Here is a 56,354-nt window from a genome sequence, read left to right as displayed (position 1 = left end):
TATGATCCTCTACTTCATCATGCGCCTTGTGTCCCCACCAGACGAGGACATCGGTTCCATCCAGCACGTCGTCGGTCAACCCGTGTTCTTCCTCATCCAGAGTTGCTGTACGAACGGTTACGTTTTCCTCTTCCAAAAATTCGGCGATCGCACCGTGGATTCCTTCCGGATAAATATCGCGGACGATCTCGCTTTCTTTTTCATGACGGTATTCGTTCCATACTAGGACGTTCATGTTCATTCCCCTTTTCTTTTTATAGTTAAGACGGACGGATCGGCGATTTCCTGCTGCAGGATTCGCGTTCGATAATGATCGTCGGAATAATGACGCTCTTCTTGATTCTGTCCGGATGTTTCAACCATTCAATAAGGTTGCGTGCCGATTCATGGCCGAGCTGGAACGACTGGGTATCAACCGTCGTCAGCGGAGGGCTGGAGAGCCGGGCGATCATCGTGTTGTTAAATCCGATCACACTCATCTGCTCCGGCAGCTTCCAGCCTTTGGTCGTCAATTCACGCATGACCATCATGGCATTGTAGTCGTCCGTGATCACGAGTCCCGTCGGCGGGTCGGAGAGAGCCGTCAATGCAGCAGCCACTTCTTCCGCTCCCGACTGATCCGCCTGGATGTTCTTCCAGATGTGCGCCGTTTCATCCAGTCCGTTCGCCTGAAGCGCCTGCTTAAATCCTTGCAGACGATCCCGGGCTACTTCGTACTGTGCGTCGCCGCCGATGAAACCGAGCTTCTCATGGCCGAGCTTGATCAGATGGTTCGTCGCATCTTTACTCGCCTGTACGTTGTCATTATCGACATAGAGGGTGTCTCCCGGAGAATCGACCGGTTTGCCGATCATGACGAAAGGAAATTCGCATTCCCTTAAATACGGGACAACCTTGTCATCCTCGCGGGAATAAAGGACGATACAGCCGTCGACACGCTTTCCCTGGACCATCTTGACGACTTCTTTATAAATAGCTTCTTCTGTGTTTCCCGTCGTTAAGTAAATACTGTAGTCACTATCATGACAGGCATCGCTGATCCCTCTCAACAATTCCGAAAAAAACGGGTTGTCGAAGGAGTGGATCGAGGATACCTTCGTTACGATGCCGATTGTCTGGGTGGACTGACTGACAAGGACCCGGCCGTTGTAATTCAAATGATAGCCGAGCTCCTCCATTACTTTCCTTACCTTCCGCTTCGTCTTCTCACTGATACGCGGACTGTCTGAAATAACGCGGGAAACAGTAGAGGGAGCCACGTTCGCCTTCTTCGCTACATCTTTTATCGTTACGGACATACCCATCTACTCCCCTGCTGATTATTTGACGGCACCTTCTGAAACACCGGCAATGATTTGCTTCTGAGCGAAGAAGTAGCCGATGATGACCGGCAGGATGGCAATTGTCAATCCTGCAAGCGCCAGGTGCCACTGCTTCGTATATTGTCCGAAGAAATAGAACATCTTCAACGGGATCGTCGCATTCGACTCATTCAAGACAAGAGATGGAAGGAGGTAATCGTTCCAAATCCAGATGACGTTCAAGATCGCGACTGTTACGGAAATCGGTTTAAGCAGCGGGAAGATGATGTGCCAGAATAGCTGGAAGCGGTTCGCTCCATCGATGATGGCTGCTTCATCCATGGATGTAGATACACCCGTCATTGCTCCGTGATACAAGAAGATCGACAGGCTGCAACCGAATCCGAGATACATAAAGACCAAACCACCGGCGTTCAGCATGTCTGCCTGTCCGAAAATCGAAACAAGCGGGATCATGACAGACTGGAACGGAATCAGCATTGCCGCTACAAACACGAAGAAGATGATGCCGCTGAGCTTGCTTTTATTCCGGGCCAGCGCGTAGCCGGCCATGGAAGAGAACAGGATGATGATCGCAATGCTTAAGCCCGTGATCATCAACGAGTTGAACAACGACTTTAGAAATTCCAGATCGATGAACGCTTCCACAAAGTTTGAGAAAACGAATTCGTCAGGAAGACCGAGGACACCTTCAAAGATGCCCCGTTTTGTTTTAAACGCATTGACGATCATCAAGTAAAACGGTGCAATCCAAATCAAGCCGAGCAGAAGGCCGAGGACTTCAATGGAAATTAAATTTCTTCTTTCTTTATTTCGCTTCATTACATCTCCACCTCCCGCTTCTTGTTGTAATACACTTGGCTCAACGCAATAACCGCGACAATCAGGAAGAAGATGACGGCTTTCGCCTGTGCGTAGGCCATATCGTTATCCTGGAATGCTGTGTTGACGATTTCCATTGCTACCATCTGTGTCGAGTTGAACGGTCCGCCGTTCGTCAACGACAAGTTCTGGTCATAAATTTTGAATGCCATGGACAATGTCAGGAACATACTGACCGTGAAAGCTGGTGCGACAAGTGGGAACGTGATGTTCTTGAAGCGCTGGAAGCTGCTCGCACCGTCGATCTTCGCTGCTTCGATCAGTTCTTTCGGAATGTTTTCTAAGTATGCGATATAGATGATCATGATATAGCCGGCCATCTGCCAGGCTGTTAAAATGACAAGCCCCCAGAAACCGGTGCCCTTCGTGGAAAGCCAGCCGTTCAGGCCTTCGATACCGGTCAGATTGGCGACATCTCCGAACACGCTGATGAAGATGAACTGCCAGATGAACCCGAGAATCAATCCGCCGATCAAGTTAGGCATGAAGAAAACCGTACGAAGCAGGTTTCCGGACCGGATTTTTCTTGTGACAAGAAGCGCAAGCCCGAGACCCATCACGTTTAATAAAATGACGGTGACGACTGCGAATTGTACTGTAAACCAGATGGAATCTACGAATTCCTGCTCCTGGAATAGATTTATATAGTTTTCAAGACCGAGGAACTGGGTCGCTGATATTCCGTCCCAATCGGTGAACGAGTAGAAAAGACCATAGATGAAAGGAATGACGACGACGATTCCCAACCCGAGGATGACGGGGGTGAGGAACAGCCAGAAGGACAAACTGCGGTTCTGCATGTAGAACTCCTCCAATGCTTATTATGATAACGATTTCATATCTGCCTTTAAATAAAACATCCCGTCTATTAACATACTTACCTTATAAATATCCTAATAGAGGGGATATTTTATAATGCCGGCAGGAGCGAGCTGCTCCTGCCGACCCTATAAGGTACGACCGTTATTGGCGGGCGTCTTCCCAAGCTTTCGTAGCTTTCTCTTCTACCTCTTCCCACTCGATGTCGCCTGCGATATATTCCTGCATCGCTACACCAAGTGCGTTTTCTGTCCAGCTCGTAGGAGCACCAAGGAAGACCCATCCAAGCGTGTTGCCTTCATTAGCATAGTTGTAGATTTCCTGAGAAATCGGATCTGCGATATTCTGATCTTCATACCCTTCATATGCCGGGATGAACTTGAACTCTTCTGTTACGAACTTCTTGCCTGCATCAGATGTGTACATCCAATCAAGGAAGTCTTTACTCGCCTGCACGACTTCGTCATCGGATTCTTTGTTTACAACCCAGTAGTTAGGAACGCCGACAGGGATGCTTCCTTCATATCCTTCTACAGGAATCGGAAGAAGACCGACATTGTTTTCCGCGAATTCCGGATCCATGGACTCGATGGTGTTGTACACCCAGTTACCTTGCTGGATCATCGCTACTTTACCCAGTGAGAAGTTCTCTTCTACCTGTTGAGAATAGTCGAGGCTCAATGTAGGCTGAATGGAATACTCGTTCTGAATGTCTGTGAAACGCTTCATCTGATCGCCCATTTGGAATTCGACCGTATCAGCTTCATATGCTTCCATGACATCATGATTGAATTCGTCTGCAAGATAAGCGTTCGCCAGGTGGTTACCCATTACCCACTTCTCTTTCGCAGGGAAAGCGAATGGTGCGTCGATACCAAGGTCGCCTTTCTTGGAGTCAAGCGTCTTCACTGCTTCTTCCAAGTCATCCAGTGTCTTGATATCTTCTGCTTTGATCCCGGCATCTTCAAACACCTGTTTGTTGTAAAGCAGGCCGTAACCTTCCTGGTTGAAAGGAAGACCGAGGACCTGATCGTTTCTGGATACGCCGGAAAGCGTTCCATCAAGCGCCGCTTTGGCAGCTTCCGTATCAGATAGATCTGCTAAGTATTTTTCATATTGATCGACATCTGTCGGACCACCGACGTTGAAGATGTCCGGTTCTTCACCAGAGGAGAAGGACGTTTTCAGAGAGGCCCCATAATCGTTTCCTCCACCGACTGTTTTGACATTGATATCGACGTCCGGATTCTCTTCCTCATACATGGATACCAATTCTTCAAACTGATCTTTAAATTCCACTTTGAATTGGAAAACATCTACTGTAACAGCATCTCCGGAGTTTCCACTTGATTCTGAATCTCCATCACCGGAACCGAAGGAACAACCAGCCAGGGCAACCGTCGAAGCGAGTACTGCTGTAGCAATCCCCGCGGACCATTTGTTTCTTTTCATCTCATCCACTCCTTATTCATCCTATTAATCTTTGAATCCGCTTACATATCACATGTAAAAAAAGAGCTTTCGTGGTATGCCTTCGTGCAACAGACCGTGCATACGTTTGCACAAATGGCATGTAAAAAACTCATCAGCTTGTACAAAATGAGTAAAAAAATATTGCTATGGCGCATGTGAATACGTTTGCATAAATTCATTGATTAATGAAGTTGAGTAAATCATAACATGCAAAAAAACAAATACAACAACATTTTTCAAATAATTCTCCAAATAGGTAACGCTTTCACGTATACCTTATCCTTCCTTCGCATGAATGTCCCTTATCCTTCATAAATTGATGGAAAGAGGTGAGTTTCATGACAAAGAAAAAAGGGCAGCTCAATTGGGATGCGTTTTCTGAAAATGTGGAGAAAGTACTTGGAGAGGATTTTTGGAACGACATGCATCATGTCATTCCGAAGAAAGGTCCTTCCTATGACTTTTTTCAAACAAAAGATCAAGGGGTGCTCGTCATCGAACTTCCCGGTATGACCAAGAACGATCATGTGCAGATGACACAGGAAGGCACCCGCCTGATTGTAAAAGGAACCGTCACGCCTCCCTATCCTGTTCCGGTCGAGGAATTGATTCATGACGAGCGGATGAAAGGTAGTTTCAAGCGCATCATTCCGATTCCGTTCCCCTTTTCCATTGACGATATTACAACGGCCTACAGCGACGGCCTGATGGTGATAACCTTGCGCAAACATGCGGACAGTAACGAAGTACGCATCCACTTCGACCCTCAATAGCGCAGGAATATTTCCTTTTCATCGGAGTGACGTTTTGGCAGCCTCACTTCGACAATTCCCTCGTGGTACTGGGCATGGATATTACGCCGACTCGTCTGAGCGGGAAGTGCAATTGCAAGGCGTTCCTGACCGACTCCATCTACAAACAATTTTCCGTTCCCTACAGTCAGCCGAAGTTCCTCGACAGCTACTTCCAGAGGAACGGTGATCGTGACGACGACTTCATTGACTAATTCGATCACTTTGTATGGGACCTTCTCTTTTTCTTTGGCGGCTGGCTGCTGCATAAATGGATTGGGGGATAATGCTTCTTCCATCTGCTTTTGAACGAATTCATTCATTTTGAACATATCCATCATTTGATTCGGAAATCCGTTCCCAAAAGGGGAATTCGATGGATTTCCTTCTCCTTGTTTTCCAAAAGACGGGAACCAATTCATAAAGTCTTTCATGCTTGACTATTCCTTTCATACATTAGTGATAGGAGGTGACGACATGTGCCGCATCATTTTCGATCAATTATCCGTCCATCAAATCTCCAACGCCTCTGGTATATATTCCGGTACGAACATCCCTTCCGGATTCCGCTCCACTCAGAAGAAATGGGAAGGAAACGGCAAGGTGGTCGGTGACAGGAACATCCTCCAATCCAACAAACACCTTGTCATCAAAAAGCCGCAGGGAGATTGAGGCTATGTTTTTCTTTCGTAAACGAACGCCTCCTCCCACCAACGATTTGAAGGAATTGCTGCAAGAGCTTCAGCGTCTGCGCCAGACCGTCGAGCATCTTCAGGAGAAACACGTGGAGTACCACCTTCATATTGATCATGTCGATATTCACGATCCAAAGCTTGAGCAACTGACCTTTCAACTGGACAACTTGGATATTAAAGAGTTGAGCGGAGCTTTGAACATGGGCAATAATTTTGGTGTCCACGTCAAAAAGGACCCTAAACCGGAAGCGAAGCCGACGAAAGACGGCATGAAAATAACGTTTAAACCGAAGGAGGACTGACATGGCCTTTTTGTCCCCAAACTTCTTCATCCAAAACATCCGGATCGGAGCGATTGAGAATGCCTCGTGCTTGAACATGGGCAACAACGTCCCGAACGGATTTGAGAATCATCAGAAGCTTAATCAGGGGTTCGGAACCGTTCATGGTGATGAAAATACGCTGGAAGGGCTGCGTTCCATTCTAAGTGATTCCGCTCTCCTCGACATGATGATGGCTGATAAAGAACAAGAGATGCCTGAATGGCTCACAGACCTCATCAAACATAAAATGGAGGAGAATCAGCCTTCGGGTTGATCTCCTGCCTTGTTTTGTTTATGAGAGGAAGACGTGGACGGACTGTAGACCGGCATATCAACGAGGTCATCATCGTGCACGACATTGATGTTATGCGTAATCATATTGCCTTCCCCGATCACAGATCCCAGCCCGACATTCTCCTTGCGATAGGTACTCCAGCCGTTCTGAGTGTTGGGACCGACGAAAATCCCGGAATTCCCTTCGATCTGATTGACATAGATGGAATCAAAACGAATATCGATGGAATCTCCCCCTTAGTACTGAACGTTCGGTTGAGGGTTGTTGGCTGTAGGGACGAAGAATGGACTATCTGTGACATCGTTATCAAAGATTGTATTGACATTGTTTGCTGCAATAAAGAATCCAACCGTTATTCCCGCGGCATTGTTATTCTTCCCCTGCCACGTCCAGTCCGGCTGGTTATTCTGACCTGTCGTTATCGTACCGTTCTCATTGAGCGCATTGACGGCAATCTGATTGAACACAACGGATACTGGCATCTCAATTCACCTCACCTTATACCGATATCCTATTCGCACGTCCGGGATATGTGCCTTTACCTATGTCGCTTCCCCCTATGTTGTTCATAACAGCGATAACAGAAGTCAATGGAGATCGAGTGACCGTCCGTGACCGTCATCACCTCCTCTTCCCGCAGTTCCGCCTTACACTTCCAGCAAATACGACTTGCTTCCTGGAGCGCTTTTAATCTGTCTTCCATCAACATGGCCCTTCCTCCTTTTTCCTGTGTGTCTCTACTTTACCCTTCTCGCCTCCTGAACACGAGTACGCCATTTCCCTGTTTAACAATCCTGAATCGCTGTATTCTCGCTTTTCATCAGCCGGATTCAGAAAAAGAGAGGTATACCAAGACATAAAAGGACAATTATCCCCTTTTTCTAATACACGAAAAAATGCCACCCGTAACCGGATGGCATTCGAACATGTCAGATGAGGCTTCCACGTGTGGAAGGGATCGGCAGCTTTTTAGAAAAACCCTTCTGCGCCGGAACCCCGGCGCACTTTTTAGACCCTTCAAGAAAGGCATGACTACGCAGTCTGCATTTATTTACTTTGGTGGATCCTCCACTTATTGAACTCCAAGTATTCCCTGAATTGATCTTTCGATATCCCTGAATTCATTGCTTCTTGAACGAGGTTCATCCATTCTTCATCCAGATTCTCATCCTGAGGTTCCGCTTCCCCATGGAGAAGAAAATTAATGGTTACGCCCAACTCCTGAGATATTTTTGTCAGAAACTGAACGGAAGGATTCGTTTGGATATTCCGCTCGATGGAACTTAGGTACGACTTCGCCACCCCTGCTCTTTCGGCTAATTCAGACAGCGACATATGACGGTCTTTACGTATTTTCTTAATCCGCTCACCGATCATACTCTCACCTCTTTCTATGTAATTTGAGTATAACACAACACGACAGGCCGTTCTATTTAAAGCACGAAAAATAAATATCCCGGCCTAATTCAAAAAGGGTTTTCATTTCTATGTATACATCGAATTCCCCATTTATTTATATCGGAAAATGACAAAAATGATAAAGCAATTTTTTATAAACGTTCTTTAAATGAGTATGAGTGAAGCGAGAAATGCAATACTAGGATTAAATGATGAGAAAGGTGAGCGACATGAATGATACCGTGGAACAGTTCGAAATCACATTCAATCAGATTCATCAGCATTTAAAAGAGCTGAACGGCTACCCGAAAAACGACAACTTCGTCGAACTGCTGCAGCGATCCAAGCTGAAACACAGCGTCATCCGTATCCATTTTGATCAGCTGAAGCAGTATGCCAAGTTGAGGAACGCCATCGTCCATGAACGGATCAGCGGGGATTATTATATAGCCAGTCCCCACGAAGACGTCGTACGGAAGCTGCAGGAAATTAAACGAACGCTTGATCAACCACCGGAAGCGCTGCAGTTCGCCACTCGTCCCGTCCTCTACTTCAAGGAAGATACGACGCTCATTCACTTGGTCGAAGCGTTCGACGAACACCGAATCTCCCAATTTCCTATCTATACAAAAGACCGTTCCTTTCTCGGCCTGCTGACCAATGAAGGGATTCTCCACTGGATGGCTTCTGCCACTGCCGATGAGCACCTGTCACTGAAAGGGGTGACTGCTGCAGACATCCTCCAGCATGAAAAAGAAGCGAACGTCGAATTCCTGGCAGCCGACCGGACTGTTTTCGATTTGGAAGAGAGGTTTGAGAACAGTCTCGATCAAGACAGGAAACTGAAAGCGGTGCTTGTCACAGAAACCGGGTCCTCCAACGAATTACCGATGGGCATCGTTACAACGTGGGACTTGATCAAAGTGGACCGGCGCGGGGAAGGTTAAAAAATTATGTTGCAAAAACGTTGAACCTCTTCCCTCCACATTATATGATTATATAAATAAGGAGCATAAAGGGGATGGGGTATGATGCATGAACGTAGGAGCGAGCCCTTTCGTTACACCTTCCAATCACCTCTGCCAGGCTTTTATAACAAGAAGTGGAACCGCCAAGTTTCAGGTCCTTTAGAAGTGAATGACATAAGTCTTAACGGTTTACGCTTCACGAGCGCCCTTCATCCTGATTTGATGATGAAAGACGAATTGCTTGTGACAATGATGATTCAAAACCGCACGTTTATTGCCGAAGGGCGCGTCATCTGGCTGCAGAAAGAAGAAAAGAAGATGTCCTGCGGAGTCCACGTCTTCGACTATCCCGAACCGTTGAAACAGATAATCCATACACTTGGAGAATCGATGTCAGAAGCAATTATCCATCATCCTTAAAACAAAAAAACTGGAGGACCACCGCCTACTGATCAGCATGCGGTTGGAACACCAGTTTTTTTAATCAATTCTCATTCGATTTCACGGATGGCGCGGATTCATTCCCTTCCGCATCAACCGCCGTAACGTAATAGATATGACTTCCCGCCTCAGGGTCGACATATGTCTTTCTTTCATGCGCAGAGATGCTGGCCACTTGTTCGAAGTCTTCGCCATCTGCGCTGCGGTACACCCGGTATCCGACAACATCGTCTTTACGGACGGCGTGCCAGTTTACGAAGGAACCACTCACTTCCACGGCTGTCGGAGAAGGAAGTTCTGTTTCATCTTCCACTTCTTCCTTCAGAGTAGTGTAGACTACGAGCCGGTCTTGATGACCTCCTTTATCCCGGATGAATTCACCGGTACAGGTAATTACATTCAGCCTCTTTTCACTCGTCGGACCGAAAATTTCTTCAATCGGAGATTCATCCCACGGATAGCTCTCCATCCGTTCCACTACATACGTTCTCTCTTTTTCTTCGTCATCCGTAACCGTTATCTCATCCCCCGGCTCCAGCTTCTCCAGATCGTAGAAGACAGCAGGACCGGTGTGACTGTCTACATGGCCCGCTATGACTGCGTTCCCTGTTTTCCTGGCTGAGTCCCAGGCTCGAACCAGCCCGCTTTTGACGGGTCTTCCGGCACTCCCATCTCCCCGTTCTCAAGGACACCGACATTTTCTACAGCGGCATCGACGTCGATGGCAGGAATTTTAATATTTACCGGAACTATTCCTGCTTCCGCCTCTTCCGCCCGCTCTTTATTCTCTTCATTCAAGACTCGGAATTCCTCTGTTACCGTCTGCTCGTCCGCCTGCTCTCCCGATGGGTAGATATCGGTATTCACGACGTTACGGCTCCCCTTGCTCACCGGCTCATCAGATGTCCACATGGCAAACACGTTGGACTGATATAAGAACATCAACAGGGCGATCGTGCCCACGATAGAAAAGTAAATTTTCCACTTTCTTTCCACTGTCTGCCCCTCCTTTTTCCTGGACGTGTACTTAAACAGCTATCGTTTCAACGTTCTATTTGGATCACCTTTTTCATAAAAAAATCATTTAATAAAAACCCAAGCCTGTGTTTACAAGCTTGGGTTTTGGAATCACTACTATTTCTCTACCCGCCTCTGAAAGAAACCAGTCACTTTTCTCGATATATCATCGAAATACGTGTACACGACCGGAATGAGCACGAGTGTAAACAAGCTGGAAACGGATAACCCGAAGATGATTGTCACCGCCAGAGGCTGCTGGGCTTCGGATCCCTCACCGATACCGAGGGCGAGCGGCACCATGCCGAGGATCGTCGTCAGCGTCGTCATGAGAATCGGACGCAGGCGGTTCGGTCCTGCCTCGAGAATCGCTTCCAACCGGTCATACGATTTCCTACGCAGAATATTGATGTAATCCACGAGAACAATTGCGTTGTTAACGACTATCCCTGCGAGCATAATGATGCCGACAAAAGCAGGAAGACTGAACGGCAGACCAGTCAACAGAAGACCACCCGATATACCGACAATCGTTGCCGGCAGCGAGAACATGATGATGAACGGGAACAGGAAGTTCTCGAACTGGATCGCCATGACGGCGTAAACAAGGAAAATAGAGAATACAAGGGCGATAGCTAAATCGCCGAACGCATCCTGCATATCCTGCGCCTGACCGCCGATGGTGTAGGAATATCCATCCGGGAAATTCAGCTGTTCCAGTTCCGCTCTTACTTGTTCGGTCGCTGTTCCTAGATCAATACCGCTGACTTCCGCTTCTACATTCACCTGGGGCTGCTGATTTTCACGTAACAGAGAGACGGGCCCCTGGACCTGTTCCAGTTCTGCGATCGTCGCAAGAGGAACAATCCCCCCACTCGGAGATTGAACCGGCATACTTTCGAGATCGGCGATCGTCTGCCGGTCCTCCTCAGGGAAGATGAATCGGACATCGACTTCGTCCGTGCCGTTCCGGTACCTTGTCGCAATTTGACCATTGAAGGCGAGCTGGACTTGACTGATGACCTGTTGATCCGTCAATCCATATTGGGCCGCTTTCTGGGAATCGACGTTGATTTGCATTTCCGGACGTCCTTCCTCTGTGGAAGAAGTGGCGTTATTTACACCGTCGACTTCGTTCATTACGTAAGCAACCTGTTCTCCAAGCTCATCAAGGACGTCATACTCTTCTCCGTTCAACTGGACTTGAAGAGGTGCTCCGGTTCCAAGGCCGGCATCGAGTTCACTCACCTCGATTTCCGCTCCTGCGATTCCAGCAACGGCTTCATCGAGCTCCCCCATCACTTCCTGGGTTGTCTTCTCCCTGGATTCAGGATCAATGAGCTGAATCGTATAGGATGCCGAATCGGTAGAACCGTTACCAAAGCTTCCCATACCACCGCTGCCAATGGATAAATAACTGACGTCAACGATATCTTTGAACTTTGCAATTTGTTCATCAACTTGATTTGTGACGGACTCCGTTTCGGAAAGCGATGTACCTGCAGGCATTTCGACTTGGATTTCCACCTGCCCTTGATCGGAAGGAGGAATGAATTCGGTTCCGATAAATGGAATGACCGCTATCGCTGCAGCAATCAAGGCCGTCGTAATCGCCAGCGTCGTTTTTCTGAACTTCAACACCCAGCGCAGTACAGAACGGTACACGTCATTCACCTTATCAAGGAAGCGGTCAAACCAATAACGCCGGCCGTTTTCCTTCAACGACTTCGTTAACAATTTCGAAGACAGCATCGGAATGAGTGTCACCGATACAGCAAGCGATGCAATCAGTGCGAACATGATCGTCAAGGCAAGCGGTGTGAATAATTCTGATGCAATTCCTTCTACAAAGATGATCGGCAGGAAAACAACCAAGGTTGTGGTAGCGGAAGCAACGACGGCAGGCGCGAGTTCCGATGCCCCCACTTTTGCCGCCTCCACCATAGAATACCCCTGCTGCCGGTAGCGGACGATATTCTCCAGGATGACAATGGAACTGTCCACCATCATTCCAATTCCAAGCGCCAGTCCACCCATCGTCAGGACATTCAACGTCTCTCCAGTGAAATACATCAACGTGAACGTCGAAATGATGGCGATCGGAATCGAAAGACCGATGACCAGTGTTGCCCGGAAGCTCTTTAAGAACAAGAGTAACACCAGAACAGATATGATTCCCCCGATAATAATATTCAAGACGACACTGTTGATGGATGTTTTGATAAAGTCGGACGTGTCCAGGACGATGCTCGTCCCGACCCCTTCCGGTAGATCCTCATCCAAATCTCCAAGTGCCGCTCTTACATTATCCGCCGTTTCTACACTGTTGGCATCGGTTTTCTTCAAGATGGACAGCACGACCGAAGACTCTCCATCGACCTTGCTGATCGAATTGGCATCGACAAGCGTTTCCTCGACATCCGCGATTTGATCGAGCGTCACTTTCGCACCCGATGGAGACTGAATGATGGTCTCACGCACATCATCCACCGAGGAAAACTCCCCTTCCAGTCTAAGCTGCAAATCTTTCTGACCGGACTCGATATTCCCGGCCGATGCGGATTGATTAGCGGCATTTAACGCTTGAATGACTGTCTGCGAATCCAGTCCATACTGAGCCATCTGTGCACGGTCGATAAGGACCTGCACCTCACTTACTTGTCCACCTTCCACGCTGACAGAGGCGACACCATCCTGTCGCTCAAGAAAAGGGACGATCCGACTTTCGGCAACCTGCTGTAACTCTGCCGGAGATCCGCCGGATAAGCCGATCGTCATGATCGGCAGCTGCTGCGGATCGAAGCGCAGCACACTTGGATCGGAAGCTTCTTCAGGAAGGACGCCCGTTACCTGATCGACGCTTTCCCTCACCTCAAGCAGCGTACTGTCAAGATTTACTCCTGTATTGAATTGAAGCAGCACGAGGGAAGAGCCTGCCTGAGACCTGGATTGAAGAACTTCCAGCCCTTCAATACTGCTTACTGCCGACTCCACCGGCCTGCTTACAAGCTTCTCTACTTCCTGAGGTGCCGCCCCTTCATAGGACGTCGAAACAACAGCGATAGGGAGCTCAATTTCCGGATAGAGATCGATCGTTAAATTACGCAGAGAAACGAAGCCGAGGGCAAGAATGGCGGCAACGACCATAATGACCCCGACAGGTCTCTTGACGGAAAGATTAACGAGCTTCATCCGGAGAATCCTCCTTCATGACACGTACAAGATCCCCGTCCGTAAGGGTCAACTGCCCGGAAGTGATGACATCTGCATCTGAAGGGAGATCTTCCGAGGTAACAGCAACCTGATCCGTTTGTCTTTCCACGACTTCCACAGCAACCTGCACCGCTTTTTCGTCCACGATCTGATAAACAAATGTCTCTTCATTTTCTTCTACTAAACTGTCTGTCGGAATGATTAACGTATCCTCGACCACCTTTTCCGGTAAAAGGAAAGTTGCCATCATGCCGGGTTTGATCGTCTCTTCTCCATTATCTACGCGTGCTTCAACAGGATACAATCCGGTGTCGTCCGGGACAGATGAAACATACGTGACGGTCGCAGTGACTTCGTCTTCAAGAGCCCCAATATCGACCTTCAGTTCTTCCTCTTTGTTAAACAAATCCAATTGTTCAGCAGTCACGGAAGCAGTAATCGTCATCGGATTCAAACTGACAACGGTAGCAAACGGCTGTTGGTTCGTAACGAGGTCCCCCTCTGATGCATTCAGGGAAGCCACTTCTCCGGAAACCGGCGCAGTCACTGCTTCGTTCGCCGCCTGCTCCTTCGCCTGTTCCAATTGGACATTCGCCTGCTCGACTTGAAGCTCTGCCTGTTCTACGGCCATATCCGCCTGCTCGATCTGCTGCTCGGCCTGATCGACTTGAGCTTCTGCCTGGGCGACAGCGGAAGCAGATGCAGGCGCCTGCCCACTCAACTGCTTCATCTGTGCCTGTGCCTGCTCCGCGCGATTTGCCGCCTGCTCATACAGCGCTTCAGGAATCTTCTCCTCTTTAAACAGCTTCTGTGTCTCATCAGCCAGCTGTTTTGCCTGTTCGTACTGCTGTTCAGCCGCTTCCGCCGCCTGGGCCGTTTGACTCTTTTCTGATTGAGAAGCCTGCTTGGCAAGCGTCACCTGATCTTCCGCATTCTCGACGCCGGCTGCTGCTTGTTCTTTGGACAACCGGGCATTCTCAAGCTGCTGCTCCGCTTGACGGACCGCCAATTCCTGCAGCTCCACCTGACTTTCTCCGTTACCAGGATCGACGACACCGATCGTCTCTCCCTTCTCCACTCTGTCGCCTTTCTCCACATTCAAGGTTACCAGTTCACCAGGCGTCTTGGCTGTCACAGGCGCCTGCTCCCCGGCCGTTGCGGATCCCGAAATTTCCCGTTCGATGACGAAATCATCTTTTTGGACTGTATCCACCTGAACAGGGGTCACACGCTCCTCCGCTTTCTCTGAACCCGTCTCTTCCTGCATACACGCCGCCAATACTACCAGCGACAACACCATTACCAGCTGTTTCATCAAGACTTCCTCTCCTTCAAAGACTCTCTTCGATGTGTTTCCCCTGAACCTTTTATGTACGCCGAATACAAACCGCTGACCATGTAGTCATAATTACGATTAATGTTACTAAACTCCCCTATGTATTGCAACTTGCAGCATTCCGGGGAAAATGGCAAAATTGTGTCTGCTTCCCGTGTCGGAATATGCTGTACTTTCGTTTCATCTGCCCCTTATTGTGGTAATAAATAACAGACGTTATGCGACGAGGGCACAAAAAAAGCCAAACCGGATCGGTTCGGCCGTGATGCCTATTGGAGGCTGTTTCCGAGCTGTGCCACGAGCAGATCGAGTTTCTTAATCTTGGGAAGCTCATATTCCGGGAAACGCTGATCAAAATGAGTAAAAAGCGGCTCCAGTGCTTCATCCTCCATCATTTCACCGAACGTATGGAAAGTATGCTGGTACTGGGCGATGTAGCGTTTCATTTTCTTATCAAAACCGGACAGATGATACGTGGATGAGAAATCGAACGCTTTAACAATATCGCTGTCATACGAGGGGAAGCTGGGGTTCAGGGTATGCAGCATAGAGGCAGCAAGTGGAAACTGCATCGTAGGATTCCCTTTGTAGTTCTTTACTTCGTACAGACGTTTCGTTATCTGGACGATATTCGGTCGTTCATGGTCCCGCTGTTCTTCCATCAGTTTGAAGTAACAGCTCTCAAACTCCTTCGTCAAACTCGGATTATCCAATCGGAAGAAATGCCGGAAGATAAATTGATAGAGCTTGTCATCCGGGACATACGTATCTTCAAACACCGTATGCAGGTAAAGGTAAACATCCAGTTTTTCCTGCGGAATGTTGTTGACCACTCTCTCTCGCTCTTCTAACAATAATTCTTTTAAATCTTGTGCCGTTCTGTACTTCATCAATAATCACCTCTATTCGCTTATTCCACGCATCTAAAAACTGGAAACTTATAATTGTAAAGTTTTTATGAATTGTTCTATCTTCATTCTACCGAACCGACGCCTATTTTCCAAAGGATATAGACAATCTCTGGTCAAAATATCCCTTCATCCTCTTCTCTCGTATTCCGATACAAGAAAAGAAGGAGGGATCAAATGGATATTGCAGCCTTATCAATGGCGCTGAGCACAACACAGTTGAAACAGCAGACGAACCTGGCATTGATGGATAAAGTGATGGGGGACGCCGATACAAAAGGGGCCCGGATGGTGGAGATGATGGAGAACTCCATCCCCCACCCGGATCTCGGAAACAGCCTTGATATAAAGGCGTAATCAAAAGATTGCCACCGGCGGGCGTGATGATAAAGGAGCTGAGCGAATGGACAAAAGAATGGCATGGACTGGTTACTCCCTTTTCTTAGCAGGCATCGCTTTATTTCTCCTGTCCCCGCCCAAAGCTCAGCCGGTCTTCGTACCGATCTTTACCATCGGTGGTCTCTGTCTACTGATTATCGCCTTATTTCTGTCCATGAAAAAAAGCCGCTGAACAGCGGCTTTTTAAGACTTATTATTCGTTGTCTTTGTTTTCATCGTTTTCCATCGTATCTTCGTTCGTCATGTCTTCTTCGTTCTGCTTCTCTTCTTCATTCATATCGTCTTCCATCTTGTTCTCATCGTCCTGCATATCTTCTTCCATCTTGTTCTCGTCTTCCTGCATATCCTCTTCCATGTTATCTTCTTCTTCCTGCATATTCTCTTCTGTGTTGTTATCGTCCTCCGCGGGCTCCTCTTCCGAAGCACACGCACCTAAAAGAGAAACAGCGAACAAAGCGACCAACAATTTAAGTAACAAAGCTTTCATGGACATTTCCTCCTTTTTGATGATTACGTGCTCTAGTATGTCCAGAAGAAGAGAATCCATCCATATTCCACCAAGAAAATAAAAAAACCGGCAGCAGCTGCCGGGTCTCTCCATTATTTCAATGCAAACATGATTTCCGCTTCACAGGCAAGTTGCCCGTCGACGGTGGCTTTCGCTTTCCCTTTGCCGATCGGTCCTTTCAAACGGACGATTTCCACTTCCAGCTTCAACCGATCGCCCGGTTTAACCTGACGCTTAAAGCGGCACTTATCGATACCTGTGAAGAACGCCAATTTCCCTTGGTTTTCTTCTTTCTTAAGCATCGCAACCGCGCCCATCTGCGCTAAGGCTTCTGTAATAAGTACGCCGGGCATCACCGGATAATCCGGAAAATGGCCCTGAAAGAAGGGTTCGTTTATCGTTACATTCTTGTATCCAACCGCACGCTCGCCTTCGACAATCTCCTCTACCTGGTCGATTAATAGAAACGGGTAACGGTGGGGAATAATTTCTTTGATTTGTTCAATATCCAGCATCATCTTGCTCCTTTCATCAGTCCTGTTCTCCATTATAAGCGTAGATTCCACGTGGAACAAATCGTTTTCCGCAATTTCGTTTGACATACCGAAATTAGGGAATGCTAATTTCTAGATGACACATCTAAAGGAAGGAGGATGAACAATCATGCTTTGGACTATCTTTATTATCATATTGGTATTATGGCTGCTTGGCGTCATCGGTGGTATTGCAGGGAACCTCGTCCACATTCTCTTAGTGGTCGCACTGGTTGTACTCATCATCCGCCTCGTCCAAGGAAAACGATTATAGCTTTAAAAGGCTGCCTGCATAACTACTGCGGCAGCCTTTTTTTCATGAACTCCTTGTCCAGGCACTTTCCCCGGCAGAAACCGGCACCTGCTCCCTGCTGTCTGTACCAGTCTGTCTGGCTTCCTGAACCGGAGAGGACGGACTCAGCCAGCACGTGTACCAGGATCCCTCTTTAACGATAGGGTCCAGATCAAACAGGTCATAGTTGCTTTTATTCGTTACACGTTCGAGCTCTGCTTTGTCTGGAAGGGCAAATAAATTGGAATGGGCAACGAAGAAACTATTGAACGCAGAGGAAAAGGCTTCTCCGTACATCGTTTCATTCATCGGAGTAATGACGGAAATAAGACCGTCCGGCTTCACATATCCATGCATCTGCTCGAGCAGACCCGACCGCTCATCCGGGTGAATATAATGAAAGAGATTGTGTAGCAGCACCACATCCGCCTTCCTATCCTCCGGGTTCCAGTCATGGACGTCCCCGACGACAAATTCGATATTCGGGTATCCCTCCGATGCCGCGCGGGCGCTCTCAATCACCTTCTGGTTGATATCGACCCCGATCATCCGGACGGAAGGATAAGTTGCAGCCAGTTTTCGTAAATAACAACCGTTTCCGCATCCAAGATCAATGACCGTGTCGATGTCTTTATCACGTAGTGTCTTCATTATTTTCTTCATGGCAAAATGCTCAAGCAGAGCAGACGTTTCGGCAACGACTTCTCCATGCCTGTCATGATCGAACTCCGCCCGCTCCAACGACCGCATTATATCCGGATACTGCAACAAAGTAGGGATATGAAGTTCCATCATTTCTTTAAGCAGCGCCTTCACCCCTGGAGACGATCGTTCACCCATGAGGCTTGCGCAATGTTTCTTCGAAGTGCGGTAGCGCCCGCCAGGCCGTTTCTTCAGATGCTTCACAGCAACACCGACTTTGACCCAGGAAGAGAGCAGGTCCATCGGATACCCCGTCTTCTCACTAATTACATCAATGGTTCGTGCCGTTTCGAATTCATCAAACAAGTCGAGCTCCGATCCGACATATGCATGCCAAATCGGTAAAAAGGATTCATTCTTCTTCATCCACTTCCTCGCCTGCATCACGGTGATCCACTCATTCATCTGATCCTTCCTTTCTCATTTTTTATCCAAGGGTAATCTTCCGCTTCCGAGAATAAGCGCCGGTACTGTTCCGTATCCTTCACCCGCCTCTTTCTTGCCGGAAGCATGTTTCCCTGAACCGCCCTGTCGGTTAATGTGAAATCCCATTTTCCTAATCCGGATATGTTCAGCATCTGCTTAACGTGCAGCTTATCATCTTCATACATCCGCTCCACAGCCCTGCATCTCAGCTTTCTCCACCACTCGTACCGGAAAGAATAAACGAGGGCGGACATATGACTCAAGGTAAGGAGAAAGGAGACACGAGGCTTTCTTACTTCTTCATAATAGTGAAGGTATTCATGATAGCTTTTTCCCTCTTCTTTACACCAGGCCAGCAGTTCCCCGAGCACGTCGGCATCCTGCACCGCTAAGTTCATGCCTTCTCCCGCCATGGGATGTACCGTGTGGGCAGCGTCGCCGATCAATACAAGGTTACCGGCATAGTACCGATCGACATGATAGGTATAGGGAATCATAAGCTGGATATCGCGCCAGTCTCTGATGGCGCGGACGCCGTCCTTTAATTCAGGCGCAAGCTCGCTGTATGCTTCATAGAACCGCTCGAGTCCCTGTTTTTTGATTTGTTTATAACTCCCTGCTTCAATGAGGTAAACGGTACGGATCTCTTTGTCCGGCAAAGGGAATAAACCAAGGAAACCATTCGAAGTTGTAATGATTTTCCCCTTCGTGAAACGTTCCGGACGGGGAATAGTGACCGTGAGGAAATGATGATTATACTCTTTCCGTTCCATATGGACGTTCATCGCATCGCGCGTCGGTGAGCTTCTCCCTTCTGCTCCGACATACACATCCGCCTGGATTGATATTCTCTCCCTCTTCTGTTTAACGACAGCTACACCGTTCTCAAAGCCCAGGAACCGGGCACCCGGGAGGTAGTGAAAGTATTGCTCAAACGATTTCCCTTTATTTCTGAGGATATCCTTTGTCTTCTCATGAGGGACCATCAATGCATGATCATATACGCTCGCTACTCTGCCGTAGTCAAGCTCGGTCAAACTGATTTCTTCAGGCGGACGCCCTTTCCTGCGGTGGACTTCCTGAAAACGGAGCTGATCGATCGGATGACCGCACGCTTCCACCTGTTCTCCAACGCCGATTCGGTCTAATATAGCAATGGTCTTCGGCTGAAGGAGTTCCCCCTTATAAGCAGGCGATTTCCTGTTCATCTGCTCTGCAATGACGACATGAACTCCTCTGCTGGCAAGCTTCGCAGCAAGCATCAGGCCCCCTACACCGCCGCCTGCAATGAATACATCTGTTTTCATAGTTTCCCTCCCGGCTGACTTCGCTGTATCTACCTCATACCCCATAGGGGAATTTGAAAACATTGGAAGAACACAAAAAACACGGACTCTCATGAGTCCGTGTCGTCATATTCCGGAGGCTTCCACATATAATGAAGACAAGCCCGGTTTTTATTCTGTTTTCGTCACGATGTCCCATATATGCTGCCACGTTTCCACTTTCAGCGCATCTGTAGGATCACCATCACCGATCACACCATATCCGACCATCAATCCTATCAGTAAGGCAAGAGCACTGAGGAGGAGAACGATGAGGATCCGAAGCCATATCGGAAGAATCCGCCTGCGGGGTTTCTTTGTGGTCTTCTCTTTCTTCGGTTTATTCTTCCCTGCCTTCGGTTTGACGGCAGTTTCCTTCTCTTTCATTTGCTTTGTCCCTTTTGCTTTAGGATCTGTTGCCATGGTCGTCTAACTCCTTACTATTATGATCTCAGCTGATTGACAAGCCCCATCATCTGGTCTCCTGTCGAAATCGACTTCGCGTTAAATTGATAAGCACGCTGAGCCATCAGCATATCCGTCATTTGTTTCGAAACGTCTACATTAGACGTTTCCAGCGTCCCACTTTTTAATACCGTTTCTCCCGGCTGGACCGCGGTAACCAGTCCATCCGCAGCAATACCGTCCGGAATACGGAATCGATTGCCGCCGACAGCTTCCAGCATACGTGGTCGGACCGCATCAACGACAGCAAGCCTACCTGCTGTTTCTTCTGCTCCATTACGCCGTACAACAACGGATCCGTCCGCATTCAGTGTAATGGATTGAAAGCCGTCTTCCAGGACAATCCGCTCCCCGTCTTCCCCTGCAACTGGATTGCCATTCGTATCCGTCAGCATGACTTCACCGTCATTCAACGGACTTAGATAAAAGTTCCCGGCACGGGTGTACTGTGTTTCTATACCTGCTTCTGTCGGAACTAAAACCTCGAACATGTGCCCTTCCTGAAGAAAAGCCGCATCAAGGGTGCGCCCCGTCTCCTGAAGGCTTCCAAGACTCAAATCAAGATTCGTATGTCCGATCCCGGCACCGGAACCGATCCGGATTCCGTCCGGTGTGAGCCGTCCCGTTTCCGCAAGATTATCTGACTGATTATCAATCTGCTGATACAAAAGAGAGGAAAAATCAGCACTACGGCTTTTATATCCTGTCGTTTGACTATTGGCCAGGTTGTTACCGATCAAGTCCAGCTTCGTCTGCAGCTGGCCCATCGTTACTGCTGATTGAATCATGGAACGATTGATCATGGCTGTTCCTCCCTTTACCGGACTCTGCCGATTTCTGTTACAGCTTTCTGCATGCTTTCATCATATGCTTTCAACACACGCTGATTCATTTCAAACGAACGATATGTATTCATCATTTCCGTCATCGTGGTCGCAGGATCAACGTTGGACTGTTCCAATTGTCCTTGCACCACATCAAAACGGACGGCTTCATTTCCCCCGGCATCCGCCAGGTCTTCCTCCGAACGGAACAAGTCGCTGCCTTCCTTGACCATGGATGCCGGATCAGCACTGTAGGCAAAGCCTAAAGCCACCTGCTGCCCGTCCAATTGAAGCGTACCATCCGTGTTTACAACAAAATCGATTCCGGACGTATTGATTGGATTCCCGGCTTCATCAAGGACATACCCGCCCTGATTGGTCGTAAGGAACCCTTCTCCATCCACCGTGAAGTTTCCATTTCTCGTATAGCGTTCTTCCCCATCATCGTTGCTGACACGGAAGAATACCATCCCTCCGTCATCCGGTACGCCTTGCTGAACGAGAGCCAGATCCGTCCCGACACCCGTCTCCCTTACGTCTCCCTGGACGAAGGAAGGGATAGATTCTTGCACATATACACCTGTGTTAAGGGATCCTACTTCTCTGTTGACAGGTATTTTCGTTCCACGTGATGTAGGCAGTGTGCGGCTTCCCATTTGTTCAATCAGAAGCTCAGGGAAAGACCGCATCGTCCCTTGATCCGCTTTGTACCCTGGAGTATAAGCATTGGCCATGTTATTCGATAATGTTTCCTGCATCCGCTGATTCGCCTTCATACCTGAGGCAGCTGTGTAGAATCCTCTCAACAAGGTGATCGCTCCTTCCGAATCTCAAGAAAAATTAAAACTTCGTCGAAATCCGTTTATCGATATTTTCAAGCATAATTCCTGTACCTGTCGCCACACAATCCATCGGTGCTTCTGCAACCAGAACCGGAACTTTCAGCTCCTCTGCAAGCAATTGATCGATTCCGTGAAGAAGTGCTCCTCCACCAGTCATGATCACACCACGATCGATGATATCCGCAGATAATTCCGGCGGCGTACGCTCCAGTACCTGCTTGGCTGCCTGAACAATCGCCTGAACAGATTCGCGCAGTGATTTCTCAATTTCTTCTGAGTTGACCGTAATCGTCCTCGGAAGCCCTGACACCATGTCACGACCGCGGATTTCGATCTCTTCATTTCTTGAACCAGGGAAGACCGTAGCGACACTGATTTTAATATCTTCCGCCGTACGCTCCCCAATTAGAAGTTTGTATTGTTTCTTGATGTATTGAAGTATTTCATGGTCGAACTTGTCTCCGGCCATTTTAATGGAAGACGCCGTTACGATATCTCCCATAGACAGCACAGCTACATCCGTTGTTCCTCCACCGATGTCTACAACCATATTACCGCTCGGTTGGAAAATATCCATACCAGCACCAATCGCAGCCACTTTCGGTTCTTCTTCCAAGTACACTTTCTTCCCGCCGGATTTCTCCGCCGCTTCTTTGATCGCCTTCTGCTCCACTTTCGTAATGTTTGTCGGGCAGCAGATCAGCATGCGCGGCTTAGAGAAGAATCCCTTCACGTTCGTCTTTTGGATAAAGTGCTTAAGCATCGCTTCCGTCACGTCAAAGTCCGCAATGACGCCATCCTTAAGTGGTCGGATCGCTTCGATGTTTCCAGGCGTACGTCCTACCATACGACGGGCTTCTTCGCCCACTTCCAATACTTTTCCTGTATTCCGGTCCATCGCTACGACGGATGGTTCATTCAATACGATTCCTTTACCTTTTACATGAATGAGTACATTCGCTGTACCGAGGTCGATTCCTATATCTCTCGCAAACATGTTCTGTAGATCCTCCCTATTGTATAAGCATAACCGCTCTCCAAACCTAATCCGCTCAAGAGAAACGGATATACGTTGGGACATTGGCGTTTCAGTCATCTCGCTGACTTAGTTTTTCCCAAATGATTCGAGTATATTTTGGCTTTGTACATTACACATCTAATTCTATATTCTATCACAAAATTACGACATTCGTCTCATGGGAAAAGAAAAAAGTTACCAATGTCGAGGATTTTTGACAAAGGGAGGGGACTTATCTATTTAAGCGAGAGGCTGCACCGGATGATCTTCTATGATTTGGGTTTTATATTTGCGCCTCGTAGCTTCTCCGCCGCGCAGATGACGGATTTCTTTATGATAATCAAGGATCTTTTTGACTTCCTTCGCAAGCTCCGGATTCACTTCCGGAAGCCGTTCCGTCAAATCTTTGTGTACCGTACTCTTGGAAACACCGAATTCTTTAGCAATCACTCTCACCGTTTTCTTTGTTTCGATAATGTGCTCCCCGATCTTGATAGTCCTCTCTTTGATGTAATCATGCACTCCACTCGCCTCCTGTGATTGACTATCCAAGGGGGTGGGCTTCATTGGAAAGCGCAGCGATATTAAGTGGGCGTTTAGGTTCATAGGTGTTTATCCTGATGTATCACCCTGGATGTTACCGAGTGCTCGGTTATCCTCATTGTATTAATGAAACCTGCCGGATATGCCACAGGATGCAAGTGTGTTGCTGTTCTTTCGGATTATGCCCATTTTTTCATGGAATAAGCAGCCCTCCTTTTCACCAAAGGAGGGCTGCTTAGAGGCAGCGGATATTCCCACATACGGGGAAGGCGCCGTTTTATATTATATGGGACCTTCTTCCAAAACAAGGAACGATTCGACCAATAAAAAAAAGAGGGCGGATGCCCTCTTTTTATGCTTGTGTAGAAGAGATGGAGGAAGCACTTTCTTCATCCGGTGCCTGCTCTCCTTCTTCGGTTTGAGTTGGATCTTCTTCCACGTCTGCATCTTCCTGGCTTCCATCTTCAGGAGTTTCCGCCTGATCTTGAGATGGCGCCTCTTCAGAAGCATCGTCGGAAGTCTGTTCTTCCGCACCCTCTGCTGGATCATCGGCAGGAGCTTCTTCTGTTCCTTGCGCATCCTCTTCTGCAGGTGCTTCTTCTTTCGCTTCTTCAGCTTCTTGAGCCTTCTCTTTAATTTGAGTCATCGGCTGTCCGAAGAAGCTTTCCGGGTTGATCGGCTGTCCTTCGTTACGAACTTCAAAGTGGACGTGTACACCGCTTGCCTGGCCGAAGGAGTTGCGTCCGGCAGAACCGATAACGTCCCCTTGAGCAACGTCCGATCCCGCTTTCACTTCTACATCCTCAAGGCTTGCATAAACCGTTGCGACTTCATCTTCATGACTGATTTCTACAACGTTACCATACAATGGATCTTCTTTCACTTCCGTGACTGTCCCTGATAAGGAAGCCGTTACTTCAAACGTTTCCCCATCTTCCCTAGTGATGTCGACGCCTTCACTTTGATAGTATTTATTGTTGTATAGGACCAGTGCACTTTCCTGTTCTTCTTCAGACGAGTTGTAATCATAGAATTTTGTAACGATGGAAGCTGCTTGTTCGTCCGCTACGGGCATCTTCAGATTCTCTTTGCTGTCCATGACCGGTACTGCTTCTTCTCCGTCTTTCGTCAGGAATTCATCCTGTACGTCGGACTGCGGTGTTTCCGCAACCTGATCTTGTCCATCATTTGATCCTTGATACCAGAACACACCGACGAGCACCAGAGCTGCTACAGACAAGTACAAAGCTGGATACAACCACTTCTTGCGCATCAAGCGTTTAAACTTTAATTTTGTCACGCTTTTTTTACCTTCCTCTTTCATGTTCATCACCTCAAAAACCATTCTGAACAGTTATGAGCCAATATATACATGAACAGGAAAAATTTATGATGAACGAATAAGGAATCCAGGCACACACGCTCAAGAATGCGAATATAAGAGAAAGAGCCGCTCCGAAGAGCCGCTCTTTAGTCAGACGATGGATCCTCCGATGTACCCTCAGCAGAAGCAAGGGCTGCCGTCTGAGTGCTTAATGGGGAAATTTCTGTGTTGTGATAGTAATGCTGGATGATATCTTTATATGTTTTTCCCGATTTGGCCATTCCATTCGCTCCGTATTGGCTCATGCCGACACCGTGCCCATAGCCTTTCGTCGTGAAGATGATGTGATCGTCCTTCTGCTGGATCGTGAAATCACTGGAAGGAAGACCGAGCTTTTCTCTCACTTCTCTTCCTGTAAACACTTGATTGCCGAAATGGACTTCATCCACCCGGTTTCCTTCTGTCTTCGTAATGGACGTTTGACTCAGACCATCCACGGTAACGCCGAGCGTCTGTTGAAGCTCAGATACAGATACAACCTTTTGATCCGTAAACTTCGGTGAATCAGCATCCCATGGGCTCTCTACACTTTGCAGATAGGGGATATCATTCTCCCAGTAATCGCCGGCATTTTCCGTATAGCCGTTACTCGTAGAGAAAAAGGATGCCGTGATGGGCTCATGGTCGTACGTGATGATCTCACCAGCCGTCGCTTCCACAGCTTCGGTGATTTTCGCCATATTTGCATCATAATCATCTTTCCACAAATTTCTCAACTCATCTTCATCTTTATACACTTGATGATTAACGGTATCTGTGACATCCGCCTGTTCCGATACTTTGCTGCCTTCGACTAAATATCTAGTGATATACGTCCTTGCTGCGAGTGCCTGCGCCTTCAATGCTTCCAATTCGAAGTTAACAGGCATTTCCGAAGCTACCACCCTTGCAACATACGTTTCGATCGGTACCTGCTCCACTTCCTGACTGTTGCTGCGCAGAACCTTGACAGCGAGGGAAGAACTTTCTGCTGAAGCCGATTTGGCAGCTTTTTGTTCCTCAGGGTGCTCCTGAACGGTTTCTGTCTTGTTGGAATTGGTGAAAGGTACGACGATCAAGGTTGGAATGATTAGTATCACGATAAACAAACTCCCTAATGCGAGTAGTCCGACTCCATTGCTTTTCTTCTTCATCCGCATCCTCCTGGTTCCAAAAGTAGATCTCTACTAAAATGTATCCAGAAATGGGAGATGATAGAACCAAAAAAGCTTGCCCGTTTCAAAAATATTGAAACAGACAAGCAATGAGGATGTATATATTATAATGTCGATACAGATTCGCTCGGTTCATGTTCTTCTGCATAATGCTCATCTTCATGGATGCGTTCAATATCCGCACCAATTCCGGCAAGTTTACCTGCAAAATCAACATAACCGCGATCCAAGTGTTTCAGTTCTGTTACGCGCGTGTAGCCATCTGCGACGAGGCCGGCCAGAATAAGTGCCGCACCTGCACGCAGGTCTGTCGCCTGTACTTCTGCACCTTGAAGGGTGGAAGGACCTTCGACGATTACACTGCGTCCTTCGATTTTAAGGTTAGCGTTCATGCGACGGAACTCTTCGACGTGCATGAAACGATTCTCAAAAACGGTCTCTGTAATGACGCTGGTCCCAGGGGCATTCAGCATCAAAGCCATCATTTGTGACTGCATATCTGTCGGGAATCCCGGGTGAGGCATCGTCTTAATATCCGTCGCTTTCAGGATATCAGGACCAATAACACGTAATCCATCGCCCTCTTCTTCGATGATGACACCCATCTCTTCCATCTTGGATACAAGAGAACGTAGATGCTCATGCAGCGCTCCTTTTACAAGGACGTTACCGCCGGTGATAGCCGCAGCCACCATGAAGGTACCCGCTTCAATGCGGTCAGGAATGATCGTGTGTACAGCTCCTGTAAGCTTCTCCACACCTTCGATGCGGATTGTTTCTGTTCCGGCACCGACAATCTTGGCACCCATCTTGTTTAAATAGTTGGCAAGGTCAACAATTTCCGGCTCTTTGGCACAGTTCTCAAGTACGGTTTTCCCTTCCGCCAATGCTGCAGCCATCATCACGTTCTCCGTTGCCCCTACACTCGGAACATCGAAGTAGATTTTGGCGCCCTGCAGGCGTCCGTTTACTTCCGCCTCGACATAACCGTTACCAACGGTTACTTCTGCTCCCATCGCTTCAAACCCTTTCAGGTGTTGATCGATAGGACGGGAACCGATTGCGCAACCACCAGGGAGGGCAACCTTAGCATGGCCATAGCGGGCCAAAAGTGGTCCCAGTACAAGAACAGAAGCGCGCATCTTTCTCACATATTCGATTGGTGCTTCTGTTTCCAACCTGCCAGAAGCATCCACTGTAACTGTATTTCCAACCATATTGACGTCTGCGTTCATATGTCTGATTACTTCGTTAATTGTGTGTACATCGGCTAAAGCAGGTACTTCGTGGAGTACGCTTTTTCCTTCACTTGCAATTATACTTGCTGCGATGACAGGCAGTACGGCATTCTTGGCACCTTCTACTTTGACGGTACCATTCAGCTGCCTCCCACCACGGACGATGATTTTTTCCAAGGTTCATTCTCCTCCGCGTCCATATTCACTATTATTAATATTCAGCAGTAATAATGGGTGTGCCAATAGTGATGTTTGTCTCCCCGCCCAAAGTTCTTGATGCGAATTGAACATTCATCGGTTGATCCCCCGTAGGTATTGACTGACCCCATTCGGTTGTATGGCCGGATCTGCTAGTCCAGCCTTCTTCGTCGACTTCATCTATTGTTGTAACGTTGAAAGCTTCTTTGAATTCTTGATATACTAAAACATCGTTAATAATACCATTATAATTCGCCTTAAGACAAGAGAAAATGGTAGCAGTTTTCGAGAAAAGTCGACTTTTTACTTCCTTCAGTAAAGATGATGATTGCGCTTGTTCTAAAGAGGGTGTTCCCTGTCCTCCGATGGCATAAACCATTTCCACACTGCTCTTCATTTTTTTGGGAACAATCAATATATAAGATTCGACGATATCTGAATGTTTATGTCGGTTTTTCACCGAATATTTTACAGCATTCTTCAAATTTTCCCGCTTCATTTCCCTGTGGTCCGTAAGAGAGAGGATTTCCTTCTGCATCTTCTCGAATGATGAAGCATCGATCGTTTCTTTTATTGTAATTGTCCACTCATTCACTTCTAGCTGCTTATCCTCAGCAAATGACGCAATGTCCATGAGCTCTTCATGGCCTTCTATCATTTCCTGTGGATAAGCACCTGTACCGATGATAAGCAATGCAATAATTCCAGTTAAAACACTCTTCATTTTTATATGCCTCCCCAAGCATCAACTTACTATAAGTTTGACCTTGGCAGGCGGGATTCATACAGGACATTTGCTAACAACATTAGACAAATGAATCCTTAAAACAAATAGACCAGGCTGTTCGACCATTTAATGAAATCAAGAAAGAAATTACTGACTGTCGTGCCGATGGCAATCGTGATCAGGATGACGAGAATCCGTGCTTCGAAAACTTTGTTTCTTCTGAACAACGAATCGAAATTCACTGATTGAAGCACACGCCACGTAATGATGATGAAGATTAAATGGGACGTCATACTGAGAATGGCTTCTTCAGCAAAATACTGTTCCAAAACAAACACTCCTTCTTAAATAATGTCGACTTTTCCATCATACTATCAAACGGTTGCTGTGAATAGGAAAACGAGCGACAAAAGAGGAAATAAAACGATTCATTTCCCGGGGAATAACCGTTTGTTCTGGCGGATTTTACTTTTTAAGCCACAATTAGAAATAAATAGAAACAAAACTCGGACTTTCTACAAAAAAACAAACTGCTCTCATGTGAAAGCAGTCAGAAAGTGTTATCGTAAACATCCAAACGATTGATGGCTCGTTTGAGCGCCATTTCAGCCCGTTGGAAATCGATATCGGCTTGTTTATCTTGGAGTCGGCGTTCCGCACGTTCTTTTGCCATTTGTGCACGATCGGCATCAATATCCGACGGCCTTTCAGCAGATTGTGCAAGGATGGTCACTTTATCCGGACGGACTTCAAGAAATCCTCCGCTTACAGCAATCCGTTCCGACCGCTCTCCGCCCTTCAGGCGCACAGCACTGATCGTCAACGGAGCCACCATAGGAATGTGCCCCGGAAGAATTCCGAGTTCCCCGCTCTCCGCCTTACAACTCACCATTTCAAATGCATCTTCCAACACCGGGCCATCAGGAGTGACGACACTCACCGTCAGTGTACTCATACGTATTCCTCCTCGGCAGTGATCGTGAAGAAGGAAGGAACTCTACCGGAGAGCCCCTCCGCTTTCACGAATCGTTTATTGCATTTGTTTTGATTTCTCAACCACTTCTTCGATGCGACCGACAAGGCGGAAAGCATCTTCCGGAAGATCGTCATATTTACCTTCAAGAATTTCCTTGAAGCCTTGCACTGTTTCCGCAACGGGAACATAAGAACCCGGCTGACCAGTGAACTGTTCGGCAACGTGGAAGTTTTGGGACAGGAAGAACTGAACACGGCGCGCACGTGCAACCGTCATCTTATCTTCATCGGAAAGCTCGTCCATACCGAGAATCGCGATAATATCCTGCAGTTCTTTGTAACGTTGAAGCGTCCGCTGAACTTCACGCGCCACCTCGTAGTGCTCTTCTCCGACGATATCCGGATCAAGGGCACGGGATGTAGAGGCAAGCGGGTCTACGGCAGGGTAGATCCCTTGCTCAGAAAGCTTACGCTCAAGGTTTGTCGTCGCATCCAAGTGAGCGAACGTTGTCGCTGGAGCAGGGTCCGTGTAGTCATCGGCAGGGACATAAATCGCCTGGATCGACGTAACAGATCCTTTATCCGTGGACGTGATTCGTTCCTGAAGTTGACCCATCTCTGTTGCCAATGTCGGCTGGTAACCTACAGCTGACGGCATACGTCCGAGTAGGGCGGATACTTCCAGACCACCTTGTGTGAAACGGAAGATGTTATCGATGAAGAACAGAACGTCCTGACCTTGCTCATCACGGAAGTATTCCGCCATGGTAAGTCCGGAAAGAGCGACACGCATACGTGCTCCAGGCGGCTCGTTCATCTGACCGAAGACCATCGCCGTCTTCTTAATAACTCCGGAATCCGTCATTTCCCAGTAAAGGTCATTTCCTTCACGAGTACGTTCTCCGACGCCCGCGAATACGGAAATACCACCGTGTTCCTGGGCGATGTTATTGATAAGCTCCTGGATCAATACGGTTTTCCCTACTCCGGCTCCACCAAAGAGTCCGATTTTACCACCTTTAACATAAGGGGCAAGCAGGTCGACGACTTTAATTCCTGTTTCAAGGATTTCTGTCTCTGTCGCCAGGTTTTCAAACGTAGGAGCACTGCGGTGGATAGGGTCGCGGCGGACGTCTTCCCCCAGTGGCTCATCCAGGTCGATATTTTGACCAAGTACATTGAATACACGTCCAAGCGTCACGTCTCCGACAGGTACAGAGATCGGTTTCCCTGTGTCTGTAACGGGTGTGCCGCGCATAACACCTTCGGTAGATGACATCGCTACCGTACGGACGGTATTGTCACCAAGGTGAAGAGCGACTTCCAATGTAAGGTCGACGTTTGTTTCATTTTCAGATTGCGCATCATAGCTGACATGCAATGCGTTATTAAGATCCGGGAGGCTGCCTTCGTCGAATGTAACGTCCACAACCGGTCCCATGATCTGAGTCACGCGTCCTTTACTCATCGATTTCCCTCCTAACTTACTTTGAACAAAAAACGGTTTTCCCTATTCGAGAGCGGCTGCACCGCCGACGATTTCGGTAATCTCCTGGGTAATGGCAGCTTGACGTGCACGGTTGTAAGATAGCGTCAGATCTCCGATTAAATCATCAGCATTATCTGTCGCACTCTTCATTGCCGTCATCCGTGCCGCGTGTTCACTTGCTTTACTGTCAAGCAGGGCACCATATATTAAGCTCTCTGCGTATTGAGGAAGCAGTACTTCGAGAATCTCTTCTTGGTTCGGCTCATACTCATAAGAACTTCGGCTGGCTTTGCCGCTTTGACTCAAATCTGTCAGTGGAAGAATTTTCTTCTCCGTCACTTCCTGAGTGATCGCACTGACATAGTGGTTATAGTAAATATACAGCTGATCAATTCTTTCATCTGTATATAATTGAATTGTATCGGAAGCAATATCCTTGATATCAGCGAATTCAGGCTGATCCGAGATACCGGTGATATCCATATCTACAGGCATGTTCCGCTTTCGGAAGAAGTCACGGCCGATACGTCCCATCGTAATCAGGGTATATTCCTCTGCAGATGTATGGTGATCACGGATCTGGTTGTAAACCTTACGCAGAATGCTGCTGTTAAATGCTCCCGCAAGCCCACGGTCTGATGTAATGACGAGATATCCCGTCTTCTTCACATCCCGTGCCTCCAGCATCGGGTGACTTGCATCACCACCGCCGTTTGCGATACTCGCAACGACATCCTGGATTTTTTCACTATAAGGAACGAATTTTTTGGCATTCTGCTCGGCACGGTTCAGCTTGGAAGCCGACACCATTTCCATTGCCTTCGTAATTTGTTTCGTCTTCTTCGTAGACGTAATCCGACCTTTTATATCTCTAAGGGATGCCACGCTGTTTCACCACCCTTTCCAGCTATCATTCATTTACTCCGAAACGACAAACGTTTTCTTGAACGCTTTGACAGCTTCGCTCATATCGCTGTCTTCACCAAGTTTACCTGTCTCACGGATTTGGGAAAGCAGCTCTTTGCGGTTGTTGTCCAACCACAGGTGGAACTCGGATTCGAAACGAGTGATATCCTGTACTGGAATATCATCAAGGAAACCTTTCGTCAGTGCATAAATGATCATGACCTGTTTTTCAACAGCAAGCGGCTGATGCAGGCCTTGTTTCAGTACTTCTACTGTACGGGCACCACGATTCAGTTTCGCCTGTGTCGATTTATCCAAGTCGGAACCGAACTGAGCGAATGCTTCCAGTTCACGATAAGAAGCCAGATCCAAACGAAGGGTACCTGCAACCTTCTTCATCGCTTTAATTTGTGCGGATCCCCCTACACGTGATACAGAAAGACCTGCGTTGATCGCCGGACGTACACCGGAGAAGAACAAGTCGGACTGAAGGAAGATCTGTCCGTCTGTAATGGAGATAACGTTCGTTGGAATATAGGCAGAGATGTCGCCCGCCTGTGTTTCTACGAATGGAAGAGCAGTCAAAGACCCTCCGCCTTTCGCATCACTAAGCTTCGCGGCACGCTCCAGCAAACGGGAGTGAAGATAGAATACGTCTCCCGGGAATGCTTCACGGCCTGGTGGACGACGAAGCAGCAAGGAAAGTTCACGATAAGCAGCTGCCTGCTTGGACAAGTCATCATAAACGACAAGTACGTGCTTTCCGTTGTACATGAAGTCTTCTCCCATTGCAACGCCGGCATATGGTGCCAGGTAAAGAAGTGGTGCAGGTTGGGAAGCACTTGCAGTTACGACGATCGTGTAATCCAAAGCCCCGTGACGGCGCAATGTTTCCACCGTACCACGGACAGTAGATTCTTTCTGCCCGATCGCTACATAGATACATATCATGTCTTGATCGTGCTGGTTCAAAATCGCATCGATCGCGACAGATGTTTTACCGGTTTGACGGTCACCAATGATCAATTCACGCTGCCCACGTCCAATTGGAACAAGTGCATCGATCGCTTTAATGCCGGTTTGAAGAGGTTCGTGTACGGATTTACGATCCATAACCCCTGGTGCCGGAGATTCGATTGGACGGGATTTCGTCGTTTCAATCGGTCCGAGTCCGTCGACCGGCTGGCCTAGAGGGTTTACGACACGTCCAAGCATTTCCTCTCCTACAGGCACCTGCATGATACGTCCTGTACGACGAACTTCATCGCCTTCTTTAATATCTGTATATGGTCCAAGAATGACAAGACCAACGTTACTTTCTTCCAAGTTCTGTGCCAAGCCCATAACACCATTGGAGAACTCAACCAGCTCACCGGCCATGACGTTATCAAGACCATGAGCACGTGCGATCCCGTCACCGACCTCGATTACGGTCCCCACATCATTGACTTCTATATCTGATTCATAGTTTTCAATCTGCTGCTTAATCAGCGCACTGATTTCTTCAGCTTTGATGCTCATGCCATTTCACCCCTATCATCATTTGTTCGTAGATATCAGCTTACGTTCGATGCGGCGCAGCTTCCCGCTGACCGATCCATCGAAGATCCGATTGCCGATTCTTACACGTAGACCGCCGAGAATGGAAGGGTCTACAATATTTCTAAGGTTCAAAGACTGTTTACCGACTTTTGGTGCGAAGGCCGCTGATACACGCTGCTTCTCTTCTTTAGAGAGCTCGCGCACAGAGTAAACATCCGCATCCGCCGTTCCTTTGGCATCATTCATCATAGTGATGAACTGCCCGATCATCTCCACGATGATATCCTCCCGGTGACGCTCGACGAGGAGCTGAACCGTATTTACGATTTCAACAGAGAAAGACTGGAGCGACTGGCGCACCGCTTCTTTCTTCTGATCGATAGTCACACGTGGATGCTTAAGGAAAGCCAACCATTGGGCATCGCCCTTATATACTTCACGCAATGTCAATAATTCCGTTTCGAACTGCTCTAGTTTAGATCTCTCTTTTCCAAGTTGAAAAAGAGCTTCCGCATAGCGTTTTGCAATGATCATTTCGCTCATCGCTCTTTACCTGCCTCATCGATATATTGATTGATCAATGTATCCTGATCCTTCTCGGAGAGTTCCTTCTCGATCACTTTCGATGCAATCATGACAGACATGGATGCAACTTGATCTTTAAGAGCCTGGACAGCTTTCTCCTTCTCCTGTTCGATTTCCTGTCGAGCCGATTCTTTCATGCGCTCTGCTTCGGCACGGGCCGATTCCAGAATATCTTTTTCCTGTTGGACAGCCGTCTTACGGGCATCCTCAATGATATTCTGTGCATCCTGGCGAGTCGCCTTCAGCTCATCAGAAGCTTCCTTCTGCATGCGCTGCGCTTCTTCACGGCTTTTCTCCGCCGTATTGATTTCATTAGCTACGTAATCTTCACGTTCTTTCATCATATTCATCAATGGTCCCCAAGCAAACTTACCCAAAAGAGCAAGCAGCAATAGGAAGAAAATGAGCTGAACGATCATATCACCAACATGTAGTCCTCCTTCAGCACCGAGGACCAGACTATTTGTGAATCCTTGCACAGTTTTCACTCCTCTCCACACCATCTCGTAACAGGTTTTTGCCTGAGGAACCGCTCATCCCACCTCGATGGCGGTGCCTTACAAGCGAAAAACCCGGCTTCCGCTGTTAAACAGCTTCCGTCGAAGTTTTCTTACCATGACTTGCGGGTATATAGTTTTCGTAAAGTATAAAGGAAAGGCGAAGATCGATGGAGTTGAACTTCGCCATAAGCGTATATACTCGTCCGCTTTATCTACCCATTACGATGAATGCAATAACAACGCCGATGATAGGAATCGCCTCTACTAGTGCGACACCGATGAACATTGTTGTTTGAAGAGCACTGCGCAATTCTGGTTGACGCGCAATCCCTTCTACTGTACGACTTACGATTAGACCGTTACCAATACCAGCACCAAGTGCCGCTAAACCTACTGCGATTGCAGCTGCTAATAGACCCATAATGAAAATCCTCCTTAATATTTTAAAAAAGTTGATTATATTACTTTATATTAATGGTCTTCGCTCACTTTGTGAGACATATAAACCATCGTTAACATAACGAAAATGAACGCCTGGATAAAGCCGATGAATGTACTGAAGCCCATCCATGCAATCATCGGAAGGGTTGCCCCGATAAATCCTCCTATACCACCCGCTGCCATTGTAACGAGCAGGCTTAATAGGATCTCTCCTGCATAAATGTTACCGTAAAGACGCAGACCGAGTGTCAGCGTATTGGAAAATTCCTCGATGATCTTGAAAGGAAGCAATAGTGGCAAAGGACGAATAAATCCTTTAGCATATTCTCTGCCGCCCCGTAACTTGACACCGTAATAATGAGTCAGCACAACGACCAAGGTTGCAAGCGTCAACGTGATTCCGGGATCCGCCGTCGGTGATTTCCACCAAAGCGTATGCCCTACGACACCATTGGTTACGACCCCGAGCATGTTGGCAACGAAAATGTAGGCGAATAAAGTAAGGCCGAGTGGCAAGAATAGCCTTCCCGTCTTCCAGTCCATGTTTGATCCAATGATTCCTTTAATGAAATCGATCAGCCATTCCATGAAATTCTGGTACCCTTTCGGATATCGCTTCATATTCCTTGTCGCCGCTACGCCGAGGATAAATACAATCAAGGAAGCAACAAACATCATCAATACGTTAGATAAGTTGAAATCCAGCCAAGAGATCCCAAACGCATCCTCTAATATCGGTGATTCGTGATTCAAACTGTTCACCTACCTTCCATCTTGCTAAACTGTTGATTTATGGAACAGATAATCTATTAAAATGACAATATAGGCTGCCATTAAGCCCAATACTACTGAAATTAAATGGAAATATTCTTCAAACTGAAGGGCTATGACTACGGCCAGTGCGCCGGAAGCCAATCGCGTAAAGGTGCCAATTCCTCCTACTTTGCGGTTTTCCGCAGAAGCTTCGCCGAGCATGCGAATCTTACGCTGCATAAGCCAGAGGTTGTAGAAGCTCAATGCACTTCCAAGTAGAAGTCCGAGGAAAATTGACGGCCATGGGGTTACGCCCCATCCAAGTACGAAAAGAGCCAGAAGATAGAACATCCATTTTCTTTGACGGGCTATCATGTGCTGATATGTCTGCATATTAATCGTCTCCCGTGTACGTTCGTACTAAATGAATGGTTCCGTATGTACCTGCTCCTAATCCTAAGAGAAGTCCTATGATCAGAAATGTGGGTCCTGTGGAAAGATGACTGTCAAGCCAGTTCCCGAGAAATGCGCCGGCAAGTGGTCCGCCTGCGAGCTGGGAAAGGATGCTGCTTGTCAAAGCCATCGCACGAAAAGGGGGTTTTGATTGGTTCATAGTTCTACCTTTCCCGACAATGGAATGATCTGTTGAAAACCTATGGTGTCACTGATGAAAACCTTATCATTCTACCTATGTAAGAATACAATAGGGGTAGGTCCATGTCAATGCGTTTGTGATTAAAAATACAAATGCACGACATGCTTTGCTCACATTTTCGTCACATTTCTGACAATACAAAATATTCCTTATTAACCACTAAATTTTCCCTTTAATAGGTACTTCTGTTATCAATTATAACAGACGCTGTCGAAGCATGGCAGTAGAAATAAAAAGGACAATCTGCTACGGCAGCAGATTGTCCTTTTTTAATATTTCACCCTTCCATATAAACAGGAAACGCATAGTGTTCGATACCATCTTTCGTCTCCACTAATGCGACAGCGATGTAACTGCCGGCCAGACTGTCCGCAGCAAGCTTCGCCGTTCCTTCTTTCATACCTGCGTCAGGATTGTCGATATCAAGCAGCTCTCCGGCATAGAAGAAGCTCCCGGCCCTGTACAAATCGACAGTGATCCGCTCTACTTCTTCTGCCAGATGAAAGCGGTAGGAGGCTTCCTTTCCTTTTCCTTCATCCACGAGCTCAAATCCTGATATTTGTTGATAGGATGCTTTCTCATTTACGTACGCATAAGGAAGTAGGTACTCTTTACCGTTTCCTCTCATTGTCAAATATCCTTGGTGGACACCGGGGTCAAGCAAGGAGGTCGTCAACCTGAGCTCCACTTCCACCTCTTTCTCCTCTGCCGGCAATAAATCAAACGACAACGGAACGGACCAGGATTCTCCATGCTTCATATTGGGCTGATCCATTTCCAACCGGACCACCTCATCTGTAGGGTTAGTTACACGGAAGCGGATCTTCTTCTTATAAAAAGCACCTTCTACTTTTCCAAAAGCAAGCGCTCCATGGTCAATCATCAGATCCGGATGGAGCGCTTTCCCAATGTCCATGGCTCCTGCCCCTTGTTCCATAGGAAGAGAGTCTTCTCCGTTAATCGGAATTGCTGTACTAGCCAAGGCCGTCTTTACTTGGGCAGGGGTCCACTCCGGATGGGCTTCTTTCAATAAGGCAGCAGCACCAGCGACATGAGGGGCAGCCATGCTTGTCCCCTGCATCGGCTGATATCCACCCGGAACCGTGCTCCAAATGTTCACACCAGGGGCGACGATATCCGGTTTGATTTCCCAGTTGGTTGTAACGAGTCCCCGGGAACTGAATGGTGCGATACGATCATTCAATGTATCCCATTCCGTCGCCACCCACTGATTCTGTGCCACCGCTTCCTCCACCAAAAATTCACCGGCCTCTTTGGAAAGAGAAGCGACGGGTACCGGGAGCTTCTGACCGTCCAAGGAACCTTGGAATGCCCCCTCTTCATTGTTATAAATCAAAACAGCAACAGCACCGGCTTGATACGCTTTTATCGCTTTCTCCACGAAAGGAATGGTCCCACGCTCCACTAACGCTATCTTTCCGCGCAAGTCTCCGAGATGTCCCTCCCCCTTCCCAGCATAAACAACGGGATACTTTCTGCTTAACTGCCACTGCTTCGACCCGGCGAACAATTGCAGCGGCACTTTAGCACGTACACCCGGCACTTTTAAAACCGGTATTTTCATCGATAAAGCCGATGCCCCCACGGTAATCGCCTCCGAGGAAGTGGCTGGGGAACCGACCGTCCAGGCATCAGGACCCGAATTTCCGGCGGCAACGACGACAACGGTCCCGAGTTCGACCGCTTTGTTGACGGCATGGGTCGTCGGCCAATCCGGGCCGTTGACATCATTCCCGAGAGAAAGATTGATGACATCCATCCCTTCCTTCACTGCTTTCTCCAAAGCTGCAATCACCTGGACGGAAGAACCGACACCACCAGGGCCGAGCGCTCGATACGCATAAATCCTGGCGTCAGGGGCAATCCCTTTCATCTTGCCGTCTGCCGCGATTACTCCAGCAACGTGAGATCCGTGCGCGGTCGCTCCTTCCCCTTTCGTTTCCATCGGATCATTATCGAAATCAACAGTATCAAATCCTCCATTGTAATTCTTCCTAAGGTCCGGATGCGTGTAATCCACGCCTGTATCGATGACGCCGACTTTGACACCTTTGCCCGTATAGGATGAGGAAAGATTTTCTCTCAGTTTTTCCGTCGAGAACGTCATTTCATCATCTCCAAGTGCTCGATACGTTTGAACTGGATATTGATTGGTCACCATATCCATCCGGGCAAGCTTCTCCAATTCCTCCGCTTTCCCCCGAACCGCCAAGCCGTTGAACAAACGATCATAGACGGCGACTACTTCCAACCGGGGAAGGCGGGCTTCCAACATCTCCTGGAAATCAGAAGGTTTCTCTTCTACTTCCACAATGATGGTTACTTCCTCTGATGGTTCGGGAGGATCAGGTGGGTCAAAACCAGTCAACAAAGCAAAAGCCATAACGGCAAGCAACCATAATCGCATAGGACGGCGACCCCTTTTTTTACCTTTAGCTTCTGTCTCAACCTTTCATTTATACGTACATCCGACAAAAGAAAAACCGAACCCCGGAGTGGGTTCGGTCGTTGTGTGACTATTCAATTTCAAACGGGGCAGGTTTATCTTCACGCTGTTTGAAGAAATAGCGGATCGCTTCCGCAATACGCGCAGACGCCTTTCCATCCCCATAAGGATTGGAAGCCTGAGCCATCGCTTGATGCTTCTCTTCATCTGAAAGCAGTTCATGAGCAAGGTGGAAAATATGATCTTCATCCGTACCTGCAAGCTTTAATGTACCTGCTTCGATCCCTTCCGGGCGTTCCGTCGTATCACGAAGCACCAGGACAGGCACACCAAGAGACGGTGCCTCTTCCTGGACTCCACCGGAATCGGTTAAAATTAAGTGTGCCCTGGAAGCGAAGTTATGGAAATCGATGACGTCCAGCGGATCGATCAGCTTGATTCGATCATCATTCCCAAGAATATCATCCGCCGTCTCTTTAACAACAGGATTCAAATGCACCGGATAAATGACCTGAATTTCATCATGCTCTTCCACGAGACGCTTGATCGCACGGAACATCTGCCGCATGTTGTTCCCAAGGTTTTCCCGACGGTGGGCAGTCATGAGAACAAGTCGTTTATCCCCTATTTCTTTAAGGATTTCTGAAGAATACCCTTCATCTACCGTCGTCTTCAACGCATCAATCGCTGTGTTACCCGTTACGAAGATATGCTCCTCCGGCTTCCCTTCCGCCAAGAGGTTATCACGCGATTTGTTGGTCGGAGAGAAATGCAGGTCCGCCATAACCCCCGTCAACTGGCGATTCATCTCTTCCGGGAATGGAGAATATTTGTTCCATGTCCGTAAACCGGCTTCGACGTGGCCGACTGGAATTTGATTATAATAGGCGGCAAGGGATGCGGCGAATGTCGTCGTGGTATCGCCATGCACAAGAACCATGTCCGGTTTGGTTTCTTTCATTACTTCATCGAGACCTTCCAACGCGCGGGTCGTAATTTGAGCAAGCGTCTGACGGGATTTCATAATATCCAAATCAAAATCGGGTTGAATATCGAAAATTGCCAGTACCTGATCCAACATTTCCCTGTGCTGAGCCGTAACGGTAACAATCGGTTCGAACTGATCCGCCCGCTTCTTCAATTCAAGAACAAGCGGAGCCATCTTAATTGCTTCAGGTCTTGTCCCAAAGATTGTCATCACTTTAATACGATCTGCCATCATCATTCTCCTTTAATGAAGAAATGTACCTCTTATTTTGTGCCGTACAAACGGTCCCCAGCATCTCCGAGGCCTGGTACGATGTAACCTTTCTCATTAAGCTTCTCATCAAGCGCCGCAAGATATATATCTACGTCCGGGTGCTCTTCTTGTACAGCTTCCACACCCTCCGGTGCTGCAACGAGACACATCAAACGGATTTGACGTGCACCGCGTTTCTTCAGTGAGTGAATGGCTTCATTTGCGGATCCACCTGTCGCAAGCATCGGATCGATAACGATCAGTTCACGTTCTTCAATATCACTTGGAAGTTTGACATAGTATTCGACTGGCTTTAACGTCTCTGGGTCACGATAAAGGCCGACATGCCCGATCTTCGCAGCAGGAATCAATTGAACGATACCGTCTACCATGCCGAGACCGGCACGTAGAATCGGCACAAGACCGATCTTCTTACCAGTCAGCACTTTCGCTTTGGCGTTCTCCACCACTGGTGTATCGATTTCTACTTCCTCGAGGGGCAGGTCACGGGTAATTTCGAATGCCATCAGTGCCGCTACTTCATCAACTAATTCACGGAAATCTTTCGTTCCTGTCTCTTTTTTGCGTATGTACGTCAACTTATGCTGAATTAATGGATGATCCAGTACATAAACGTTCGCCATTGCCAATCACTCCTTCTCAGTGTTTACATCCTTTAAATTGTACTGAAAAAGTAGTGTCCCTGCAACCCGGGAATCGACATCTTGTCATTTATCCAGACAAAGACCGACGCCATAAAAGGATTGACGGTTCCGAAGTCTCAAAGATAAGGAAATAATTACATGAACATAAACAACCGCAAGAGCAAGAGTCCCTTCCCCTGTGAAGAATATCTCTGCGACATACTAAAAAGCCCTCCCGGCAAGGCCGGGAGGGCTTCCTTTTAAAATTATAAAGAGGAATAGTTAAGGGTTTGATACAAAGGGAAACGGGAAGTAAGTTCACGGACACGCGTTTCCGCTTCCTTCATCTTCTCCGTATCTTCATGGTGATCCAGAGTGAAAGCGATCAAGTCAGCGATCTCTTTCATCTCTTCTTCCCTGAAGCCTCTGCTTGTTACCGCTGCCGTACCTACGCGGATACCGCTGGTAACGAACGGGCTTTCCGGATCGAAAGGAATGCCGTTCTTGTTCGTTGTGATTCCGATCTCATCAAGAGCCTTCTCGACAACTTTACCGGTCAGATTCTTACTGCGAAGATCAAGAAGCAGTAAGTGGTTATCCGTACCGCCGGAAACGAGATCGACTCCTTTTTCCGTAAGGGATGCAGCAAGCTGTTTCGCATTGGCGATGACTTGACGGGAATACTCTTTGAATTCCGGCTGCAGGGCTTCTTTAAAGGATACAGCTTTGGCTGCGATGACATGCATCAAAGGACCGCCCTGCATACCAGGGAAAACGTTCTTATCGATTTGTTTGGCGAACTCTTCGATACACAGAACCATGCCGCCTCGCGGACCACGAAGAGTTTTGTGTGTTGTCGTCGTTACGAAATGAGCGTGAGGTACCGGGTTCGGGTGAAGACCGGAAGCTACAAGACCGGCGATGTGAGCCATGTCGACCATCAAGTAGGCACCGACTTCATCAGCAATTTCACGGAACTTGGCAAAGTCGATCTCACGAGGGTAAGCACTCGCACCAGCTACAATCAGCTTCGGTTTCACTTCTTTTGCTTTAGCAAGGACAGCATCATAATCGATACGTTGACCTTCTTCATCTACCCCGTACTCTTCAAAGTTGTACAACTTCCCACTGAAGTTGACAGGGCTGCCGTGTGTCAGGTGACCGCCGTGGTTCAGGTTCATACCAAGAACCGTATCACCAGGCTCCAATATAGTGAAGTAAACAGCCATGTTCGCCTGTGCACCGGAGTGCGGCTGTACGTTAACGTGCTCGGCACCGAACAACTCTTTCACACGATCACGGGCAAGGTTCTCCACAACATCCACGTGTTCACAACCGCCGTAATAACGACGTCCAGGATACCCTTCCGCGTACTTGTTGGTAAGAACAGATCCCATAGCCTCCATAACGGCTTCGGAAACAAAGTTTTCTGATGCAATCAATTCAATATTGTCCTGTTGGCGCCCTTTTTCATCCTGAATAGCTGAAAAAACCTCTGCGTCTACTGATTTAACATGATTCATTGTCAAAACTTTCCCCTTTCCATTCCTTTAATCACAAGAACCTTCTTCTGCAACCCTCTCATAAACAGCTCTAGCCCCGCCAATCAGAGGAGGACGTGTTGTGGCAGCTGTAATATGTGCCCGGCCAATGGATTTCTGCGCGATCCGGAGCGGTACGGCTACCCGCTTCAAGTGCATCCCGATCAGAGTATCTCCGATATCAAGTCCGCCTGAAGCTTCGATTCTTTCCACCAAGACCGGATCCTCCATATGCTTGTACGCATACGATGCCATCGATCCACCGGCTTTAGGAACCGGGACCGCAGCGACTTCCATTAAGCGGTACTTTTCCATAACTGGACGTTCGACGACTAATGCTCGGTTCAAGTGCTCACAACATTGGAAAGCAAGCTCCAACTCCCCGGCACGCCGAAACTGCTGTAATTCTTTAAAGACGACCTCCGCAATCGCTTCGCTTCCGGATGTACCGATCCGTTCCCCGGCGATTTCGCTCGTTGAACAACCGATGACAAATACCCCTCGTCGGATGGAACCACCCTCTACCAATTGCTCCGCTGTCTTACGGACATCTTCCTGCACAGCATGTACATCTACCATCTCATCCACCTCCTGGCAGAACTATGAAAAAAGAGAAGCACCATACCGCTCCTCTTTTTTGTCAGCTTCCGCTTTTGACGGCATCCGCTTTTCTACATCCCATTGTATTACTTATTTTCGTATTCGGCAATCTTACTTATGCGAGTTTTGTGCCGACCCGCCTCAAAATTTGTCGAAACCCAGGTTTTTGCGATTTCCCTCGCCAATCCCGGACCAATAACACGTTCTCCCATACAAAGAACGTTAGAATCATTATGCTCCCGCGTTACCTTTGCCGTGAACAGATCATGGACCAGCGCAGCCCGGATTCCTTTCACTTTATTGGCAGCAATGGACATGCCGATTCCTGTGCCACAGATCAGAATTCCCTTGTCGAATTCTCCATCCGCAATCCGCTTCGCAGCCGGAATGGCATAATCCGGATAATCGACGGAACCTTCACAGTCGCACCCTATATCCTCGAATTCTATTTCCAACTCTTCCAGAACACCCGCCACTTCCTTACGCAGGTTGACTCCACCATGGTCAGAGGCAAGGATTACTCTCATCTACGACACTCCTATCTTTCATTAATATTATATCTAATCGTGCCAGTTTCCATTATAGGTGTCAATCCTGCCGACGACCAGCACCACAACTACTGTTTTTTTGTCCACAAAAAAAGACTTGAGCACTCTCAAGCCTTGTCGCCCTGCCATTTCGCTACAAGCAGGTCCAAATATTTTTCAATCTCATCCCTTGTCGATCTGTAAATATGGATACTGCCTCCGAAGGGGTCGGATATATTGAGATCCGGCAGTTCTTCCTCTAGACTCTTGATCTCTTCGATCTCCTGCTGCAATTCCTCGTATAAACGCTGCTCAAGCTCTTGGGGATCAGAGTGGTCTTCAGAAGCATTTCTCAGCAGAATCGACCGCTTCTCTTCAAAGCTGCTGTATAGATCCTTGAGTCGGTTCCACTTGTTCTCATCCAATACCACATATTCTTTTAACGTAAAGTATTTATCTTGGTGATAAGGATACTGCAATGCTAAGGTCTGCTTGTGGCGATCCGTCATCGTCAACACTATGTCCGCCCATTCCAGCAGATCATCATCCACGTTAACCGCTTGATGATTCATCGTCAAATCTTTCTCTTTCAAAACCAGTTCCGAATTCTTCGCCAATGGTTCTCCCTTGCCTGCAAATATTCCGGCGGAGCGGACCTCACCTTTGTCCCATTTTGACTTTAACAGCGCTTCAGCCATCGGACTTCGGCAAGTATTACCAGTACATACAAATAATATATTCATAGCCATTCTTCTCCTAACCAATAGTCCGTTTTCTCCATAATAGCACAGGTATGGGCAACTCGAAAAACATGTCAAAATATGGCACTTAATCCGAGTACACACAGAATGCTTCCCCCGAGCAATTCACTGGATGTTCCCAACAAGCTTCCGGCCCTCCGACCGATCACGAATCCTGCCCATGTCAATAACATACTGAACAAACCGAACGACAATACGGAAAGGATAACTTCCGCATCCCTCAAACCAAGACTGAAACCGACAGGAAAGCTGTCGATGCTCACACTTAAAGCGAACAACCACAACCCTACTCCCGTGATTCGATAGGAGACCGAGTGCTTTTCGGTAAAAGAAGCGAAAACCGTGTAGGCTCCAAGACCAAATAACATGACTCCGCCGGCAAAGGCTGCAAACTCACTCGCCGTTCCAGAAAGCCATTGACCGAGGACCATCCCGAGTCCCGGCATTAATATATGGAAGGCTCCGATGACAATGCCCGCAAAGAACGCATGCTTCAGACGGACGGCTTGCATTCCCATCCCCAACGAAACAGAGAATGCGTCCAACCCTAAAGCAATCGATAACAAAACTAGCGAAACCAGCTGTTCCAACTGTTCATCCTCCTCCTCGGACATGCTGTATCATCGTATGCCGAGAAAAGGAGTGGTATGTTAGTTCTGAGAGAGTTTCTTCGTGGACGCTTTTGTCAACCGGTTCATGACAGCAGCTCCAACACCTGTTTCCGGGAATGTTTCACAAAGAATGACATCGACGTCGGCTTCTTTGAATTCCCTAAGCGCCTGATACAAATGAACGGCGATTTGTTTCACGTCGGTTCTCGACCCACAAGCAATAACGCGGGAGTGATCCAGTTTCTGCGCCAGTTCCCGGCTGGCTATGACTCCAACACGAAGCCCCTTCGCTTTCTCCTTTTGAAGGCAGGAAAGAAAGAAATCTTCCTCTCCATCCACAAGCCATAGCGGAGCTTCCGGTGCGTAATGGGTATATTTCATGCCCGGGGATTTAGGCTTTTCCGTCTCGTTCGCTAAGGCGGGATCGACAATCACTTCTGAAAGAATGCGCTCAAGATCCTCTTTCGTTATCCCACCTGGGCGAAGGATAATTGGTACTTCCGTCGTACAATCGACAACCGTGGACTCCACACCGACTCCGGTAGCTCCTCCGTCTATAATACCGGCTATTCTGCCGTCTAAATCCTGACGAACATGCCCAGCAAGCGTAGGGCTCGGCCTTCCGGAACGGTTGGCACTTGGAGCAGCAAGCGGAAGGCGGGATGCTTTAATAAGCGAAGCAGCCACCGGATGATCCGGCATGCGGATACCGATGGATGATAATCCTGCTGTCACGTTATCCGCAGCTGTGCCGTTGCTTTTCATGATCAGGGTGAGAGGTCCGGGCCAGAAAGCATCCATCAGACGTTCAGCAACGGGAGGGATTTCAGATACAAGGCCCTTCACTTGAGCTCGATCAGCGACATGGACGATCAAAGGATTATCCGAAGGTCTGCCTTTCGCATCGAATATGCGCTGAACAGCAGCTTCCTTTGTTGCATCCGCTCCCAGTCCATACACCGTTTCTGTTGGAAAAGCGACGACCTCCCCCGATTGAAGCAGACGTGCCGCCTCTTCGATCGCTTCATCTGTTACCGCCGGTTGCTCCGGCATTGTCCACATTTTTGTATCCATCTCATCTGTACTCCTTTTTCCTACCTTACTCGATCGTGATTTACTAGTCTCTATTATGAATAATTCAACAAAATATCGCAAATATAGACATTATTCACAAGATGCCCCCAACTTACCCACAATATTGTCCACATATCCAAAGAATCCGTTAGTTTGAAAGCGTGTGAATAAAAAATAATCCACACGTTATACACAGAAAAATGAGTCGTTGTGTATAAGTGTGGTACTTACCCACAGTCACTTGTTATTAACCTCATAAATCCACACGCCTGATTCGACAGAGTCCCGTTGAAAGGATTGGTGCTGCAACAAGAAATCCAGCGTTTCCGAATGACTTTCTACGAGAAGCGCTCGAAGATCCGTTTCCTTTACGTATTTTTGTATCAATTCAAACACTGCAAGCAGGTGTCCAGGCTTTACCTCTCTACTGACCTGCAGGCGTTCCAGCTTTCCAATACCGGCCGGTAACCGGCGTATGTGGAAGCTTCCGATACTTCCGTTTTGCCCTTTGATCTGATAGGAATCCCTCTCTGTTTTCTCAATATACATACAAAACACACCCCTTTTGCTTTCTATTCTATGAAAAGGGGTGTGCCTGCTATGCTAGGAAAAGATATTTTCCCATATTTCTACGACAAAGAATTTCACTTCTTTCTCTTCTTCCGTCGTCTCTTTCATCGTTTCTTCTTCCGCAATCGCTTCCAGCTGATCCGCTTCTGATTCTTCTATCGGTGTTTCTTCTTCCGCCGCTACGCTCGTGCCGTCTGAGAAGTCAAGGAAACACATCGGAGGGAATAAAACGCACCACCAGTTGTCCCCTTCCCCTTCTCCAAGCGTAATGAGAATTGCTTCATACTCCCCCGCCGGATAAATGAACGGTCCATACAGCTTCGTCGGGAATGTAACATTCTTTCCATAATCGACGTGATAGGTTTGTTCCACCCCATTATCCTCCAACGTCTGAGCAACGATTGCCTCGAGTTCAGGGAGACGGTCCTGTATAAGCTGACGCGCCGCTTCGATTGATGTCAATTCTTCCACCCATTCCGTAATCTCTGCATTAACGCGGTCCCTGACCTCGCGCTTCAACGCTTGGGCTTCCGGCGCATTACTGTCCGCCAATATTCTCAATCGGATCGCTTCATCCGGAATCACTTGATAGTTCTCTCCTGTTTGATCAGCATCCGTTCTCTGTCCCCATGGCAATACGATAAGAATGATAGATAAGGATAATAATAGCAGCCACGCGTTTTTCATTTCCATTCCCCCTGTACTCTACTAGTCGCTAGTATAGTCAGAGGAGCGGAACTTTAAACAGGCTGATCTATGAATCTGGGATCTTCACATACGCATACAAGGCGCAAACGCGAACACCATGCGGTCTCTGCCATTTATATCTTTTTTCACCTCAACATTATATGTTGGAAAAGCCGTCGCCAGCAGCTCTTTCACCTGCGGCCCCTGTTGGTAACCGATCTCGAAAGCTATACATTTCGGTAGTTGTCTACATGTGGATAACTGTTCAATGATCGTCAAGTAGGCTGCCAATCCGTTCTTATCGGCGAACAAAGCCAATTCAGGATCAAAATCCACAACCGTATCAGCCATTTCTCCTTTTTCCTCCCAAGCTATATAAGGAGGGTTGGAAAGGAGGATATCCACTTCTACATCCATTAATGGTTGATAGAAATTCCCTTGATGAAACGTGACGTCCGCTCCGAGCGCCTGCGCGTTTTCAGAAGCTACTTTAAGCGCGGCTTCTGAAATATCCACTGCATGAACAGTACTTCCCGGTATTTCCAGCGCCGCTGTAACAGCGATAACGCCGCTTCCTGTACCGATATCGGCGATACGGGGATCCTTCATGCCGCAGCTTTCCACAATACCGATGATCCCATGCACCAACTCTTCCGTCTCCGGACGGGGAATGAGCACATGACGATCGACTTTGAATTCTCTGCCGTAGAACGGAGCCGTGCCGATCAAGTGCTGTACCGGTACTCCCGTTTCCGCATGAGCCAGAACCGAGCGGACAAATGCCTCCCGGTGCTCTTCCGGAAATGGATCGGTCTCAAACGCCATCAGCTTGGCCCGCGACCAGCCGAACAAATCTTCCAACAGCATGTCAGCGACTCTCGTTTCTCTGTCCCTGTCCCGCAAAAAAGAAGAAGCCCAGCGGCGGGCTTCTTGAATCGTCGTAAAAGCAGGCTGCATATCATTCACCGAGCTGTTCCAACTTCTTCGCTTGTTCTTCCATCAGTAAAGCGTCAATAATTTCACTCATATTCCCCTGCAGTACCTGATCGAGCTTCTGTAACGTCAATCCAATTCGGTGATCCGTCACTCGCGTCTGCGGGAAATTGTAAGTGCGGATACGTTCAGAACGGTCGCCGGTTCCTACCGCTGACTTCCGACTCTCATCATATTCTGCCTGCGCTTCCTGCTGGAATTTATCATAAATACGGGCACGAAGTACTTTCATCGCTTTTTCCTTGTTCTTAATCTGTGACTTCTCATCCTGAATGGACACAACGATCCCTGTAGGTTCATGAGTCAAACGTACAGCGGACATCGTTGTATTGACACTCTGCCCTCCCGGTCCACTTGACGCGAAGGTATCAACACGAATGTCCTTATCATGGATTTCCACTTCCACTTCTTCCGCTTCCGGCATGACGACGACCGTTGCAGTCGAGGTGTGAATCCTTCCGCCTGATTCCGTTTCAGGGACACGCTGCACACGGTGCGCACCGTTCTCAAACTTCAGCTTGGAGTAAGCCATGTTTCCATTAACCATGAAGATGATTTCCTTGTAACCACCAACATCACTCGGGTTGGCTTCCAAAACCTCCGTCTTCCAGCCTTGAGATTCCGCATAACGCGCATACATGCGGTATAAATCCCCGGCAAACAGAGAAGCCTCGTCTCCACCGGCAGCTCCACGCACTTCCATAATAACGTTCTTATCATCGTTTGGATCTTTCGGCAGCATCAGAACTTTCAGGCGTTCTTCAAGTTCCTGCTTCTGTCCGGACAATTCTCTGATTTCTTCTTTTACCATTTCCGTCATATCCGCATCCGACTCATCATCGAGCATCGCCTTTGCATCAGCAAGCTGCTCTGTCACTTCTTTATATTCACGGTAAGCATCGACAGTCGCCTGCAGACCAGACTGTTCCTTCGAGTATTCCCGAAGTTTATTTGTATCTGAAATGACCTCAGGATCACTTAACAATTCATTTAATTTCTCGTAACGATCTTCCAGCGTTTGTAAACGTTCGATCAATGATATGCACCTCTTTCTCCATAACATTCTAATTATATTATAGAGTAATCCCTGTTACAACCGGACATCCGCCCTCATGACGAGGAAACCCGATACACATGTGTACCGGGTTTGAAGGTCTTCCTTCTCTTACTTGATTTTCACGTGAACATCGTATCTTGGTACGGCTTGGAATACGGCTTCCTGTATCTGTTTCTTCCATTCCGAAAGTTCCGAATCACTCATGTCCGCTTCCCCGTCGATATCAACCGTCACCCACGCATCTCCCGCTTCAAGGATGATCCGTTTCACATCGACGCCGGGCAGCTGTTGAACCGCTTCTTTCATGTTTTCCCGATCCTGCTTCAACCCCCATGTATAACCAACCTTGTCGATGGAACGGGGATTTTCCGTATCACGGGTCACTTCATTGTTCATGCCCATGTTTTCAACATCGTCTCTGCTTGTCATTCCTTGATATTTATCTCCCTGCTGCAGACCGCAGGCAGCTCCGACAACAAGAATAACCAAGAGACTTATATATACCTTCCACATACCTTCACCTTCTTTTTACCGATAGTTTCTCCGGTTCAGGCGTGGATATGTAGATTTTTACAAACAATTGTTTCACCCTGACCTGCGCATGCCTGTTCGTCGTTTCGGTTCTGTCACATAGTGACGAAGCCCTTCACATAAGTCGGCATATTCCAAACACATCCGGTAGACAGGGTCCTCCTTCGAGCCTGTCAGTAACAGACATTCTTCCGCACTGGTCCTGCACACTTCCGCGCAGGATAGACACAGCTCGTCTTTCATATGGCTGCCTTTCTCCACCACTTCCGCTGCATACTTGAAGGCATTCATACATTCTTCCAACAGATTCGCTTTCACCAGAATGGAACTACTCTGATGTCTCATGGTATCTCCCTTCCTCCCTATGATGACCACCTACCATCAGAATATCACAATACCTCCCACAATAAACGACAGCGAGCACATCGACAATTATAAAAAAGACAGCCGGATTCCAGCTGTCTTCTCTTCTGTCAATTTATTGTTTTTTCTTCATAAACGGCTTCCACATCACGCTGCCGCGGCTTATTCGGAACTTCATGATGGTGGCGGCACCTCGGTTCGTAGGATTCTGATGCACCTACCAGAATGATCGGATCATCATACGAAGCCGGTTCACCGTCAATCAGACGCTGGGTACGGCTTGCCGGAGATCCACAGACGGGACAGATCGCATTCAGCTTCGTCACACTTTCACTGAGCGCCATCAATTCCGGCATCTTGCCGAATGGCTCACCTCTGAAATCTGTATCCAGACCGGCAACGATGACGCGTATGCCGCGGTCCGCCAGACATTCGACGACTTCGACGATATGCTCATCAAAGAACTGGATTTCATCAATACCGACGACGTCCACATCATCCGTCACATGCTTCAGGATTGCAAGCGAACTTTCAATGGGACGAGCCATGATCGATGTACCATTATGACTGACTACAGCATCCTCCTTGTAGCGATTGTCGATGGCAGGTTTATAAACACGAACGGTCAAATGACCGAAAGTCGCCCGCCTCACTCGTCGAATCAATTCTTCAGACTTTCCGCTGAACATACTTCCACAGATGAGTTCCACCCATCCACTCTGCTTCATTACATACACGTCACTGTCGCTCCCTTCTCATAAATCAAGAAAATCCATAAAAGGAAAAAGCCACGGCAGACGGCATATCCACCTTCCATGCACCTGGACCGTCCTGCCGAAAGATGCTGCCGGCTCCCGTGTCGCTTTTCCTTCTATTCCCATGTATCAACCGACTACCATAAAAAAAGAGCCACCCCGATCAGCCCCGATGAATCGGCGGCAATACTTCACCAAGGACAGCCCTTCCTATATATCAAACCGGATACAGGTCACACAAAGCTCCCTACACCCCTATTTTTTGACAAAAAAACAGGCAAACCTCTGAGACAATTTGCCTGTTTTTGTTCAAAATGATGAAATCTCCCCCGAAACGAGGGAGTATCATAATTATGAAAGGTTATATTTCTTCTTGAAGCGATCTACACGGCCGCCAGCTTTGTCAGCTTTCTGCTTACCTGTGTAGAACGGGTGAGACGCAGAACTAATCTCTACGCGGATCAATGGATAAGTGTTTCCATCTTCCCACTCGATTGTTTCTTCAGAAGTCTTAGTAGATCCTGTTAGAAACTTGAAATTAGAACTTGTGTCTAGGAATACGACTTTACGGTATTCTGGATGAATTCCTGCTTTCATGTTCTTCCACTCCTTTTTGCCCTGAATCCTTAGGAAACAGAGTTATTGTAAGAGCCGTCGAAGGTTCGTGATAACACCTTGTACTGAAACTCACATAGAATGATTATAACAGGGGGACTACCCCTTTGCAACAGCTAATGACAATTATCTGGTTGTTGACAGAAAGTACCTTGAAAGAGAATCAGCGGCGGGTCGTCGCTTTCCCTTTCATGTCCTTATCCATCATATCGAAGAACTCTTCATTGTTCTTCGATGCTCTCAAACGGCGAAGGAGGCGGTCGGCGAAGTCATGGGAATCCGACATCGTCTTCCGGATCGCCCACAGCTTGTCCAGGTGTGCTTTAGGAAGCAGCAATTCTTCCTTCCTTGTGCCGGAACGCGGGATGTCGATTGCAGGAAAGATCCGGCGTTCGGCAAGAGAACGGTCGAGATGAAGCTCCATGTTTCCTGTCCCTTTGAATTCCTCATAAATGACGTCATCCATTCGGGACCCCGTATCTACAAGAGCCGTCGCAAGAATCGTCAAGCTTCCACCCTCTTCTATATTACGCGCGGCACCGAAGAATCGCTTCGGACGGTGGAAGGCGGCAGGATCTATACCGCCGGAAAGCGTCCGGCCACTCGGCGGAATGACAAGGTTATAGGCGCGTGCGAGACGCGTGATACTGTCCATAAGCACGATGACATCCCGCTTATGTTCAACAAGACGCATGGCACGCTCTAATACTAATTCTGATACTTTAATATGATTTTCCGGAACTTCATCGAATGTGGAACTGACAACATCGACATCAGGAGCGACGGAACGCTCGATATCCGTGACCTCTTCCGGACGCTCGTCTACAAGCAGAATGATCAGCTTGGCATCGGGATGATTCGTAGAGATGCTGTTAGCCATCTGCTTAAGGAGCATGGTTTTCCCTGCTTTCGGAGGTGCAACGATCAAACCACGCTGCCCATATCCGACAGGAGACACGAGATCCATAATCCTTGTTGAGAGCTTCTTCGTATCTGTCTCCAGCTTCATGTGCCGGTCCGGATACAGCGGAGTCAACGCCGGGAAGTGGACACGCTCTTTCGCAGAATCAGGGTCTTCCCCATTGACGGCGTCTACATGAAGAAGTCCATAATAGCGCTCGTTTTCTTTCGGAGGACGGACTTTTCCTGATACTTTATCTCCGTTTCGCAAATCGAAACGACGGATTTGGGAAGCCGAAATATAGATATCCTCCGCACTAGGAGAATAGTTGATTGGACGCAGGAATCCGAAACCTTCCGAAGGGATGATCTCCAATACCCCATCCATGAACAGAAAGCCGTCTTTCTCTGCCTGGGCTTTCAAAATCGCAAAGATCAGCTCCCGCTTTGTCAATTTGGCGTAATAGGATACTTTATATTGGCGGGCTTTCTCATAAAGTCCTTTGAGTGTCATAGTTTCTAAGCTGGAGATAGTTAAATCTGCCACGTAATCACCACTTTTTTATTTTTACTTTCGCAAGAATCCACTGGAGATAAGGTCGGTTTCACACGGAAACGGTCCCCTCCTTCAGATGATCCCTGAATATCAATAACGAGTTCCCGGACGATCCGGAACATTTGGAAAAAGTTGAATAAGGGCCTTGATCATCCCCACGAGCTGCAGCTCATTCATTCAGTTTAGAAAACGACTTTTCAAATAGATTAAGATGAAAAGAAGAAGCAGGAGAAGTGATAGGAAGTAGACGTACATACACAGAAGCTTCCAGAGGTTGATATCAAGTTCCTTAATCGCTATCAAACATCCTTTATTGTACTCCTGTCATTATACAGATTCAATGGCAATTTAAGAAATATTAAAGAGGGATAAATAATTGTAGAATAAGAGGAAGCCGCACCCCTACGGCTCCCTCTGATGGTCGTTCGATTTATGAACTTTGGAACTGTTCTATTTCTTCTTCGGACATTTCTTCGTACCAGACCTTGGCTCCCAAATCGATCAGCTTATTTGTGATATTTTCATATCCTCTTTCGATATGATCAACACCGGTTATTTCCGTAATTCCGTCTGCCATCAACCCAGCGATGACAAGAGCGGCACCGGCACGAAGATCCGTCGCTTTGACTTTGGCCCCCTGAAGAGTGGAAGGGCCGGTCACGATGGCCGAACCTCCTTCTACTTTGATGGAGGCATTCATACGCCGCAGCTCATCCACATGCTTGAAACGGGCCTGATAAATCGTATCTGTCACGACTCCGGTCCCTTCCGTCTGTGTAAGCAGCGTCGTGAAAGGTTGTTGGAGATCCGTCGGGAAACCCGGGTAGACAAGCGTTTTGATATCCACACTTTTCAATTTCTTACCAGGTCGGATATACAACTGCTCGTCATTCTCCTCAATGGTCACACCCATTTCCCTCAGCTTCGCCAACAACGACTCCAAATGTTGAGGAATGACGTTATCAATGATCATTTCCTCTCCTTGAGCAGCTGCCATAATCGTGTACGTACCAGCTTCGATACGATCCGGAATAATGGTATGCAGACAGCCGTTCAGCTGATCCACCCCTTCAATCCGGATGACATCCGTGCCGGCACCTTTGATTTTCGCACCCATACTCGTAAGCAGCGTAGCTACATCAATAATCTCTGGTTCTTTCGCAGCGTTCTCGATAACCGTTTTACCTTTAGCCTTTACGGCAGCAAGCATGATGTTGATTGTAGCACCGACGCTGACGACGTCAAGATAGATACGGGCACCCCGCAGCTCTTTGGCACGCAAATAGATCGCGCCTTGTTCATTAGTGACTTCCGCACCGAGCGCTTCAAACCCTTTAATATGCTGATCGATCGGACGCGGGCCAAGATGACAGCCGCCCGGAAGACCAATGACCGCTTTATTGAAACGGCCGAGCATGGCGCCCATGAAATAATAAGAGGCGCGCAATTTTTTTACTTTTCCGTTCGGCAGCGGCATGTCCACCATTTTTGATGGGTCGATATGCAGCGTCCGCCCTTGACGTTGGACGGTACCACCGATCTCTTCCAATAAATCTGACAATATCCCAACATCAGAGATGTCAGGCAGTCCCTCGATCGTCACAGGCGTCTCTGCTAAAATAGCAGCCGGCAAGAGCGCGACAGCACTGTTCTTCGCTCCGCTTACCCTCACCTGCCCACGAAGGCGGGTCCCACCTTCCACTAGTAGTTTATGCATGAAAAACTCCTCGCTTTAAGGTAAAGATTTATGACCTTAGTATGTGCATGTTTTTCCAAAAAACACTTATTTATTATATTTATTCCAGTCGCTCTTGAACTTCTCGATGCCCTGATCCGTAAGCGGATGCTTGACGATCTGCTGGAACACCTGAAACGGTACTGTGGCAATATGAGCCCCGTGCTCGGCGGCTTCCGTCACATGGACAGGGTGCCGGACGGAAGCGGCAATAATTTCTGTATCAATGGAATGGAGATCGAATATCTCTGAAATTTGAGCGATCAGTTCTACTCCGTTATGACCGATATCATCCAGACGTCCGAGGAAGGGGGATACATAAGATGCCCCGGCGCGAGCGGCAAGAAGCGCCTGATTGGCAGAAAAGATCAGCGTCACGTTCGTTTTTATACTCAAATCACTGAACGCTTTTACAGCCTTCAGACCTTCCAGCGTCATAGGCACTTTGATAGTGATGTTCGGAGCGATGGCGGCTAGTTCCTTCCCTTCCGCAATCATACCTTCCGCATCTTCAGCCATGACTTCAGCACTGACCGATCCTTCTACTTCTTCCGTAATTTCACGCAGGCGGTCATGGAAGGATACCCCTTCTTTAGCCACAAGACTTGGATTAGTCGTTACCCCGGCCAGGATTCCTAAAGCGTTCGCGTTACGGATATCATCTATATTCGCTGTATCGATGAAAAATTTCATATTCCCACTCCTCTTCCTTTATATAGTAGATCGGGCATAAGGAAACAATGTCGAATGATGGCGTTTTCATCCATGATGAAAAGGAAACCGCTACATCGTAGCGGCTTCCTTGCTGATAGTTGTTACGCTTTTTGAGAAGAACCGAACTCACGCATTTTACCGATGACAGTAGCCTTGATTGCATCACGGCCAGGTCCTAGGTATTTACGAGGATCGTATTGTTCCGGTTGCTCCGCAAGTACTTCGCGGACAGCCTTCGCTTGAGAAATTTGGTTCTCTGTGTTCACGTTGATCTTAGCTGTACCGAAAGAGATAGCTTTCTTGATATCAGCAGTCGGGATACCTGTACCACCGTGAAGAACTAGAGGCTTGTCTACAAGACCCATGATTTCTTCCATGCGCTCGAAGCCAAGGTTAGGCTCACCCTTGTATGGTCCGTGTACAGAACCAAGTGCAGGTGCGAATACGTCAACGTTTGTTTCGTCTACCAATTGCTTACATTCAGATGGAATCGCGTACGCTGCTTCCGCGTCATCTACGATAAGATCGTCTTCTTGTCCACCTACGCGGCCAAGCTCTGCTTCAACAGAAACGCCGTGGATGTGTGCAAGTTCAACTACTTTTTTCGTTACAGCAATGTTTTCTTCCAACGGATCGTGGGAAGCATCGATCATTACAGAAGTGAATCCAGCATGGATTGCTTCTGCACATTTTTCGAAGCTGGAACCGTGGTCAAGGTGAATCGCTACAGGTACAGTCGTACCGTAAGCTTTCATAAGTGCTTTCACCATGTCTACGACTACGTTGAAACCACCCATGTAACGGGCTGCTCCTTCAGATACACCAAGGATTACCGGAGACTTTTCTTCTTCTGCTGCTTGAAGAATCGCCTGCGCATATTCTAGGTTATTAAGGTTGAACTGTCCTACACCGTAGCGTTCTTCCTTAGCTTTTTCTAGCATTTCTTTCATTGATACTAATGGCATGAAAGATATCCTCCTTTAAATAACGTGCATTCCTATTTACAAGTCTGTTTCCATACGAAAACACACCATGTAAGTTTGGTTACAGTATTAGAATACCAATACCCTTCTTATGGTGCAACAGGAGGAGGTTTATATAGCGCTTA

At 47.8% G+C, this 56,354-nt stretch carries 68 protein-coding genes (1 of these 68 only partly in view); 9 read left to right on the top strand and 59 right to left on the bottom strand.

What is annotated here, in order from left to right; all coding sequences use genetic code 11:
• The 5 genes from D479_RS00605 to D479_RS00585 all read right to left on the bottom strand — a co-directional run.
• Positions 1–235: the beginning of a trehalose utilization protein ThuA gene (locus tag D479_RS00605; RefSeq protein WP_008632434.1), read on the bottom strand. 485 nt of this gene lie to the left of the window's left edge; 235 of the gene's 720 nt are visible here — the first part of the coding sequence; it begins with the start codon at positions 233–235; its stop codon lies beyond the left edge, outside the window.
• Between the two features lie 25 nt (positions 236–260).
• Positions 261–1,298, bottom strand: a complete 1,038-nt coding sequence (locus D479_RS00600; RefSeq protein WP_008632432.1) for a LacI family DNA-binding transcriptional regulator — start codon at positions 1,296–1,298, stop codon at positions 261–263.
• Between the two features lie 21 nt (positions 1,299–1,319).
• A complete protein-coding gene (locus D479_RS00595) occupies positions 1,320–2,144 on the bottom strand; it encodes a carbohydrate ABC transporter permease (protein ID WP_008632426.1) in 825 nt (274 codons plus the stop codon).
• Positions 2,144–3,004, bottom strand: coding sequence for a sugar ABC transporter permease (locus tag D479_RS00590; protein ID WP_008632424.1), 861 nt, complete (start codon positions 3,002–3,004; stop codon positions 2,144–2,146). Before D479_RS00590 ends, D479_RS00595 begins: the two co-directional genes overlap by 1 nt.
• Positions 3,005–3,167: 163 nt before the next feature.
• Positions 3,168–4,475 (bottom strand): ABC transporter substrate-binding protein, encoded by a 1,308-nt coding sequence (locus D479_RS00585; RefSeq protein WP_008632423.1) that lies wholly within the window; start codon positions 4,473–4,475, stop codon positions 3,168–3,170.
• 359 nt (positions 4,476–4,834) lie between these two features.
• Here D479_RS00585 and D479_RS00580 point away from each other — a divergent pair, with 359 nt between their 5' ends.
• Positions 4,835–5,269, top strand: a complete 435-nt coding sequence (locus tag D479_RS00580) for an Hsp20/alpha crystallin family protein (RefSeq protein WP_008632422.1) — start codon at positions 4,835–4,837, stop codon at positions 5,267–5,269.
• Here D479_RS00580 and D479_RS00575 read toward each other — a convergent pair.
• The gene (locus D479_RS00575; protein WP_008632421.1) at positions 5,263–5,721 is read right to left on the bottom strand and encodes an Hsp20/alpha crystallin family protein; all 459 of its coding nucleotides are present in this window, start codon (positions 5,719–5,721) and stop codon (positions 5,263–5,265) included. The genes D479_RS00580 and D479_RS00575 overlap by 7 nt on opposite strands.
• A 43-nt stretch (positions 5,722–5,764) precedes the next feature.
• On the opposite strand from D479_RS00575, the gene D479_RS00570 reads away from it, so the two are divergent.
• Genes D479_RS00570 through D479_RS00560 form a run of 3 tightly spaced genes read left to right on the top strand, consistent with a single transcriptional unit; the run spans position 5,765 to position 6,579 of the window.
• Entirely contained in the window at positions 5,765–5,959 is a 195-nt protein-coding gene (locus D479_RS00570; RefSeq protein ID WP_008632420.1) for a hypothetical protein, read from the top strand.
• Positions 5,960–5,963: 4 nt separating this feature from the next.
• Positions 5,964–6,284, top strand: a complete 321-nt coding sequence (locus tag D479_RS00565) for a hypothetical protein (RefSeq protein WP_008632419.1) — start codon at positions 5,964–5,966, stop codon at positions 6,282–6,284.
• Position 6,285: 1 nt separating this feature from the next.
• On the top strand, positions 6,286–6,579 hold the full coding sequence (locus tag D479_RS00560; RefSeq protein ID WP_008632418.1) for a hypothetical protein: 294 nt from the start codon (positions 6,286–6,288) through the stop codon (positions 6,577–6,579).
• Between the two features lie 257 nt (positions 6,580–6,836).
• Here D479_RS00560 and D479_RS00555 read toward each other — a convergent pair whose 3' ends face one another.
• From D479_RS00555 to D479_RS00550, 3 genes are all read right to left on the bottom strand, one after another.
• On the bottom strand, positions 6,837–7,082 hold the full coding sequence (locus tag D479_RS00555; protein WP_008632417.1) for a hypothetical protein: 246 nt from the start codon (positions 7,080–7,082) through the stop codon (positions 6,837–6,839).
• A 56-nt stretch (positions 7,083–7,138) separates the two neighbouring features.
• Positions 7,139–7,309: a hypothetical protein gene (locus D479_RS20525; RefSeq protein ID WP_161484927.1), complete on the bottom strand. Its 171-nt coding sequence runs from the start codon at positions 7,307–7,309 to the stop codon at positions 7,139–7,141.
• A 338-nt stretch (positions 7,310–7,647) separates the two neighbouring features.
• On the bottom strand, positions 7,648–7,977 hold the full coding sequence (locus D479_RS00550; protein ID WP_008632415.1) for a helix-turn-helix domain-containing protein: 330 nt from the start codon (positions 7,975–7,977) through the stop codon (positions 7,648–7,650).
• Positions 7,978–8,228: 251 nt separating this feature from the next.
• Between D479_RS00550 and D479_RS00545 the strand changes: the two genes are divergently transcribed.
• Together D479_RS00545 and D479_RS00540 are read left to right on the top strand one after the other, a co-directional pair.
• The gene (locus D479_RS00545; protein ID WP_008632413.1) at positions 8,229–8,945 is read left to right on the top strand and encodes a CBS domain-containing protein; all 717 of its coding nucleotides are present in this window, start codon (positions 8,229–8,231) and stop codon (positions 8,943–8,945) included.
• An 81-nt stretch (positions 8,946–9,026) separates the two neighbouring features.
• Entirely contained in the window at positions 9,027–9,386 is a 360-nt protein-coding gene (locus tag D479_RS00540) for a PilZ domain-containing protein (RefSeq protein WP_152413288.1), read from the top strand.
• Positions 9,387–9,450: 64 nt separating this feature from the next.
• Here D479_RS00540 and D479_RS19745 read toward each other — a convergent pair whose 3' ends face one another.
• The 5 genes from D479_RS19745 to D479_RS00520 form a co-directional block, all read right to left on the bottom strand.
• Positions 9,451–10,002: a class F sortase gene (locus D479_RS19745; RefSeq protein WP_241210900.1), complete on the bottom strand. Its 552-nt coding sequence runs from the start codon at positions 10,000–10,002 to the stop codon at positions 9,451–9,453.
• Entirely contained in the window at positions 9,999–10,403 is a 405-nt protein-coding gene (locus tag D479_RS19740; protein ID WP_051989358.1) for a class F sortase, read from the bottom strand. The genes D479_RS19745 and D479_RS19740 overlap by 4 nt, the downstream gene beginning before the upstream one ends.
• A gap of 138 nt (positions 10,404–10,541) precedes the next feature.
• Positions 10,542–13,616 (bottom strand): efflux RND transporter permease subunit, encoded by a 3,075-nt coding sequence (locus tag D479_RS00530; RefSeq protein WP_008632409.1) that lies wholly within the window; start codon positions 13,614–13,616, stop codon positions 10,542–10,544.
• Entirely contained in the window at positions 13,603–14,952 is a 1,350-nt protein-coding gene (locus tag D479_RS00525) for an efflux RND transporter periplasmic adaptor subunit (RefSeq protein ID WP_008632407.1), read from the bottom strand. Before D479_RS00525 ends, D479_RS00530 begins: the two co-directional genes overlap by 14 nt.
• A gap of 290 nt (positions 14,953–15,242) precedes the next feature.
• Positions 15,243–15,863, bottom strand: coding sequence for a hypothetical protein (locus tag D479_RS00520; protein ID WP_008632405.1), 621 nt, complete (start codon positions 15,861–15,863; stop codon positions 15,243–15,245).
• Positions 15,864–16,058: 195 nt separating this feature from the next.
• Here D479_RS00520 and D479_RS00515 point away from each other — a divergent pair, with 195 nt between their 5' ends.
• Both D479_RS00515 and D479_RS20520 read left to right on the top strand, forming a co-directional pair.
• The gene (locus tag D479_RS00515; RefSeq protein ID WP_008632402.1) at positions 16,059–16,238 is read left to right on the top strand and encodes a YjfB family protein; all 180 of its coding nucleotides are present in this window, start codon (positions 16,059–16,061) and stop codon (positions 16,236–16,238) included.
• A 46-nt stretch (positions 16,239–16,284) separates the two neighbouring features.
• Positions 16,285–16,452 (top strand): hypothetical protein, encoded by a 168-nt coding sequence (locus D479_RS20520; RefSeq protein WP_161484928.1) that lies wholly within the window; start codon positions 16,285–16,287, stop codon positions 16,450–16,452.
• 21 nt (positions 16,453–16,473) lie between these two features.
• On the opposite strand, the gene D479_RS19735 is transcribed toward D479_RS20520, so the two are convergent.
• Together D479_RS19735 and fabZ are read right to left on the bottom strand one after the other, a co-directional pair.
• Entirely contained in the window at positions 16,474–16,767 is a 294-nt protein-coding gene (locus D479_RS19735; RefSeq protein ID WP_152413287.1) for a hypothetical protein, read from the bottom strand.
• Positions 16,768–16,880: 113 nt separating this feature from the next.
• Positions 16,881–17,303, bottom strand: coding sequence for a 3-hydroxyacyl-ACP dehydratase FabZ (gene fabZ, locus D479_RS00505; protein ID WP_008632383.1), 423 nt, complete (start codon positions 17,301–17,303; stop codon positions 16,881–16,883).
• A 148-nt stretch (positions 17,304–17,451) separates the two neighbouring features.
• Here fabZ and D479_RS20395 point away from each other — a divergent pair, with 148 nt between their 5' ends.
• On the top strand, positions 17,452–17,595 hold the full coding sequence (locus tag D479_RS20395) for a lmo0937 family membrane protein (RefSeq protein WP_008632381.1): 144 nt from the start codon (positions 17,452–17,454) through the stop codon (positions 17,593–17,595).
• Positions 17,596–17,637: 42 nt separating this feature from the next.
• Here D479_RS20395 and D479_RS00500 read toward each other — a convergent pair whose 3' ends face one another.
• From D479_RS00500 to fba, 43 genes are all read right to left on the bottom strand, one after another.
• Positions 17,638–18,720: a class I SAM-dependent methyltransferase gene (locus tag D479_RS00500; RefSeq protein ID WP_008632379.1), complete on the bottom strand. Its 1,083-nt coding sequence runs from the start codon at positions 18,718–18,720 to the stop codon at positions 17,638–17,640.
• Positions 18,717–20,048 carry an NAD(P)/FAD-dependent oxidoreductase gene (locus D479_RS00495; RefSeq protein ID WP_008632377.1) on the bottom strand — a complete coding sequence of 444 codons (1,332 nt, stop codon included), beginning with the start codon at positions 20,046–20,048 and terminating at the stop codon, positions 18,717–18,719. The genes D479_RS00500 and D479_RS00495 overlap by 4 nt, the downstream gene beginning before the upstream one ends.
• Positions 20,049–20,198: 150 nt before the next feature.
• Complete coding sequence (locus D479_RS00490; RefSeq protein ID WP_008632376.1) at positions 20,199–20,489, bottom strand: DNA-directed RNA polymerase subunit beta; 291 nt, start codon at positions 20,487–20,489, stop codon at positions 20,199–20,201.
• Positions 20,490–20,509: 20 nt separating this feature from the next.
• Positions 20,510–21,334, bottom strand: a complete 825-nt coding sequence (locus tag D479_RS00485; RefSeq protein WP_008632374.1) for a flagellar hook-basal body protein — start codon at positions 21,332–21,334, stop codon at positions 20,510–20,512.
• A 14-nt stretch (positions 21,335–21,348) separates the two neighbouring features.
• Positions 21,349–22,164: a flagellar hook-basal body protein gene (locus D479_RS00480; protein ID WP_039870306.1), complete on the bottom strand. Its 816-nt coding sequence runs from the start codon at positions 22,162–22,164 to the stop codon at positions 21,349–21,351.
• Between the two features lie 31 nt (positions 22,165–22,195).
• Positions 22,196–23,194, bottom strand: coding sequence for a rod shape-determining protein (locus D479_RS00475; RefSeq protein ID WP_008632370.1), 999 nt, complete (start codon positions 23,192–23,194; stop codon positions 22,196–22,198).
• A gap of 261 nt (positions 23,195–23,455) precedes the next feature.
• Positions 23,456–23,737, bottom strand: coding sequence for a sporulation transcriptional regulator SpoIIID (gene spoIIID, locus D479_RS00470; protein ID WP_008632369.1), 282 nt, complete (start codon positions 23,735–23,737; stop codon positions 23,456–23,458).
• Positions 23,738–24,110: 373 nt separating this feature from the next.
• The gene (locus D479_RS00465) at positions 24,111–25,058 is read right to left on the bottom strand and encodes a M23 family metallopeptidase (RefSeq protein ID WP_235601502.1); all 948 of its coding nucleotides are present in this window, start codon (positions 25,056–25,058) and stop codon (positions 24,111–24,113) included.
• A gap of 170 nt (positions 25,059–25,228) precedes the next feature.
• Positions 25,229–26,275: a stage II sporulation protein D gene (gene spoIID / locus D479_RS00460; RefSeq protein WP_008632367.1), complete on the bottom strand. Its 1,047-nt coding sequence runs from the start codon at positions 26,273–26,275 to the stop codon at positions 25,229–25,231.
• A 125-nt stretch (positions 26,276–26,400) separates the two neighbouring features.
• The gene (gene murA, locus D479_RS00455; protein ID WP_008632366.1) at positions 26,401–27,711 is read right to left on the bottom strand and encodes a UDP-N-acetylglucosamine 1-carboxyvinyltransferase; all 1,311 of its coding nucleotides are present in this window, start codon (positions 27,709–27,711) and stop codon (positions 26,401–26,403) included.
• Positions 27,712–27,745: 34 nt separating this feature from the next.
• Positions 27,746–28,456 (bottom strand): YwmB family TATA-box binding protein, encoded by a 711-nt coding sequence (locus D479_RS00450; protein ID WP_008632365.1) that lies wholly within the window; start codon positions 28,454–28,456, stop codon positions 27,746–27,748.
• A 98-nt stretch (positions 28,457–28,554) separates the two neighbouring features.
• Positions 28,555–28,788, bottom strand: a complete 234-nt coding sequence (locus tag D479_RS00445; protein ID WP_008632363.1) for a DUF1146 family protein — start codon at positions 28,786–28,788, stop codon at positions 28,555–28,557.
• A 221-nt stretch (positions 28,789–29,009) separates the two neighbouring features.
• Entirely contained in the window at positions 29,010–29,414 is a 405-nt protein-coding gene (locus tag D479_RS00440) for a F0F1 ATP synthase subunit epsilon (protein ID WP_008632360.1), read from the bottom strand.
• A 75-nt stretch (positions 29,415–29,489) separates the two neighbouring features.
• Positions 29,490–30,902, bottom strand: coding sequence for a F0F1 ATP synthase subunit beta (atpD, locus tag D479_RS00435; RefSeq protein ID WP_008632359.1), 1,413 nt, complete (start codon positions 30,900–30,902; stop codon positions 29,490–29,492).
• Positions 30,903–30,944: 42 nt separating this feature from the next.
• On the bottom strand, positions 30,945–31,808 hold the full coding sequence (locus D479_RS00430; RefSeq protein WP_008632358.1) for a F0F1 ATP synthase subunit gamma: 864 nt from the start codon (positions 31,806–31,808) through the stop codon (positions 30,945–30,947).
• A 33-nt stretch (positions 31,809–31,841) separates the two neighbouring features.
• Complete coding sequence (gene atpA, locus D479_RS00425) at positions 31,842–33,350, bottom strand: F0F1 ATP synthase subunit alpha (protein ID WP_008632357.1); 1,509 nt, start codon at positions 33,348–33,350, stop codon at positions 31,842–31,844.
• A gap of 18 nt (positions 33,351–33,368) precedes the next feature.
• Complete coding sequence (locus D479_RS00420; protein WP_008632356.1) at positions 33,369–33,914, bottom strand: F0F1 ATP synthase subunit delta; 546 nt, start codon at positions 33,912–33,914, stop codon at positions 33,369–33,371.
• Positions 33,911–34,435 carry a F0F1 ATP synthase subunit B gene (locus D479_RS00415; RefSeq protein ID WP_008632355.1) on the bottom strand — a complete coding sequence of 175 codons (525 nt, stop codon included), beginning with the start codon at positions 34,433–34,435 and terminating at the stop codon, positions 33,911–33,913. Before D479_RS00415 ends, D479_RS00420 begins: the two co-directional genes overlap by 4 nt.
• 229 nt (positions 34,436–34,664) lie before the next feature.
• Positions 34,665–34,877 (bottom strand): F0F1 ATP synthase subunit C, encoded by a 213-nt coding sequence (atpE, locus tag D479_RS00410; protein ID WP_008632354.1) that lies wholly within the window; start codon positions 34,875–34,877, stop codon positions 34,665–34,667.
• Positions 34,878–34,927: 50 nt separating this feature from the next.
• Positions 34,928–35,650 (bottom strand): F0F1 ATP synthase subunit A, encoded by a 723-nt coding sequence (gene atpB / locus D479_RS00405; RefSeq protein WP_008632352.1) that lies wholly within the window; start codon positions 35,648–35,650, stop codon positions 34,928–34,930.
• A gap of 24 nt (positions 35,651–35,674) precedes the next feature.
• Positions 35,675–36,043: an ATP synthase subunit I gene (locus D479_RS00400; RefSeq protein WP_008632351.1), complete on the bottom strand. Its 369-nt coding sequence runs from the start codon at positions 36,041–36,043 to the stop codon at positions 35,675–35,677.
• A gap of 1 nt (position 36,044) precedes the next feature.
• On the bottom strand, positions 36,045–36,263 hold the full coding sequence (locus D479_RS00395) for an AtpZ/AtpI family protein (protein WP_008632348.1): 219 nt from the start codon (positions 36,261–36,263) through the stop codon (positions 36,045–36,047).
• 319 nt (positions 36,264–36,582) lie between these two features.
• Positions 36,583–38,733 carry a S8 family serine peptidase gene (locus D479_RS21150; RefSeq protein ID WP_008632346.1) on the bottom strand — a complete coding sequence of 717 codons (2,151 nt, stop codon included), beginning with the start codon at positions 38,731–38,733 and terminating at the stop codon, positions 36,583–36,585.
• Between the two features lie 109 nt (positions 38,734–38,842).
• The gene (gene wecB / locus D479_RS00385) at positions 38,843–39,991 is read right to left on the bottom strand and encodes a UDP-N-acetylglucosamine 2-epimerase (non-hydrolyzing) (protein WP_008632332.1); all 1,149 of its coding nucleotides are present in this window, start codon (positions 39,989–39,991) and stop codon (positions 38,843–38,845) included.
• A gap of 32 nt (positions 39,992–40,023) precedes the next feature.
• Positions 40,024–40,656: a uracil phosphoribosyltransferase gene (upp, locus tag D479_RS00380; RefSeq protein ID WP_008632331.1), complete on the bottom strand. Its 633-nt coding sequence runs from the start codon at positions 40,654–40,656 to the stop codon at positions 40,024–40,026.
• Between the two features lie 266 nt (positions 40,657–40,922).
• Positions 40,923–42,179: a serine hydroxymethyltransferase gene (gene glyA / locus D479_RS00375; protein WP_008632329.1), complete on the bottom strand. Its 1,257-nt coding sequence runs from the start codon at positions 42,177–42,179 to the stop codon at positions 40,923–40,925.
• Between the two features lie 27 nt (positions 42,180–42,206).
• Positions 42,207–42,776, bottom strand: coding sequence for a TIGR01440 family protein (locus tag D479_RS00370; RefSeq protein ID WP_008632328.1), 570 nt, complete (start codon positions 42,774–42,776; stop codon positions 42,207–42,209).
• A gap of 107 nt (positions 42,777–42,883) precedes the next feature.
• Entirely contained in the window at positions 42,884–43,324 is a 441-nt protein-coding gene (rpiB, locus tag D479_RS00365; protein WP_008632322.1) for a ribose 5-phosphate isomerase B, read from the bottom strand.
• Between the two features lie 128 nt (positions 43,325–43,452).
• Entirely contained in the window at positions 43,453–44,067 is a 615-nt protein-coding gene (locus D479_RS00360; RefSeq protein WP_008632320.1) for a low molecular weight protein arginine phosphatase, read from the bottom strand.
• 71 nt (positions 44,068–44,138) lie between these two features.
• Positions 44,139–44,699, bottom strand: coding sequence for a manganese efflux pump (locus tag D479_RS00355; RefSeq protein ID WP_035388151.1), 561 nt, complete (start codon positions 44,697–44,699; stop codon positions 44,139–44,141).
• A 36-nt stretch (positions 44,700–44,735) separates the two neighbouring features.
• A complete protein-coding gene (locus D479_RS00350; protein WP_008632316.1) occupies positions 44,736–45,770 on the bottom strand; it encodes an L-threonylcarbamoyladenylate synthase in 1,035 nt (344 codons plus the stop codon).
• Between the two features lie 237 nt (positions 45,771–46,007).
• Positions 46,008–46,319, bottom strand: coding sequence for a hypothetical protein (locus tag D479_RS00345; RefSeq protein ID WP_008632314.1), 312 nt, complete (start codon positions 46,317–46,319; stop codon positions 46,008–46,010).
• A 54-nt stretch (positions 46,320–46,373) separates the two neighbouring features.
• Positions 46,374–47,027 (bottom strand): stage II sporulation protein R, encoded by a 654-nt coding sequence (spoIIR, locus tag D479_RS00340; RefSeq protein WP_008632313.1) that lies wholly within the window; start codon positions 47,025–47,027, stop codon positions 46,374–46,376.
• An 84-nt stretch (positions 47,028–47,111) separates the two neighbouring features.
• Positions 47,112–47,984, bottom strand: a complete 873-nt coding sequence (gene prmC / locus D479_RS00335; protein ID WP_039870298.1) for a peptide chain release factor N(5)-glutamine methyltransferase — start codon at positions 47,982–47,984, stop codon at positions 47,112–47,114.
• A 1-nt stretch (position 47,985) separates the two neighbouring features.
• Entirely contained in the window at positions 47,986–49,056 is a 1,071-nt protein-coding gene (prfA, locus tag D479_RS00330) for a peptide chain release factor 1 (RefSeq protein WP_008632311.1), read from the bottom strand.
• Positions 49,057–49,185: 129 nt separating this feature from the next.
• The gene (locus D479_RS00325; RefSeq protein WP_008632310.1) at positions 49,186–49,590 is read right to left on the bottom strand and encodes a YhcN/YlaJ family sporulation lipoprotein; all 405 of its coding nucleotides are present in this window, start codon (positions 49,588–49,590) and stop codon (positions 49,186–49,188) included.
• A 72-nt stretch (positions 49,591–49,662) separates the two neighbouring features.
• Positions 49,663–49,953 (bottom strand): hypothetical protein, encoded by a 291-nt coding sequence (locus D479_RS00320; protein ID WP_008632308.1) that lies wholly within the window; start codon positions 49,951–49,953, stop codon positions 49,663–49,665.
• Between the two features lie 128 nt (positions 49,954–50,081).
• The gene (locus D479_RS00315; protein ID WP_008632306.1) at positions 50,082–50,708 is read right to left on the bottom strand and encodes a thymidine kinase; all 627 of its coding nucleotides are present in this window, start codon (positions 50,706–50,708) and stop codon (positions 50,082–50,084) included.
• 369 nt (positions 50,709–51,077) lie between these two features.
• Positions 51,078–51,323 (bottom strand): type B 50S ribosomal protein L31, encoded by a 246-nt coding sequence (locus D479_RS00310; RefSeq protein ID WP_008632303.1) that lies wholly within the window; start codon positions 51,321–51,323, stop codon positions 51,078–51,080.
• A gap of 181 nt (positions 51,324–51,504) precedes the next feature.
• Complete coding sequence (gene rho, locus D479_RS00305) at positions 51,505–52,788, bottom strand: transcription termination factor Rho (protein ID WP_008632301.1); 1,284 nt, start codon at positions 52,786–52,788, stop codon at positions 51,505–51,507.
• Between the two features lie 439 nt (positions 52,789–53,227).
• On the bottom strand, positions 53,228–54,514 hold the full coding sequence (locus tag D479_RS00300) for a UDP-N-acetylglucosamine 1-carboxyvinyltransferase (RefSeq protein WP_008632299.1): 1,287 nt from the start codon (positions 54,512–54,514) through the stop codon (positions 53,228–53,230).
• A gap of 66 nt (positions 54,515–54,580) precedes the next feature.
• The gene (gene fsa, locus D479_RS00295) at positions 54,581–55,225 is read right to left on the bottom strand and encodes a fructose-6-phosphate aldolase (protein ID WP_008632297.1); all 645 of its coding nucleotides are present in this window, start codon (positions 55,223–55,225) and stop codon (positions 54,581–54,583) included.
• Positions 55,226–55,347: 122 nt separating this feature from the next.
• The gene (gene fba, locus D479_RS00290) at positions 55,348–56,211 is read right to left on the bottom strand and encodes a class II fructose-1,6-bisphosphate aldolase (protein ID WP_008632295.1); all 864 of its coding nucleotides are present in this window, start codon (positions 56,209–56,211) and stop codon (positions 55,348–55,350) included.
• Positions 56,212–56,354 lie beyond the last annotated feature (143 nt).

The sequence above is a fragment of the Halobacillus sp. BAB-2008 genome (assembly GCF_000328325.1).
Taxonomy (GTDB): Bacteria; Bacillota; Bacilli; order Bacillales; family Halobacillaceae; genus Halobacillus.
The sequence above is the reverse complement of the archived record's forward strand: the minus strand, read 5'-3'. Positions and strand labels throughout refer to the sequence as shown.

What these genes read in the sequence shown, in the direction of transcription:
- wecB (WP_008632332.1), bottom strand. Translation starts at nt 39,991, where the DNA reads ATGGCAGATCGTATTAAAGTGATGACAATCTTTGGGACAAGACCTGAA.
- spoIID (WP_008632367.1), bottom strand. Translation starts at nt 26,275, where the DNA reads ATGAAGAAGAAAAGCAATGGAGTCGGACTACTCGCATTAGGGAGTTTG.
- D479_RS00515 (WP_008632402.1), top strand. Translation starts at nt 16,059, where the DNA reads ATGGATATTGCAGCCTTATCAATGGCGCTGAGCACAACACAGTTGAAA.
- D479_RS00590 (WP_008632424.1), bottom strand. Translation starts at nt 3,004, where the DNA reads ATGCAGAACCGCAGTTTGTCCTTCTGGCTGTTCCTCACCCCCGTCATC.
- D479_RS20525 (WP_161484927.1), bottom strand. Translation starts at nt 7,309, where the DNA reads ATGTTGATGGAAGACAGATTAAAAGCGCTCCAGGAAGCAAGTCGTATT.
- prmC (WP_039870298.1), bottom strand. Translation starts at nt 47,984, where the DNA reads ATGCAGCCTGCTTTTACGACGATTCAAGAAGCCCGCCGCTGGGCTTCT.
- atpE (WP_008632354.1), bottom strand. Translation starts at nt 34,877, where the DNA reads ATGGGTCTATTAGCAGCTGCAATCGCAGTAGGTTTAGCGGCACTTGGT.
- rpiB (WP_008632322.1), bottom strand. Translation starts at nt 43,324, where the DNA reads ATGAGAGTAATCCTTGCCTCTGACCATGGTGGAGTCAACCTGCGTAAG.
- D479_RS00525 (WP_008632407.1), bottom strand. Translation starts at nt 14,952, where the DNA reads ATGAAACAGCTGGTAATGGTGTTGTCGCTGGTAGTATTGGCGGCGTGT.
- D479_RS00300 (WP_008632299.1), bottom strand. Translation starts at nt 54,514, where the DNA reads ATGCATAAACTACTAGTGGAAGGTGGGACCCGCCTTCGTGGGCAGGTG.
- D479_RS00310 (WP_008632303.1), bottom strand. Translation starts at nt 51,323, where the DNA reads ATGAAAGCAGGAATTCATCCAGAATACCGTAAAGTCGTATTCCTAGAC.
- D479_RS00350 (WP_008632316.1), bottom strand. Translation starts at nt 45,770, where the DNA reads ATGGATACAAAAATGTGGACAATGCCGGAGCAACCGGCGGTAACAGAT.
- atpA (WP_008632357.1), bottom strand. Translation starts at nt 33,350, where the DNA reads ATGAGCATCAAAGCTGAAGAAATCAGTGCGCTGATTAAGCAGCAGATT.
- upp (WP_008632331.1), bottom strand. Translation starts at nt 40,656, where the DNA reads ATGGCGAACGTTTATGTACTGGATCATCCATTAATTCAGCATAAGTTG.
- D479_RS00495 (WP_008632377.1), bottom strand. Translation starts at nt 20,048, where the DNA reads ATGAAAACAGATGTATTCATTGCAGGCGGCGGTGTAGGGGGCCTGATG.
- glyA (WP_008632329.1), bottom strand. Translation starts at nt 42,179, where the DNA reads ATGAATCATGTTAAATCAGTAGACGCAGAGGTTTTTTCAGCTATTCAG.
- D479_RS00345 (WP_008632314.1), bottom strand. Translation starts at nt 46,319, where the DNA reads ATGTATATTGAGAAAACAGAGAGGGATTCCTATCAGATCAAAGGGCAA.
- D479_RS00540 (WP_152413288.1), top strand. Translation starts at nt 9,027, where the DNA reads ATGATGCATGAACGTAGGAGCGAGCCCTTTCGTTACACCTTCCAATCA.
- fba (WP_008632295.1), bottom strand. Translation starts at nt 56,211, where the DNA reads ATGCCATTAGTATCAATGAAAGAAATGCTAGAAAAAGCTAAGGAAGAA.
- D479_RS00320 (WP_008632308.1), bottom strand. Translation starts at nt 49,953, where the DNA reads ATGAGACATCAGAGTAGTTCCATTCTGGTGAAAGCGAATCTGTTGGAA.
- D479_RS00500 (WP_008632379.1), bottom strand. Translation starts at nt 18,720, where the DNA reads ATGAATGAGTGGATCACCGTGATGCAGGCGAGGAAGTGGATGAAGAAG.
- D479_RS00555 (WP_008632417.1), bottom strand. Translation starts at nt 7,082, where the DNA reads ATGCCAGTATCCGTTGTGTTCAATCAGATTGCCGTCAATGCGCTCAAT.
- D479_RS00530 (WP_008632409.1), bottom strand. Translation starts at nt 13,616, where the DNA reads ATGAAGCTCGTTAATCTTTCCGTCAAGAGACCTGTCGGGGTCATTATG.
- D479_RS00565 (WP_008632419.1), top strand. Translation starts at nt 5,964, where the DNA reads ATGTTTTTCTTTCGTAAACGAACGCCTCCTCCCACCAACGATTTGAAG.
- D479_RS00475 (WP_008632370.1), bottom strand. Translation starts at nt 23,194, where the DNA reads ATGTTTGCGAGAGATATAGGAATCGACCTCGGTACAGCGAATGTACTC.
- D479_RS00520 (WP_008632405.1), bottom strand. Translation starts at nt 15,863, where the DNA reads ATGAAGTACAGAACGGCACAAGATTTAAAAGAATTATTGTTAGAAGAG.
- D479_RS00400 (WP_008632351.1), bottom strand. Translation starts at nt 36,043, where the DNA reads ATGCAGACATATCAGCACATGATAGCCCGTCAAAGAAAATGGATGTTC.
- D479_RS00490 (WP_008632376.1), bottom strand. Translation starts at nt 20,489, where the DNA reads ATGGCAACAGATCCTAAAGCAAAAGGGACAAAGCAAATGAAAGAGAAG.
- spoIIR (WP_008632313.1), bottom strand. Translation starts at nt 47,027, where the DNA reads ATGAAAAACGCGTGGCTGCTATTATTATCCTTATCTATCATTCTTATC.
- D479_RS00485 (WP_008632374.1), bottom strand. Translation starts at nt 21,334, where the DNA reads ATGATCAATCGTTCCATGATTCAATCAGCAGTAACGATGGGCCAGCTG.
- D479_RS00570 (WP_008632420.1), top strand. Translation starts at nt 5,765, where the DNA reads ATGTGCCGCATCATTTTCGATCAATTATCCGTCCATCAAATCTCCAAC.
- D479_RS00420 (WP_008632356.1), bottom strand. Translation starts at nt 33,914, where the DNA reads ATGAGCGAAATGATCATTGCAAAACGCTATGCGGAAGCTCTTTTTCAA.
- atpD (WP_008632359.1), bottom strand. Translation starts at nt 30,902, where the DNA reads ATGAGTAAAGGACGCGTGACTCAGATCATGGGACCGGTTGTGGACGTT.
- D479_RS00600 (WP_008632432.1), bottom strand. Translation starts at nt 1,298, where the DNA reads ATGTCCGTAACGATAAAAGATGTAGCGAAGAAGGCGAACGTGGCTCCC.
- D479_RS00325 (WP_008632310.1), bottom strand. Translation starts at nt 49,590, where the DNA reads ATGTGGAAGGTATATATAAGTCTCTTGGTTATTCTTGTTGTCGGAGCT.
- D479_RS00575 (WP_008632421.1), bottom strand. Translation starts at nt 5,721, where the DNA reads ATGAAAGACTTTATGAATTGGTTCCCGTCTTTTGGAAAACAAGGAGAA.
- D479_RS00360 (WP_008632320.1), bottom strand. Translation starts at nt 44,067, where the DNA reads ATGAATATATTATTTGTATGTACTGGTAATACTTGCCGAAGTCCGATG.
- D479_RS00580 (WP_008632422.1), top strand. Translation starts at nt 4,835, where the DNA reads ATGACAAAGAAAAAAGGGCAGCTCAATTGGGATGCGTTTTCTGAAAAT.
- fsa (WP_008632297.1), bottom strand. Translation starts at nt 55,225, where the DNA reads ATGAAATTTTTCATCGATACAGCGAATATAGATGATATCCGTAACGCG.
- D479_RS19735 (WP_152413287.1), bottom strand. Translation starts at nt 16,767, where the DNA reads ATGAAAGCTTTGTTACTTAAATTGTTGGTCGCTTTGTTCGCTGTTTCT.
- D479_RS21150 (WP_008632346.1), bottom strand. Translation starts at nt 38,733, where the DNA reads ATGCGATTATGGTTGCTTGCCGTTATGGCTTTTGCTTTGTTGACTGGT.
- D479_RS00440 (WP_008632360.1), bottom strand. Translation starts at nt 29,414, where the DNA reads ATGAGTACACTGACGGTGAGTGTCGTCACTCCTGATGGCCCGGTGTTG.
- D479_RS00585 (WP_008632423.1), bottom strand. Translation starts at nt 4,475, where the DNA reads ATGAAAAGAAACAAATGGTCCGCGGGGATTGCTACAGCAGTACTCGCT.
- D479_RS00550 (WP_008632415.1), bottom strand. Translation starts at nt 7,977, where the DNA reads ATGATCGGTGAGCGGATTAAGAAAATACGTAAAGACCGTCATATGTCG.
- D479_RS00560 (WP_008632418.1), top strand. Translation starts at nt 6,286, where the DNA reads ATGGCCTTTTTGTCCCCAAACTTCTTCATCCAAAACATCCGGATCGGA.
- D479_RS00395 (WP_008632348.1), bottom strand. Translation starts at nt 36,263, where the DNA reads ATGAACCAATCAAAACCCCCTTTTCGTGCGATGGCTTTGACAAGCAGC.
- D479_RS00595 (WP_008632426.1), bottom strand. Translation starts at nt 2,144, where the DNA reads ATGAAGCGAAATAAAGAAAGAAGAAATTTAATTTCCATTGAAGTCCTC.
- D479_RS00370 (WP_008632328.1), bottom strand. Translation starts at nt 42,776, where the DNA reads ATGGTAGATGTACATGCTGTGCAGGAAGATGTCCGTAAGACAGCGGAG.
- fabZ (WP_008632383.1), bottom strand. Translation starts at nt 17,303, where the DNA reads ATGCTGGATATTGAACAAATCAAAGAAATTATTCCCCACCGTTACCCG.
- D479_RS00355 (WP_035388151.1), bottom strand. Translation starts at nt 44,699, where the DNA reads ATGTCCGAGGAGGAGGATGAACAGTTGGAACAGCTGGTTTCGCTAGTT.
- D479_RS00545 (WP_008632413.1), top strand. Translation starts at nt 8,229, where the DNA reads ATGAATGATACCGTGGAACAGTTCGAAATCACATTCAATCAGATTCAT.
- D479_RS20520 (WP_161484928.1), top strand. Translation starts at nt 16,285, where the DNA reads ATGGACAAAAGAATGGCATGGACTGGTTACTCCCTTTTCTTAGCAGGC.
- D479_RS20395 (WP_008632381.1), top strand. Translation starts at nt 17,452, where the DNA reads ATGCTTTGGACTATCTTTATTATCATATTGGTATTATGGCTGCTTGGC.
- D479_RS00450 (WP_008632365.1), bottom strand. Translation starts at nt 28,456, where the DNA reads ATGAAGAGTGTTTTAACTGGAATTATTGCATTGCTTATCATCGGTACA.